At 65.5% G+C, this 57083-nt stretch carries 53 protein-coding genes, 1 tRNA gene and 3 riboswitches (1 of these 57 running past the window's edge); of the genes, 22 read left to right on the top strand and 32 right to left on the bottom strand.

The window, feature by feature from the left end; genetic code table 11:
* From J2808_RS20170 to J2808_RS20125, 10 genes are all read right to left on the bottom strand, one after another.
* Positions 1-19, bottom strand: partial view of an alpha-mannosidase gene (locus J2808_RS20170; RefSeq protein WP_309820213.1) — the 5' portion only. It extends 3008 nt beyond the left edge of the window; the window shows 19 of its 3027 coding nt (coding positions 1-19); its start codon is at positions 17-19; the stop codon falls past the left edge of the window.
* Positions 20-152: 133 nt separating this feature from the next.
* Positions 153-1052 (bottom strand): formate dehydrogenase accessory sulfurtransferase FdhD, encoded by a 900-nt coding sequence (gene fdhD, locus J2808_RS20165; protein ID WP_309820211.1) that lies wholly within the window; start codon positions 1050-1052, stop codon positions 153-155.
* Positions 1053-1177: 125 nt separating this feature from the next.
* Positions 1178-2587, bottom strand: a complete 1410-nt coding sequence (locus J2808_RS20160) for a molybdopterin molybdotransferase MoeA (RefSeq protein ID WP_309820209.1) — start codon at positions 2585-2587, stop codon at positions 1178-1180.
* Positions 2588-2597: 10 nt separating this feature from the next.
* Positions 2598-2891 (bottom strand): DUF6457 domain-containing protein, encoded by a 294-nt coding sequence (locus J2808_RS20155; RefSeq protein WP_309820207.1) that lies wholly within the window; start codon positions 2889-2891, stop codon positions 2598-2600.
* The gene (locus J2808_RS20150) at positions 2888-3565 is read right to left on the bottom strand and encodes an NTP transferase domain-containing protein (protein ID WP_309820205.1); all 678 of its coding nucleotides are present in this window, start codon (positions 3563-3565) and stop codon (positions 2888-2890) included. Before J2808_RS20150 ends, J2808_RS20155 begins: the two co-directional genes overlap by 4 nt.
* Before the next feature lie 27 nt (positions 3566-3592).
* Complete coding sequence (locus J2808_RS20145; protein ID WP_309820202.1) at positions 3593-4093, bottom strand: HNH endonuclease; 501 nt, start codon at positions 4091-4093, stop codon at positions 3593-3595.
* Between the two features lie 236 nt (positions 4094-4329).
* The gene (locus tag J2808_RS20140; protein ID WP_309820201.1) at positions 4330-5082 is read right to left on the bottom strand and encodes an NlpC/P60 family protein; all 753 of its coding nucleotides are present in this window, start codon (positions 5080-5082) and stop codon (positions 4330-4332) included.
* Positions 5083-5237: 155 nt separating this feature from the next.
* Complete coding sequence (locus J2808_RS20135) at positions 5238-5915, bottom strand: C40 family peptidase (protein WP_309820311.1); 678 nt, start codon at positions 5913-5915, stop codon at positions 5238-5240.
* 70 nt (positions 5916-5985) lie between these two features.
* Positions 5986-6146, bottom strand: a riboswitch (cyclic di-AMP (ydaO/yuaA leader).
* 150 nt (positions 6147-6296) lie between these two features.
* The gene (locus J2808_RS20130) at positions 6297-7124 is read right to left on the bottom strand and encodes a M23 family metallopeptidase (protein WP_309820198.1); all 828 of its coding nucleotides are present in this window, start codon (positions 7122-7124) and stop codon (positions 6297-6299) included.
* Positions 7125-7127: 3 nt separating this feature from the next.
* A riboswitch (cyclic di-AMP (ydaO/yuaA leader) is annotated at positions 7128-7346 on the bottom strand.
* Positions 7347-7544: 198 nt separating this feature from the next.
* Complete coding sequence (locus tag J2808_RS20125) at positions 7545-8237, bottom strand: metal-dependent transcriptional regulator (protein ID WP_309820195.1); 693 nt, start codon at positions 8235-8237, stop codon at positions 7545-7547.
* Positions 8238-8511: 274 nt separating this feature from the next.
* On the opposite strand from J2808_RS20125, the gene serC reads away from it, so the two are divergent.
* The gene (gene serC, locus J2808_RS20120; protein ID WP_309820193.1) at positions 8512-9642 is read left to right on the top strand and encodes a phosphoserine transaminase; all 1131 of its coding nucleotides are present in this window, start codon (positions 8512-8514) and stop codon (positions 9640-9642) included.
* 34 nt (positions 9643-9676) lie between these two features.
* On the opposite strand, the gene J2808_RS20115 is transcribed toward serC, so the two are convergent.
* From J2808_RS20115 to J2808_RS20105, 3 genes are read right to left on the bottom strand one after another with little or no spacing between them, the layout of a single operon-like run.
* Entirely contained in the window at positions 9677-10996 is a 1320-nt protein-coding gene (locus J2808_RS20115; protein WP_309820309.1) for an MFS transporter, read from the bottom strand.
* A gap of 45 nt (positions 10997-11041) precedes the next feature.
* Positions 11042-11602, bottom strand: a complete 561-nt coding sequence (locus tag J2808_RS20110) for a DUF3027 domain-containing protein (protein ID WP_309820190.1) — start codon at positions 11600-11602, stop codon at positions 11042-11044.
* 9 nt (positions 11603-11611) lie between these two features.
* Complete coding sequence (locus tag J2808_RS20105; protein WP_066286899.1) at positions 11612-11995, bottom strand: cold-shock protein; 384 nt, start codon at positions 11993-11995, stop codon at positions 11612-11614.
* A gap of 260 nt (positions 11996-12255) precedes the next feature.
* Here J2808_RS20105 and J2808_RS20100 point away from each other — a divergent pair, with 260 nt between their 5' ends.
* The 8 genes from J2808_RS20100 (at position 12256) to J2808_RS20065 (ending at position 22264) form a co-directional block, all read left to right on the top strand.
* Complete coding sequence (locus tag J2808_RS20100) at positions 12256-12489, top strand: hypothetical protein (protein WP_309820188.1); 234 nt, start codon at positions 12256-12258, stop codon at positions 12487-12489.
* Positions 12490-12499: 10 nt separating this feature from the next.
* Positions 12500-14989 carry a helicase-associated domain-containing protein gene (locus J2808_RS20095; protein WP_309820186.1) on the top strand — a complete coding sequence of 830 codons (2490 nt, stop codon included), beginning with the start codon at positions 12500-12502 and terminating at the stop codon, positions 14987-14989.
* A gap of 13 nt (positions 14990-15002) precedes the next feature.
* Positions 15003-16646 carry a DNA repair helicase XPB gene (locus J2808_RS20090; protein WP_309820184.1) on the top strand — a complete coding sequence of 548 codons (1644 nt, stop codon included), beginning with the start codon at positions 15003-15005 and terminating at the stop codon, positions 16644-16646.
* 190 nt (positions 16647-16836) lie between these two features.
* Complete coding sequence (locus tag J2808_RS20085) at positions 16837-17310, top strand: hypothetical protein (RefSeq protein ID WP_309820183.1); 474 nt, start codon at positions 16837-16839, stop codon at positions 17308-17310.
* An 85-nt stretch (positions 17311-17395) separates the two neighbouring features.
* Positions 17396-19435: a multicopper oxidase family protein gene (locus J2808_RS20080; protein WP_309820181.1), complete on the top strand. Its 2040-nt coding sequence runs from the start codon at positions 17396-17398 to the stop codon at positions 19433-19435.
* Between the two features lie 90 nt (positions 19436-19525).
* Positions 19526-20236: a response regulator transcription factor gene (locus J2808_RS20075; protein ID WP_309820178.1), complete on the top strand. Its 711-nt coding sequence runs from the start codon at positions 19526-19528 to the stop codon at positions 20234-20236.
* 3 nt (positions 20237-20239) lie between these two features.
* A complete protein-coding gene (locus J2808_RS20070) occupies positions 20240-21766 on the top strand; it encodes a sensor histidine kinase (RefSeq protein WP_309820176.1) in 1527 nt (508 codons plus the stop codon).
* Between the two features lie 210 nt (positions 21767-21976).
* Positions 21977-22264: a WXG100 family type VII secretion target gene (locus tag J2808_RS20065; protein WP_309820174.1), complete on the top strand. Its 288-nt coding sequence runs from the start codon at positions 21977-21979 to the stop codon at positions 22262-22264.
* A gap of 60 nt (positions 22265-22324) precedes the next feature.
* Here the strand turns inward: J2808_RS20065 and J2808_RS20060 are convergent, their stop codons facing one another.
* The 6 genes from J2808_RS20060 to J2808_RS20035 form a co-directional block, all read right to left on the bottom strand.
* Positions 22325-23362, bottom strand: a complete 1038-nt coding sequence (locus tag J2808_RS20060; RefSeq protein WP_309820172.1) for a ribonuclease HI family protein — start codon at positions 23360-23362, stop codon at positions 22325-22327.
* Positions 23363-23496: 134 nt separating this feature from the next.
* On the bottom strand, positions 23497-25125 hold the full coding sequence (gene groL / locus J2808_RS20055; protein WP_309820170.1) for a chaperonin GroEL: 1629 nt from the start codon (positions 25123-25125) through the stop codon (positions 23497-23499).
* Positions 25126-25417: 292 nt separating this feature from the next.
* Positions 25418-26704, bottom strand: coding sequence for an ABC transporter substrate-binding protein (locus J2808_RS20050; protein ID WP_309820168.1), 1287 nt, complete (start codon positions 26702-26704; stop codon positions 25418-25420).
* Positions 26701-26907, bottom strand: a complete 207-nt coding sequence (locus tag J2808_RS20045) for a cold-shock protein (protein ID WP_255770373.1) — start codon at positions 26905-26907, stop codon at positions 26701-26703. The genes J2808_RS20050 and J2808_RS20045 overlap by 4 nt, the downstream gene beginning before the upstream one ends.
* A 170-nt stretch (positions 26908-27077) precedes the next feature.
* Positions 27078-27713: a LytR C-terminal domain-containing protein gene (locus J2808_RS20040; protein ID WP_309820165.1), complete on the bottom strand. Its 636-nt coding sequence runs from the start codon at positions 27711-27713 to the stop codon at positions 27078-27080.
* A 51-nt stretch (positions 27714-27764) separates the two neighbouring features.
* On the bottom strand, positions 27765-28094 hold the full coding sequence (locus J2808_RS20035) for a DUF3263 domain-containing protein (protein WP_309820163.1): 330 nt from the start codon (positions 28092-28094) through the stop codon (positions 27765-27767).
* Between the two features lie 181 nt (positions 28095-28275).
* Here J2808_RS20035 and J2808_RS20030 point away from each other — a divergent pair, with 181 nt between their 5' ends.
* Positions 28276-29046: a uracil-DNA glycosylase gene (locus tag J2808_RS20030; RefSeq protein ID WP_309820161.1), complete on the top strand. Its 771-nt coding sequence runs from the start codon at positions 28276-28278 to the stop codon at positions 29044-29046.
* Between the two features lie 14 nt (positions 29047-29060).
* Positions 29061-29900: a siderophore-interacting protein gene (locus tag J2808_RS20025; RefSeq protein ID WP_309820159.1), complete on the top strand. Its 840-nt coding sequence runs from the start codon at positions 29061-29063 to the stop codon at positions 29898-29900.
* A 36-nt stretch (positions 29901-29936) separates the two neighbouring features.
* On the opposite strand, the gene J2808_RS20020 is transcribed toward J2808_RS20025, so the two are convergent.
* The 3 genes from J2808_RS20020 to J2808_RS20010 form a co-directional block, all read right to left on the bottom strand.
* Positions 29937-31316 carry a threonine/serine exporter ThrE family protein gene (locus J2808_RS20020; protein WP_397428096.1) on the bottom strand — a complete coding sequence of 460 codons (1380 nt, stop codon included), beginning with the start codon at positions 31314-31316 and terminating at the stop codon, positions 29937-29939.
* A 145-nt stretch (positions 31317-31461) separates the two neighbouring features.
* Positions 31462-32778, bottom strand: a complete 1317-nt coding sequence (locus J2808_RS20015; protein ID WP_309820155.1) for a peptidoglycan bridge formation glycyltransferase FemA/FemB family protein — start codon at positions 32776-32778, stop codon at positions 31462-31464.
* A gap of 85 nt (positions 32779-32863) precedes the next feature.
* Positions 32864-33952, bottom strand: coding sequence for a lipid II:glycine glycyltransferase FemX (locus tag J2808_RS20010; protein WP_397428095.1), 1089 nt, complete (start codon positions 33950-33952; stop codon positions 32864-32866).
* Positions 33953-34093: 141 nt separating this feature from the next.
* Here J2808_RS20010 and J2808_RS20005 point away from each other — a divergent pair, with 141 nt between their 5' ends.
* Positions 34094-34639, top strand: a complete 546-nt coding sequence (locus J2808_RS20005) for a TspO/MBR family protein (protein WP_309820151.1) — start codon at positions 34094-34096, stop codon at positions 34637-34639.
* A gap of 183 nt (positions 34640-34822) precedes the next feature.
* Here J2808_RS20005 and gcvP read toward each other — a convergent pair whose 3' ends face one another.
* Entirely contained in the window at positions 34823-37687 is a 2865-nt protein-coding gene (gene gcvP / locus J2808_RS20000; RefSeq protein ID WP_309820149.1) for an aminomethyl-transferring glycine dehydrogenase, read from the bottom strand.
* A gap of 199 nt (positions 37688-37886) precedes the next feature.
* Positions 37887-37984: riboswitch (glycine riboswitch) on the bottom strand.
* Between the two features lie 183 nt (positions 37985-38167).
* The gene (locus J2808_RS19995) at positions 38168-38707 is read right to left on the bottom strand and encodes a TetR/AcrR family transcriptional regulator (protein WP_309820147.1); all 540 of its coding nucleotides are present in this window, start codon (positions 38705-38707) and stop codon (positions 38168-38170) included.
* A gap of 66 nt (positions 38708-38773) precedes the next feature.
* Here J2808_RS19995 and J2808_RS19990 point away from each other — a divergent pair, with 66 nt between their 5' ends.
* A complete protein-coding gene (locus J2808_RS19990) occupies positions 38774-40351 on the top strand; it encodes an MFS transporter (protein WP_309820143.1) in 1578 nt (525 codons plus the stop codon).
* 97 nt (positions 40352-40448) lie between these two features.
* Here J2808_RS19990 and J2808_RS19985 read toward each other — a convergent pair whose 3' ends face one another.
* Entirely contained in the window at positions 40449-40928 is a 480-nt protein-coding gene (locus tag J2808_RS19985) for a Dps family protein (protein WP_307485276.1), read from the bottom strand.
* A gap of 182 nt (positions 40929-41110) precedes the next feature.
* Here J2808_RS19985 and J2808_RS19980 point away from each other — a divergent pair, with 182 nt between their 5' ends.
* Positions 41111-41605 (top strand): DoxX family protein, encoded by a 495-nt coding sequence (locus J2808_RS19980; RefSeq protein ID WP_309820138.1) that lies wholly within the window; start codon positions 41111-41113, stop codon positions 41603-41605.
* 157 nt (positions 41606-41762) lie between these two features.
* On the opposite strand, the gene J2808_RS19975 is transcribed toward J2808_RS19980, so the two are convergent.
* Positions 41763-42314 carry an AMIN-like domain-containing (lipo)protein gene (locus J2808_RS19975; protein WP_309820136.1) on the bottom strand — a complete coding sequence of 184 codons (552 nt, stop codon included), beginning with the start codon at positions 42312-42314 and terminating at the stop codon, positions 41763-41765.
* A 311-nt stretch (positions 42315-42625) separates the two neighbouring features.
* Positions 42626-42928 carry a DUF4193 domain-containing protein gene (locus tag J2808_RS19970; protein ID WP_309820134.1) on the bottom strand — a complete coding sequence of 101 codons (303 nt, stop codon included), beginning with the start codon at positions 42926-42928 and terminating at the stop codon, positions 42626-42628.
* A gap of 173 nt (positions 42929-43101) precedes the next feature.
* Between J2808_RS19970 and J2808_RS19965 the strand changes: the two genes are divergently transcribed.
* Complete coding sequence (locus J2808_RS19965; RefSeq protein WP_309820132.1) at positions 43102-43449, top strand: hypothetical protein; 348 nt, start codon at positions 43102-43104, stop codon at positions 43447-43449.
* A gap of 194 nt (positions 43450-43643) precedes the next feature.
* Here J2808_RS19965 and J2808_RS19960 read toward each other — a convergent pair whose 3' ends face one another.
* On the bottom strand, positions 43644-45125 hold the full coding sequence (locus tag J2808_RS19960; protein ID WP_309820131.1) for a M1 family metallopeptidase: 1482 nt from the start codon (positions 45123-45125) through the stop codon (positions 43644-43646).
* 13 nt (positions 45126-45138) lie between these two features.
* Here J2808_RS19960 and J2808_RS19955 point away from each other — a divergent pair, with 13 nt between their 5' ends.
* Positions 45139-45444, top strand: coding sequence for a hypothetical protein (locus tag J2808_RS19955; protein ID WP_309820129.1), 306 nt, complete (start codon positions 45139-45141; stop codon positions 45442-45444).
* Positions 45445-45481: 37 nt separating this feature from the next.
* Here J2808_RS19955 and J2808_RS19950 read toward each other — a convergent pair.
* Together J2808_RS19950 and J2808_RS19945 are read right to left on the bottom strand one after the other, a co-directional pair.
* Positions 45482-45555: transfer RNA gene (locus J2808_RS19950), tRNA-Thr, on the bottom strand.
* Between the two features lie 169 nt (positions 45556-45724).
* Complete coding sequence (locus tag J2808_RS19945) at positions 45725-46615, bottom strand: DsbA family protein (protein ID WP_309820127.1); 891 nt, start codon at positions 46613-46615, stop codon at positions 45725-45727.
* A 179-nt stretch (positions 46616-46794) separates the two neighbouring features.
* On the opposite strand from J2808_RS19945, the gene J2808_RS19940 reads away from it, so the two are divergent.
* The 4 genes from J2808_RS19940 to J2808_RS19925 all read left to right on the top strand — a co-directional run bounded on the left by J2808_RS19940 (position 46795) and on the right by J2808_RS19925 (position 51999).
* Positions 46795-48297, top strand: coding sequence for an alpha,alpha-trehalose-phosphate synthase (UDP-forming) (locus tag J2808_RS19940; protein ID WP_309820126.1), 1503 nt, complete (start codon positions 46795-46797; stop codon positions 48295-48297).
* Positions 48287-49117 (top strand): trehalose-phosphatase, encoded by an 831-nt coding sequence (gene otsB, locus J2808_RS19935; RefSeq protein ID WP_309820125.1) that lies wholly within the window; start codon positions 48287-48289, stop codon positions 49115-49117. Before J2808_RS19940 ends, otsB begins: the two co-directional genes overlap by 11 nt.
* Before the next feature lie 233 nt (positions 49118-49350).
* A complete protein-coding gene (locus J2808_RS19930) occupies positions 49351-50433 on the top strand; it encodes an ABC transporter ATP-binding protein (RefSeq protein WP_190989866.1) in 1083 nt (360 codons plus the stop codon).
* Positions 50434-50580: 147 nt separating this feature from the next.
* Positions 50581-51999 (top strand): DUF4032 domain-containing protein, encoded by a 1419-nt coding sequence (locus J2808_RS19925; RefSeq protein WP_309820120.1) that lies wholly within the window; start codon positions 50581-50583, stop codon positions 51997-51999.
* A 51-nt stretch (positions 52000-52050) separates the two neighbouring features.
* On the opposite strand, the gene J2808_RS19920 is transcribed toward J2808_RS19925, so the two are convergent.
* On the bottom strand, positions 52051-53421 hold the full coding sequence (locus J2808_RS19920; protein ID WP_309820118.1) for an FAD-binding oxidoreductase: 1371 nt from the start codon (positions 53419-53421) through the stop codon (positions 52051-52053).
* 205 nt (positions 53422-53626) lie between these two features.
* On the opposite strand from J2808_RS19920, the gene J2808_RS19915 reads away from it, so the two are divergent.
* Positions 53627-55354 carry a glycoside hydrolase family 13 protein gene (locus tag J2808_RS19915; protein ID WP_309820116.1) on the top strand — a complete coding sequence of 576 codons (1728 nt, stop codon included), beginning with the start codon at positions 53627-53629 and terminating at the stop codon, positions 55352-55354.
* Positions 55354-56400 carry a LacI family DNA-binding transcriptional regulator gene (locus tag J2808_RS19910; RefSeq protein WP_309820115.1) on the top strand — a complete coding sequence of 349 codons (1047 nt, stop codon included), beginning with the start codon at positions 55354-55356 and terminating at the stop codon, positions 56398-56400. The genes J2808_RS19915 and J2808_RS19910 overlap by 1 nt, the downstream gene beginning before the upstream one ends.
* A gap of 9 nt (positions 56401-56409) precedes the next feature.
* On the opposite strand, the gene J2808_RS19905 is transcribed toward J2808_RS19910, so the two are convergent.
* Positions 56410-56913, bottom strand: a complete 504-nt coding sequence (locus J2808_RS19905; protein ID WP_309820113.1) for an SRPBCC family protein — start codon at positions 56911-56913, stop codon at positions 56410-56412.
* Positions 56914-57083: the final 170 nt, after the last annotated feature.

Below are 57083 nucleotides of genomic sequence, written 5' to 3'. Positions count from 1 at the left end.
TCCGGCGGTCGTCATGCACTGTAAACCCTCTTAAATACGTGAATTTGAGTATTCGAATCCGGACAACGCCGTCCAATCGATGGATAAAATCTACCGGCTAGTAGCCCAATAGCCAAGTACCAGTTTGCCCCCGCGCGAGCGCCGGCGCAGTTTTATCCCGGGGCCTCGGCGGCGGCTTCTGCAGGAACCTCGACAGCAGGCAGGGTGATCCTGCCCTGGCCGGCATAGACGTTCAGGCTGGTACCGCGGCTGAATCCGGCCAGCGTCATGCCACTGGCTTCGGCCAGCTCAGCGGCCAGGCTTGAGGGTGCGCTCACGGCCGTCAGGACAGGGATTCCGGCGAGCGCCGCTTTCTGGACGAGCTCGAACGACGCCCGCCCGGAAACCTGCAGGACCAGCCCGGTCAGCGGCAGCAGCCGCTCCCGCAGGGCCCAGCCCACCACCTTGTCCACGGCATTGTGGCGGCCCACATCCTCGCGGAGGCACAACAGTTCCACGCCGCCGTCGTCCGCTATCCGGAACAGGCCCGCGGCATGCACCCCGCCGGTTGTATCAAAAACCGCCTGGGCTTCGCGGAGCCGGTCAGGCAGCGAGGCCAGGACGTCCACCGGCACGGTCATGGGATCCGCCGCAGGGCTGTAGTGGGAGGATTTCCGCACGGCCTCGATGGAATCCGTGCCGCAAATGCCGCAGGAACTCGAGGTGAAGACGTTCCGTCCGGTGGCGGGCAGTTCGACGTCGGGCCGCAACTGGGCTTCCACCACATTAAAGGTCTGAACGCCGTCTTCGTCCTCACCGGCGCAGAACCGGAGCGAGACCAGCTGGTCGGGAGTCCAGATGATCCCCTCGGAAACCAGGAAGCCGGCCACCAGGTCAAAGTCATCCCCGGGCGTCCGCATCGTCACGGAAAACGAAAGCTGGCCAATCCTGATCTCCAGCGGCTCTTCGACGGCGAGGATGTCCTCACGGTGGCGGACCGGGAACTCCAGGGCGTGGGGCGAGCCGTCCAAAACGTACTTGTGCACCTTGCGGCGCTGGGTCACCCGTCCCATCAGCGGCCTGCCCTGCTGCTTCGAAGGTCCTTGCTGATGTTCCGGACTTGGCGGCTGGGAGTGTTCATAGCTCCATCATCGCACCACGGCTGTGCGGTTCAGCACCGACGGGCCAGCACGGCCGTTCAGTCCAGCAGGGCGCTCCAGTCCACAGGACCGGCAGGCTTCGCCGCGTCCTTGGCCGCTGCCCGGTTGGGGGTTTTGGCCGCCGGCCGGGTTTTAGGCTTGGTGCCGGCCGGTTCGGGCACGGGCAACGGAGGACCCCACGGCAAAGCGAAGGCAGGCACGGGCTCGCCGAGCTGCACTCCATGCGGCGGAACAACCATCACACCGTGGGCTGCCGCCAGCCCGCGCATCATCCCCGGACCTGTGTGCTTGGCCGGGGAAGCCATTCCGTAGAGCAGCCGGAAAGGCATCAGCCGGGTCCGGCCGGGCTCCGGCTCGAGAGTGGTACCGCAGGGGACCTCCTGCACGGGCGGCAAGGGGCCGTGGCCCAAGGCGGCCAGAAGCGGTTCGCCCACCGTGGACAGTGCCATCATGGCGGCCAGCGGATTACCCGGCAGCCCCAGGACAAAGCGTCCGTCCGGGAGTTCGGCCAGGACGGCCGGATGCCCGGGGCGCATCGCGATGCCGTCGATGATCAGCCGCCCGCCCAGTTGCGCCACAGCGCGGCGCAGGTGATCAGTATCGGAGCGTCCCGTCCCGCCGGTGGTAATGACGACGTCGGCAGGCAGCGCCGCGGGGTCCGGAACCTCAGGGGCGAGGTCCTCCAGTCCTGCCAGCCACTCCGGATAGGAGTCGCCGATCCGTTCCTGGCCGCCATAAATGCCGCCGAGCATGGCCACCACCGACGCGAGCTGCGGGCCGAAGGTATCCCGGACCTGCCCTGGCACGGGCAGGCCTTCCGCCACAACTTCAGCTCCGGTGAGCAGGAGCTTCACCACCGGTTTTCCGCGAACCAGCAGGTCATCATGCCCCGCCAGGGCAGCGACAGCCAGGTGGGCTGGGTTCAGGGTGACGCCGGCCTTGACCAGGATTTCGCCCGCAGCCGCTTCCTCGCCGGCTTTCCGGATGTGCTGGCCGTTCCTGGGCTCGCCGGGGCGGGCCGTGCCGCCAGTCAGCAACAGCGGCAGGCCGTCGTCGTCCGCGCCCAGCACAGCGCTCTCAGTGCGCAGCACCGCCTTGGCGCCGGGCGGAATCAGTCCACCGGTGACAATCGGGCTGGCCTGATGCGGGGCCAGCCGCTGGCCGGCTTCCGCCACGATCCAGGGACCGCTGCCGTTGACCGCCCAGCCGTCCATCGCGGAGGACGCATAGTGCGGCATATCGTGCAGCGCGGTGATGTCTTCAACCAGGACCCGGCCCAGTGCCTGGTCAAGCGGCACCCGTCCGGGCGGAATCGGCGCGGCACTGTCAAAGGCGGCCTGGCGTGCCTCGTCCCAGGTATGGGCAAGGTGTGTTGCGTGGGCCTCAGCTGCCGGCGGGGAAGGTTGTGGGTCGGGGCTCCCGGCTTCGTCGCCGGGGGCGGTGGTCATTCGACGGTGATCATTCGACGGGTGCCCCGGTGGCTTCAGAGTCGTAGTCTGCAACGAGGGAACGGGCGCGGTCCATGGCAGCAGTTATGGCGGCAGCGTCGGAAGCCTGCCCCGATCCCGCAGCCATCCCCGCCGCAAGCCCGGCAATAAAAGTTGTCAGCGGAGCCGCCGGACGCACTACCGAGTGGGCGGCCACTCCTGCCAGCGACAGGATGGCGTTCACATCGATCTGGACGTCCTCCAGGTCATAGGCCTGCAGCAGCGCCCGGCACCACTCTTCCAACGTCTCGTCCTGGCTCTTCACGCTCTGCCTCCCAAATCATCTGCGGCCGCGCTGCTCCGGAATCCACTGAGGGGCTCCGGGCCGGCCACTCCAAGTGCGGCGGCATCGTCCCAGGTGTCCACGTCTGCTGTGGAGCCGGCCGGAACGGCGACAGGCTGTACGTCAAGACTAGCAAGGAGTGACCTGACCGAACCGTTGATTAAGCTTCCTTTAGCAGCAAGTTCAGCCACCGATCGTTGTAGCGCGTCCGTGCTATAAAAGGCCACCAACTGCTGCCTGCGGCCATCCTCGGAGACAGCCACCACCCCGTCCGGTGTTGCTGCTGTCCCGCCAGCTTCCAGTGCCTTCCGGAGTGCGGCCACCGCTGGCCGGACATTGGGCATGTCGCAGGCCAGCACCAAGGTCATCCGGGCGCTGCTGCCGCCGGTGGTCTGCAGTGTCGCGAGTCCGGCAGCGATGGCCGCCGCAGGGCCACTGAACGGAGGTTCCTCGCGGCAACTGAGGATCCCCGCGGGCAGGTTACCCAGGCCGGCACCCACCACAACTACTGCCCGGGCACCTCCTGCAGCGGCGACCGCACGGTGCAGCAGGGTGTCGCCGTCGTACGTCATGCTCTGCTTGGGCACGCCGCCAAGGCGCACGGAACGGCCACCGGCGAGAATGACGGCATCAAAGTCGAGGGGTTTAGCGTCCACCCTCAAAGCCTAACGGCGCTGGTGTTGTCAGGCCGCCCGCTCGGGCAGCAGGAAGGGGTCCCAGGCCGGCGTCGGCTTCTCAAGTTCCTTGATCTGCCAAATGGTGCCGTGCGGCGGTTCGGGCACAATCCTCAGCTTCCAGCCCATTTCGGCCGGGGTATGGTCGCCTTTAGTGTTGTTGCACCGCAGGCACGCGGCCACGAGGTTCTCCCACGAGTCGGCGCCGCCACGTGATTTGGGCTGCACATGGTCGATGGTGTGGGCTCCCTTGCCGCAGTATGCACACCGGTGGCCATCACGCCGCAGGACTCCGCGACGGCTGACCGCGGTGCTCTGGTTGTAGCGGGGGCGGATGTAGCGGTTCAGCAGAATCACGGACGGGCGGCCCAGGATTTCCTGCGGCCCCACTACGGGATCATCGCCCTCGGCAATGACACTGGCCTTGCCCGTGAGCACAAGCACCAGCGCCCGGCGGAAGGTCACTACCGCCAGCGGTTCATATCCAGCATTCAGAACGAGAGTGCGCATGCACTTACCTCTTCGTGGCCGCACCCGTCAGGGGCACGAGGGCCGGCTGCCCCCGGCATATCCGGGCTATGGATCGACACCACAAGAGTAAACAAAAAATACCGGGATCAACTAATCGCCCAAAAAGCGGCGGCGACGTGTCGGCCGCGCCCGGCGAATCCGTCCGTCCGGAACGTCCGCAGACAGCAAAGGACCCCCGCCATACGGCGGGGGTCCTTTGAAAGCTCAATCAGCTGTTAGGACACGCGAATGAAGACCGGTCCCGAACCAACGTTGGCGCTGAAGACAACGGTCTGGTTGCCGTTGTAGCCGCCGTGCACAGCCTTGCCGTTGCCTGCGTAAACCGCGACGTGGGCCATGCCGGCTCCGCCGTCTGCGTAGTAGATCAGGTCGCCGGGCTGGGCTTCGGCTGCACTCACGGTGCGGCCGAGGCCGAGGTAGCCTGCGGGCCAGTCGTGGAAGTTGATTCCCACGGCGGCGAGCGAGTTGGTCACCAGCATGGTGCAGTCCTGGCTTACGCCAAGCTGCGCGTAAGCTGCGGACAGAATGGCCTGGCCCTTGCCGCTGGCAGACACGGGAGCGGCGGGTGCAGCCGGGGTGGATGAAGCCACCGTGATGGCGGCCGCGGGCTTGGCAGCCGGAGCGGCCGGCTCCTCAACAACGGGCTCGGGTTCCGCAACTGGAGCCGGCGTTGTTTTCACAGCGGGCTTCTCGTAGGAGATGGCAATGGTGGAAGCAGCCGAAATGATGGCCGGCGCCGAAACCTCAACCTCAAGGTTGGAGGCCGAAGCAGCTTCGCGCTGAACGTTGGTGTCTGCTGCGTTAGCAGCGATACCACTGGTCAGGACCAGGCCGGAGGCAGCAGCGATAACCGCAGCCTGGCGGCCCATGCCGCCGGCGTTGTCGCCGACAGCCTTGGCAATGACAGCCAGCGAGTTGGTCTTGGTGACCTCGGCGCGGTGCCGTGCAACAGTTGCACGTGTCGTCATTAAAATTTTCTCTCTTTCGTGTTCCTCAGGACCGCGTGGGCAGCCCAAGGGCTTTGGACGCGCCGGCATCTTGGGGGTACGCCGGCACGCCCCGAACGGGGATTAAGCGAAGAGTTTCCAGCGAAGGAAGGGTGGCAGCCCAGGGCTGCCGGAAATTACGGCGCCAGAGTGTAGAACGAGGACGTGCCCGTTGCTGCAGCGGCGTGCAGCAGGGTGCCCTGTGACGGGTTCAGCGCGCTGATCATCATGCCGTTGCCGACGTAGATGCCAACGTGGGCTCCACCGTTCTGCATAACCAGGTCACCGGGGGCCGGCGTCGCGGTAGGCCGCATAGCCGTCCAGGCGTTGGTGCGGGGGATGCTGATGCCGGCCTGGGCGTAGACCCACTGGGTGAAGCCGGAGCAGTCCCAGCCATTGGGAGTGGTGCCGCCCCAGAGGTAGGGGTGGCCAATGCCGGTGTACGCAATTGCTGCCAGGCCCGAAGCCGCTGCGGAAGAAGCGGTGTCCGCGAGCTTGCTCTCGGCTGCACCGGCAACTTCCTCATCAGCTTCTTCTGCCGTTTCCGAATCATTGGACTGCGCAAGGACCGGCTCGAGCTTCGGAGCGGCGATGGTCTTGACCACCGGGCGCTCGAAGGAAACGGTGGCCGTGGGTGCGGCAGTAACGGCAAGCGCAGTCTGCGCGGAACCGGATTCGCTGGAGGCGGACACACCAGCGGTGGTGTCCGCGGCGTTGGCCGGAAGCCCCATGGTCAGGATGAGACCTGACGCAGCTGCGATGACGGCAGCCTGGCGACCTACGGTCCCGGCATTGGCACTAACGGCCTTGGACACGGAGCCCAAGGGGTTGGTGCGTACCGTTTGCGCACGGTGGCGCGCAGAATTATGGCGTGAAGACACGAAGGTAGCCTCTCCCAATGCCTGCGAGGTGAGCTGTCGGATTCGGATGGGAGTCACCCGGCCACGCTGCTTCCTGGGAAGCTTTGCGACTTAACCCCAAGGCCTTCAGAATCGAAGACCAAAATTGGTTCCCCCGCCCCTGCCAGACGATGTCATGCGAACGGACCTTGAGCGGTGGCAGAGCTAGGCAATCCACTCAAGAACGTCAACTTCGGAAAAGTTGACGCGCTTTAGACGGTACAGGAGTTCGGAGCCAATGTCACATTCAGGTCACGGCATGTCACTGCGATATGAGAGTTGGCCATCATTTGGTGGTCAGAGCCAGCCGGTGGGGTCAACGACTTCACCGTTGACCTGAACCTCGAAGTGGAGGTGGCAGCCGGTAGAAGCGCCTGTGGTGCCACTGAGGGCCACAACGTCGCCGCGTGTGACGGTCTGGCCTTCCTTGACCGTGGCGGACGACAGGTGGTTATAGGTGGTCTCCAGGCCGTTGCCATGGTCCACCACAACGCGGTTGCCGCCGCCATACTCGTGCCAGCCGACGAAGGTCACGGTGCCGCTGGCAGCGGCCAGCACGGACGTGCCGCACTGGGCCACGAAGTCCTGGCCGCGGTGGAAGTCACCGGTACCGCCGGTGATGGGGCTGACGCGAAATCCGAACGGGGAGGCGGTGGCCAGCTTGGCCAGCGGTGGACCCAGGCTGCCCGCCGACGCGGCGGGAGTGATGGATCCGGCAGACTGCGCGCTCAGCAGCTGCTTCAGTTTGCCGTCAGGGTCACCCTGGGTAACAACGGACGAGCGGCTGAAATCGATCTGGGCAGCCGCGGCCGCGGAAACCTCGGGCTGCGGGGCTGCGGACACCGCGGAGGCGGACTGGCCGGGCTGCTGGTCTGCCATGACCGGGCCAGTTACCGGAACCGTCACGGTGAGGGCCAGGCCAGTGGCGGCAAGGGCAATACCGGCCTTCTGGCCGATGCCGCTGGCGGCGGCGAAATCTGTAATTTGACGGAATGCACCCCGCCGCTGACGGCGCGCTTCGCGCTGCGAATCGCGGGGCCGCTCCGCGGAAAAATCCTCGGCCGCCCGCGGCGCCGAAGCTGGGCCCGCCGCGCGACGGCGGCCCCTGGAGTATTGCGTGGTCAAGAATGGTCCTCTCTGGATAGCCTGCGAAGTTAGCTGTCGGATTCGGGTCAGAGAGTTCAAAGACCCGGTCCGCCGTAACAAGCACTTGGCGCAGAGATATCCTGTGAGGATCCTTCGCTGGAAGAGGCTTGCTGCTGACGGACTTCACCCCAAGGCAGCCTTGCGACTGCCGGTTGTGGTTCCCCCGCCTCTGCCAGTTGGTGATCCGTGCACGTGATCCGCTGGCAGAGCTCGGCTCCGGATCAGGTAACGCTTTTATATCGACGCTTGGGTTCAACTATAGGCGATCGAGATGGGCAGTAACAATTCCGTTATCTTTTGCGGATCTGCCATCTTTGGGCTACGCGGCCGCCGGCACGATACCTGCGCGGCCCTCCCTGCGGGCCTCCGGCGGCGGCCCAACTTTGACTCAGCGGAGCTTCAGCGAACCGAAACGAAGACGTGGGACGCCACTTCGGGAGGCAGCTCGAGCGCACCCTCAATCCCGGGAACCCGCACGGAGATGTACTCCCCCACACGCTCCAGCGAGACCGAAGCGCCGGGCCGGATCCCGCCTTCATCCAGCTGTACCAGCAACTCCGGCTCCACCTGGATGGGCTCCGCCAGGCGGCTGACCGTCACGCTCGACGTCGGGCCGTATCCAAGCATGGCCTCTACGAGATTAATCACACCGGCGTCAGGGAGGGAGGACGTTCCGCCCAACGCGGCCAGCCCGGGGATGGGGTTGCCGTAGGGCGATTCAGTGGGGTGGTCAAGCAGTTCGTAGATGCGCCGCTCAACCCGCTCACTCATGACGTGCTCCCAGCGGCAGGCTTCGTCATGGACGTAGGCCCAGTCCAGGCCGATGACATCGGCCAGGAGGCGTTCCGCGAGCCGGTGCTTGCGCATGACCTCCGTGGCGCGCTTGCGCCCGATCTCGGTAAGTTCCAAGTGACGGTCCCCGGACACTACTACCAGTCCGTCGCGTTCCATCCGGCCGATGGTTTGCGAGACTGTGGGTCCGGAATGGCGCAGCCGTTCGGCAATGCGGGCGCGAAGAGCAACGATGTTCTCTTCTTCAAGCTCCAAAATGGTTCGAAGATACATCTCCGTGGTATCGATCAGATCCGTCATCCAGCTCAGCTCCTCGAGCGCAGTACCTAGCGTTGTCCCACCGTATCGCGTCCCAGCCGCGGCGAGGTCCGGTGAAAAGCTTAGCCTATTTTGAGTTTGTCCGGATAATTGCGGGGCGGTGCAGACCGTCTCAATAGCTAGACTATGACGGCGCCGGTTCCCGCCCGATCCAAGGTTTCGGGCAGAATAAAGGCGGCCCTAGCAGTCACTGCTGAGTGCCGGCCACCCCGCCGCCCCGGACGCCAACCACGTCCCTGCCGAATTTGGAGCCCCTGTGAGCGAAACCAGCATCACTATTCCCGCCGACCTCCTGCCCAAGGACGGACGCTTCGGCGCGGGACCATCCAAGGTAAGGCCGGAGCAGATCGAGGCACTCTCCGCAGCGTCCAAGACCATTCTGGGTACTTCGCACCGCCAGGCACCCGTCAAGAACCTGGTGGGATCGGTCCGGGAGGGCCTCAGCCAGTTCTTCCGCGCTCCCGAGGGCTACGAGGTTGTCCTCGGCGTCGGCGGCTCCACTGCTTTCTGGGACGTGGCAGCCTTTGGCCTGGTGGAGAAGAAGGCCCAGCACCTGTCATTCGGCGAGTTCGGCTCCAAGTTTGCCTCGGCTACCAACAAGGCACCATTCCTGGATGCCTCCACCATCATCAAGTCCGAGCCCGGCACCCGCCCGGTGGCACAGGCCGAGGCCGGCGTTGACGTTTACGCCTGGCCGCAGAACGAGACCTCCACGGGCGTGGCAGCTCCCGTCAAGCGCGTCGAAGGCGCCGACGCCGGTTCCCTGGTCCTGGTGGATGCCACCTCCGCGGCCGGCGGCCTGGACGTGGACGTTGCCGAGTCGGATGTCTACTACTTCGCCCCGCAAAAGAACTTCGCATCCGACGGCGGCCTGTGGCTGGGCCTGTTCTCCCCCGCCGCGCTGGAGCGTGCCGCACGGATCAAGGCCAGCGGCCGCTGGATCCCGGATTTCCTGGACCTGCAGACGGCCATCGACAACTCCAAGCTGAACCAGACGTACAACACGCCGTCGTTGTCCACGCTGGTGACCCTGGACTCCCAGGTGCAGTGGCTGAACGCCAACGGCGGGCTTGACTTCGCCAGCAAGCGGACCGCTGACTCCGCCGGCCGGATCTACTCCTGGGCCGAGGATTCCGAATACGCCACGCCGTTCGTGGCCAAGGCCGAGGAGCGGTCCAATGTCATCGCCACCATCGACTTCGATGACTCGATTGATGCGGCCGCTATCGCCAAGGTGCTGCGCGCCAACGGAGTAGTGGACACCGAGCCTTACCGCAAGCTGGGCCGCAACCAGCTCCGGATCGCCACCTTCGTCGCCATCGAGCCGGATGACATCACGGCCCTGCTGGCCAGCATCGACTACGTAGTGGGCGAGCTGCGCAAGTAACTTCCACGCGCAGCACGCTGCAACGCGCAAGGCGTCAGCGTTCGACGGCGTCGTCCGGGTCTTGGTCCTGGGCGGCGCCGTTTGTCTTGTCCCCCAACTGGGAAACGACTCGGAAGTAGCGCAGGCCGCGGGCCCGCCGGTTGAAGGTCAGCCGGAGTTGCTGGGCGCGAATGATCCACACCATGCCGATCAGGGCGGCGATGATCCCGGAGGCGGCCGCTACGACCAGCGACCACCGGGCCCCTGCCACGTTGGCCACCCATCCCACCAGCGGCGCCCCGATGGGTGTTCCGCCCATGAAGATGGCCATGTACAGGGCCATAACGCGGCCCCTCATGACGGGATCGGTGGTGGTCTGGACGTAGCCGTTGGCGCTGGTCATCATGGTGATGGCGAACAGCCCTACCGGCACCAGCGCCACGCCGAACCAGAAGTAGTCGGGGGCCAGCGCCGCGAGTCCGGACGTCACCCCAAAAGCCGCGGCGGCCCCGAAGATCATCCGCAGCCTGGGCTTGCCCCGGCCGGCGGACAACAGCGCGCCCGCCACAGAACCGATGGCCATGATCGAGTTCATCAGCCCGAAGGCACTGGCATCCAGCCCGAATTCCGTGCCCACCATGGCGGCGATGAACAGCACGAAGTTCAGCCCCAGGGTTCCCACAATAAAAACGGCCACCAGGACCACCACGATGTCCGGCCGGAACTTCACGTAGCGCAGTCCCTCGCGGATCCGGCCCTTTCCGGGAGCTGCCCGGGGAAGCTGCCGCAAGGACGCCGTCGGGATCTTCCACAGGCTCAGGAGCATGGCCAGGAACGTGGCGGTGTTGATCAGGAACACCCAGCCGGGGCCCACGGCCACCGTCAGGATCCCTGCCACGGCGGGCCCAATCATGCGGGCAACGTTGAAGGACGCACTGTTCAGCGCCACGGCGTTGGGAAGGTAGTCATCCCGGACAAGCTCCGAGACGAAGGTCTGGCGGACCGGGGCATCCAGCGCAGACACCATTCCGAGCAAAAGGGCGAAGCCGTAGACGTGCCACAGCTGCCCGGCGCCGAGGACCACCAGGACACCAAGCCCCGTGCTCAGCAGTGCCATCACCGACTGCGTCATGATCAGCAACTGCCGGCGGCTGTACCGGTCCGCCACGAGGCCGGCCACGGGGGCCAGGAAGAGCTGGGGACCCAGCTGGAGGGCCATGGTGATGCCCATGGCGCCGGCATCGTGATCGGTGAGGTGATCGAACACCAGCCAGTCCTGGGCTGTCCGCTGCATCCAGGTCCCGATATTGGAGACCAGGGCGCCGACGAACCAGATCCGGTAATTGAGGATGTGCAGGGATTTGAAGGTGGAAATCACTGCCGGCCTACGTGGTGGTCACCCTGCGGATGTGCCAACTTCCTAGTCAGCCTCGCGTGCTGGTTCGTCTTCCTGGGGATCGGATTCCTCGGAAGCTTCGTCCTCATCCGCGGCCGGCGACGTGTCAGGCTCGGCAGAAGGAGACAGCTCTTCCTCCGCTTCCTGCGCGTCCTCGGGACGCACCCGCTCTGCCCACGGCACCCAGTCCGGCGACAGGATGGAGTTTTCCGATGGCAGGAGGCCAAGCTCGCTGACGGTCACCACTTTCGAGCGGGAGTTCCGTGTCACCACGGCGTACCACTGCCAGCCCTGGTAACCAGGGAGCCTGGATTCGAAAAGGTGGGTGACCAGGCGGTCGCCTTCGCTCTTGGCCGCGATATGCGCACCAATGTCCGCCGGCGCCGTGATGCCTTCGACAGCGGCGCGCGCCACGTCAACGGCAGCGGCGAGGAACGCATCCGGTTTCCCGGTCCGCCACACGGGCACTCCGGCGCGGCGCTTGGCCTCGGGCTTGGTGCCTGCCTGCTCCGCTGCAGGTACCTGCCCGCTTGAGGGCGGCTGCTCCCCTGCCGTGGTGTCCTGCTGTTCAGCTTCCGGGTTCATTGACAAGCCCTAAACGTCCAGCTCGTCGGCAACCTTACGCAGGGCCGCCGCGATGGCCTTGCCCTTGTTGCCTTCCGGGTACTTGCCCGCAGACAGGGTGCCTGAGAGGTTATCCAGCACGCTTACCAGGTCCTGGACCAGCGGCGCCAGGTCCCGGGCGCTGGGCCGTTTTGCTTTGGCGATGGACGGGGTCTTGTCCAGGACACGAAGGCCCAGCGCCTGGGCGCCCTTGCGGCCGTCGGCGACGCCGAACTCAACGCGGGTGCCGGCCTTCAGCTCGGTGACGCCTTCGGGCAGCGATGATTTGGGCAGGAAAACTTCCTGGCCGTCTTCGCCCGCGAGGAATCCGAAACCCTTTTCTTTGTCATACCACTTGACCTTGCCGGTAGGCACGTAATCAACCTTCTTCGTTCTGACGTCTTGAGACACGGCCGGCAGTCACCGCATCCGCACTGATATGCGGGTTCAGGGTATGACAGCCACGGACCGTGTTGGTCTGTTCCTTCAAGGTTATCCTGCCGGGGCCGGATTCCTGCTTTCATGGGCCCTTCGCCGTGGCCTGCTGCCGCGGGCTCCGGCCCACCCGTCAAACGCGCCCCGGCACGGCCAACATGGGCACCACCTGCGGCACCCTGCCTGTTAGCGTTACGTGCATGACACCCTCGCGTTTCCGGCGCCCACTGATGATCTGTGCAGCGGTTGTTACCATCCTTTCCCTCGGGGCTGTGGGGACCGTGATGGCGCTGGCCTTCGCCGGCACCGCTGCCCCGGTCTGGGTCACGTCCACCGCCCTGTACGGACTGCCTGTTGCCTTCCTGCTGATGCTCTTCCTGGTCCTGGACAGCGTGGCCGGGCGGCGCAGGGCGGGAAAGTCCGGCGGGCTGTAACGTTGGACTGATGTCCCTTATCCGCGCGCTCAGCAAAGAACTGGAAGCTCGCAGCGATGACTCGTTGCGGGCCCTCTTTGCCGCGCGGCCGGATCTGATGTCCCCCTCGGTGCCGGACTTTCCGGCGCTTGCTGCGAGGGCCAGCGCCCGCGTCAGCGTCCAGCGCGCCCTGGAACGCCTCAACAGGCCCCAGATGCAAGTGCTGGAGACGCTTTATCTGTGCACCAACCCGGACACTGAACACAGCGCCTCGGCCGCCGGAGTCCGGAAGCTCATAGCCGGGTCCACGGTGGCGGCTGTGGAACGCATCCTGGCCTCACTCCAGGAACTGGCCCTCGTCCACCGCGCAGAGCCGCCGCACGGCACCGTGGCGCCGGGGCACCGGCAGCGCTACTACCTGCCGGTGGGATGCCTCAAGGACGTCGTAGGCATCTATCCTGCGGGGCTGGGGCGCAGCTACACCGAACTGGTGCGGCTTCAGCCAGCCTTCGCGCAGCGGGCGGTCCAGCTTGTTGCCGAGCTTCACCGCAGCGGCATCGCCATCCAGGAAGCCACCACCCCCATGGAGGCGGCGCTTGCGCTGCAGCACTGGACGTCCTCGCCGGAAGCCCTCAACCAGGCCTTGGCCGGAGCCCCGGAACGGACCACGGCGCTGCTCGCCAAATTCCGGAACTGGGCCATGGGTGCCGTCCCCCAGGCGCAACGGAAAGCCTCCGTTGCGCACCAGGGCGCCGACGTCGGGCCCGTTGACTGGCTGCTGGCCCGCGGGCTCCTCGTCCCGCTGGACGCCGCGCACGTGGAACTGCCGCACAGTGTGGGGCTGTCCCTGCGGGGCGGAGCCATCATCAACGATTTCACTCTCTCACCGCCGGTTCCTGAGCTGGGCAGCACCACCGCTGCGCTGCGCCGGAACGCAGCGCTGGGCGCCATCGCCGAAACCCTGCGGCTGGTAGGCGAACTCCTGCACGTGGTCCGGGAACAGCCGCTGGCCACCCTGCGCAGCGGCGGCGTAGGGGTCCGTGAGATGAAGCGGCTCGCCGAAACGCTGCGCATTGACCAGCACCGGGCCGGCCTGCTGCTGGAGCTCAGCGCACTCTCCGGCCTGCTGCGCCTGGACGTGGACTCGTCCTCCTGGGTGCAGCCGCCGCAGCTGGAGTGGCTGGTCCTCACCCGCCAGGAACAGTGGCTGTGGCTGGTCAACGCCTGGCTCGCGAGCGAGCGGGTGCCCTCACTGGTGGGCCAGCCCGTGACCGGTCCTGCCGGCGCTTCCGCCGCACACCGTGCCCTGGCCGGGACCACCGTCAACGCCCTCTCCGCGGAGGCGCAGCGGCCCGACGCCCCGGTGGTCCGGAAGCGGATCCTGGAAATACTGAACGAACTTACCCGCGAGGCGGGAGCCGCGGACGGCACCGCCCCGGTTCTGGACGCGGCAGCCGTGCTGCAGCGGGCGGAATGGGCGCAACCCCGGATGGCGCGCCGCTTCAGCTCCCTGATTAAGGGCGTTCTGGCCGAAGCGGAACTGCTGGGCCTGATCGGGTCCGGCGCGCTGAGCCAGCTGGGCAGCGCCATCGCTGACGACAACCCCGAAGAAGCCCTCAGCATCCTGGGCGAACACTTGCCTGCCGCGCTCAACCACGTTCTCCTCCAGGCGGACCTCACGGCAGTTGCCCCCGGATATTTGGCTCCGGAGCTTAGCGAAAAGCTCCAGCTGATGGCCGATGCCGAGGGCCAGGGCCCTGCCACTATCTACCGGTTCTCGACGAATTCCATCCGGCGGGCGCTGGATGCCGGCCATGACGCGTCCAGCCTGCTGGGCTTCCTGCGCGAACATTCAGCCACCGCCGTACCCCAGCCCCTGGAATACCTGGTGGAGGACACTGCCACCAGGCACGGCCGCCTCCGGGTGGGAACAGCCGCCAGCTTCATCCAGAGCGACGACGAGGCCGCGGTGCTGGAACTCGCCGCCGAAACCCGGGCGGCGGGCCTGGGGCTGGCCCGCATCGCTCCCACCGTGCTGATCTCCACCGCCCCGCCGCGCGAAACTGCCCAGGTCCTGCGTGGCCTTGGACTCTCCCCCTCGGTGGAGGAATCCCAGCCCACAGTGGTCCGGCTCCGACGCACCACCAGCGCCCCCGGCAGCGCCCGGCCCGTCTACACGGCGCCGCGGACCGCGCCCGCCGAGGACGACGTCGAGGCCCAGCTGACCGTCTTGCGGAACGGCCGGGGTGCGACCAACGGCAGCCATCCAGGGCCCGTTTCCGGCTCCGGCGAAACGGCCACGCAGCTCGGCCTGGAGACCCTGCAGCGGGCTATCCGGCTCAAGCAGCTTGTGAGCATGAGCGTCGTGGACAACCAAGGGAATTCCAGCCTGGAAACAGTTGTTCCCCTCTCCGTAGGCGGCGGCCGGGTCCGGGTCTTTGATCCTGCCAAGGAAACCGAGCGCGTGCTCTCCATCCACCGCATTATCGATATCGAAGCCGCAGAGGATCTGCGCCAGTGAAGGACTTCCCCGCGTGAACGACGGCCCGCTGATTGTCCAGAGCGACAAGACCATCCTGCTCGAAGTGGACCATGAACTGGCTACGGAGGCCCGCCACGCGATCGCCCCGTTCGCCGAACTGGAACGCGCCCCGGAACACATGCACAGCTACCGGCTGACACCGCTGGGACTGTGGAACGCGCGCGCCGCCGGACTGGACGCCGAAAAAGTGCTGGACACCCTGCTCAAATACTCGCGGTTCCCGGTGCCGCATTCGCTGCTGATCGACGTCGAAGAGACCATGTCCCGGTACGGCCGGCTCCGCCTTGAGAAGGATCCGCAGCACGGCCTGGTGATGCGCACGGACGACTACCCGGTGCTGGAGGAAGTGGTCCGCGCCAAGAAAATCCAGCCCTTGCTGGGGCCGCGGATCGACGGCGAAACCATCGTGGTCCACTCCTCCCAGCGCGGCCAGCTCAAGCAGCTGCTCCTGAAAATCGGCTGGCCGGCCGAGGATCTGGCCGGCTACGTGGACGGCACACCGCACTTGATCGCCCTGAACGAGGACGGCTGGAAGCTTCGCCCCTACCAGCAGCTCGCCACAGAGAATTTCTGGGCAGGCGGCAGCGGCGTGGTGGTATTGCCGTGCGGCGCGGGAAAAACCCTGGTGGGTGCCGCGGCCATGGCCACGAGTTCCACCACCACACTGATCCTGGTGACCAACACGGTGGCAGCCCGGCAGTGGAAGGACGAGCTGCTCAAGCGGACGTCGCTGACGGAGGATGAAATCGGCGAGTACTCGGGCTCTGTCAAGGAAGTCCGGCCTGTCACCATCGCCACCTACCAGGTCCTCACCACTAAACGCGGCGGACTGTACGCCCACCTGGAGCTACTGGATGGCCACGATTGGGGCCTGATCATCTATGACGAGGTCCATCTCCTGCCCGCTCCGATCTTCCGCATGACCGCGGACCTGCAGGCACGCCGCCGGCTGGGCCTCACCGCCACCCTGGTCCGCGAGGACGGCCGTGAAGGAGAGGTCTTCAGCCTGATCGGTCCTAAACGGTATGACGCGCCCTGGAAGGACATCGAATCCCAGGGCTACATCGCGCCCGCGGACTGCGTGGAGGTCCGCGTTGACCTGCCCCGGGACGAGCGCGTGGCATACGCGATGGCTGAGGACGCGGACAAGTACCGGCTCTGTTCGACGTCGGAGTCCAAGACCCTGATCGTGGAACAGCTGGTGGCCAGGCACCAGGGCGAGCAGCTGCTGGTGATCGGGCAGTACATTGACCAGCTGGACGAGATCGGCGAGCGCCTCGAGGCCCCCGTCATCAAGGGTGACACCTCAGTCAAGGAACGGCAGAAGCTCTTCGACGCTTTCCGCGCCGGTGACGTACACACTTTGGTGGTATCCAAGGTGGCCAACTTCTCCATTGACCTGCCCGAGGCGTCGGTGGCCATCCAGGTCTCGGGTTCGTTCGGGTCCCGGCAGGAGGAGGCGCAGCGGCTGGGCCGGCTGCTCCGCCCCAAAAAAGACGGCCGGGCCGCCCGCTTTTACTCGCTGGTTGCCAGGGATACGTTGGACCAGGATTTCGCGGCCAAGAGGCAGCGTTTCCTGGCCGAACAGGGATACGCCTACCGGATCATGGATGCGAAAGACGTGGGCGCCGCCTAGGGCATCATAGCGCTCTTGATATTTTTGTCCAGCGAATTTACTATTTGGGGTAAAGCGTCCCGCCATTGACGGTTGCCCCTGGTCCCGGCAACCTGGCGGCCAGTCGCCGGCCATGGGGGTTCCCGCAGCCAGGGAGCCGGCGGACTTGCGGCCCTGATGAATCCCATAGCTTCTTGCCTGAGGACTTCCCATGCGCAAAGTACTCCTGGCCCTGGCGGCCATCATCCTCTTGTCTTCTCTGGCCCAGCTCTATTTTGCGGGCTACTTCCATTTCCAGAATTCGATTGAAGAACAGCGTGACGCAGGCGTTTACCACATCGTGAACGGCCAATACGTCCTGCGCTATGCGGCGCTGCTGGCCGCTATCGTGGCTGCCATAGCGCGCGCCGGCTCCCGGACCATCTGGCTGGCGGCCGGGATCTTCCTGCTCACATGGGTCCAGCTGTTCATCTTCATCATCGGCGGCATGCTCACCGGATCCTCCGAAGAGTTCGTCACCCCGGCAGGCTCTTGGGTAGTGTCCATCCACCCGCTCACGGGCGCGCTCATGATCTTTATGTCCTACTGGCTCTTCCGGCGGGCCCGGGCGGCAGCCCTGAACCCCCAGCCGTTACCGCCCAGGGCGGACACGTCAGACGCCCCGTCCAGCCAGGCAACGGCCTGACCGGCAGGGTGCTGTGCAATCAGGTTTTCCCCGCCAGGCAGCAACAGTTATGCCCATGACCGGCAGGCACTAAGAGGCAGGCATCGTGACCGCTTCGCAGCTTCTGGCCCTGGACCTGGCGCTGGCCGTCCTCGCTGCCGGTGCCTGGACCGCGGCCGCTTGTTTTGCCCTGCGCGCAACAACAGGGTCCGCGTCCACAACACGGTCAGCGAGGACCTGGGCCGGGATCGCGCTGCACTGCCTGGCGGCGGCCCTCGCGCTGCTGCTCGGCCGGCTGGCGGTCCTGCCGGCGCTGGCCACCGGCAGCTGGTGGTTTGCCACCGAAAGGGCAACCATAGGCCTGCCCGTTGCCGCCATCCCGGCGGTCATCGCCGCCGTAACGGGCATACCGTACTTGATGAAGCTCCGAAGCACGGCCGGAACCGGCAGCCAGCACACCGGCCCAACGCCGCGGCCGGCACTGATGGGCATCATCCTTGCCGCCATCGGAGCCACAGCATCGGTCCTGGTGAACCTTGTCCTGGGGCCGTTCCCTGCGCCCTGGGCCATAGCCGTCCTGCTGTTTTTCGTGGCGGCAGGCGCGCTCCTCGCGCACGTCCTGCTCTTCCCCTCCGTCGCCGGCCGCCGGCGGCCAGCCACGGCGGGAGTAGCGGTGGCCTCCCTGATGGCAGCGGCCGCTCTAGGTACGGGCAGCGTGGCGTGGCTGGACAGCCGGGCAGCCGACGGTAAGGCGATCGGCGCCGTCGTCCACCACGGCAAGCCACCCACCACGGCGCCGGTGGAAACCACCCCTGTCACGCGGCTGACCGGCACCTTGCCGGCGGATGCTGCCATCCGCCGCTACGACCTGACCGCACGCGTTGAACGCATCACGCTGCCTTCGGGTGAATCCACCGAGGCCTGGACGTTCGGCAGCGTTCCCGGACCCGCACTGGAGGCGCAGCTCGGCGAGGTCCTGGAAGTGGTGCTGCACAACCGCGACGTCGGCGCAGGCGTGACGTTGCACTGGCACGGCTATGACGTGCCCAACGCCATGGACGGCGTGGCCGGGGCCACCCAGGATGCAGTACCGCCGGGGCAGTCCATGACCTACCGCTTCGTCGCCGCGCAGAGCGGCACGTACTGGTACCACACGCACCAGGACTCCTTCGAAGGCGTCCGGAAGGGCCTCTACGGCTCCCTCGTGGTGAGGGATCCGGCCAGCCAACGTGAGCCCACGGACCTGGTAGTGGCCGGTCACACCCTCGACGGGCTGTCCCTGCTGGGCGCCTCGGACCGGATCAGCACTCACTCCGTCCCCACCGGAACCCAGGTCCGGCTGCGGCTCGTCAACACCGATTCGCTGCCGCAGCGGTACGTGCTGATGGGCGCGGACTTCACCGTGGCCGCCGTCGACGGTACAGCGGTCCACCAGCCGCAGCCAGTCTCCGGAAGGGTCCTGCGGATAGGCGCCGGCGGACGGCTGGATGTGGTCTTCCGGATGCCCGACGCGCCGGTGACCCTGCGGATGGAAGCCGCGGCCAGCGCCGCCGTCGTACTTCATCCAGCCGGACCTGAACCCCAAGGGGCCGTCCCGGGGGATGCGGGCGAGGCCGCGCCCAGCCTGCCTGCAGGAACCTTCGCCAAGGCCGCAGAACTGGACCTGCTCAGCTACGGCCAGCCCGACCCGAATGCTCCCGCCGTCGAGGAGGCGACGCGCCAGGAAGTGCTGGTCCTGGACCAGCAGTTCCGGTTCGTGGATGGTGTGCCGCGGTACGCGTACACCATAAACGGCGCGGCCTACCCCAGCATCCCGGCGCTGATAGTGGCCAAAGGTGACGTTGTGAAGCTGACGCTGGTCAACCGCAGCGCCGAGCCGCACCCCATGCATCCGCACGGGCACCACGTCCGGGTGCTCAGCAGGAACGGCGTCGCCCCGGCCGGTTCACCGTTGGTCCTGGACACCGTGGATGTGCTGCCGGGCGATGTGTGGGAGGTGCTGCTGACGGCAGACAATCCGGGCATCTGGATGGACCACTGCCACAATCTGGAGCACGCTGCCCAGGGAATGATGGCGCTCCTGCAATATGAGGGCATCGATTCACCGTTCATGCACGGCGGGCACGCGCACAACAAGCCTGAGTAACCGGCGGCAATCGGCGGGGCGGACCCGGGCCACATGGAACACACACCTTCCATCCAGAAAACTCACAGATTCTGGGAGCATGATGTGAGTATGAAGAAGACCGGTCCAGAAGCCAAGCTGCTCGTTGTTGATGATGAACCCAACATCCGCGAGCTGCTGTCCACCTCCCTTCGCTTCGCCGGTTTCGAGGTGGTTTCGGCTGCCAACGGTCGGGACGCGCTGGCTGCCGCCGAACTGCACGCACCGGACCTGGCCGTGCTCGACGTCATGCTGCCGGACATGGACGGTTTTACTGTCACGCGCAAGCTCCGGGCTTCCGGCAAGCACTTCCCCGTCCTGTTCCTGACAGCGAAGGACGACACCGAGGACAAGGTCACCGGCCTCACCGTGGGCGGCGACGACTACGTCACCAAACCCTTCAGCCTCGATGAGGTGGTGGCCCGCATCCGGGCCGTCCTCCGCCGCACCCAGCCGCTGCTCGACGATGACGCCGTTATCCGGGTTGATGACCTGGAGCTCGACGACGACGCCCACGAAGTGCGGCGTGGCGGCACCGTCATCGAGCTGTCCCCCACCGAGTTCAAACTCCTGCGGTACCTCATGCTGAACCCCAACCGGGTGCTGTCGAAATCCCAGATCCTGGACCACGTCTGGGAATACAACTTCAACGGCGACGCCTCGATTGTGGAGTCCTACATCTCCTACCTTCGCCGTAAAGTGGACATCGATGCGGACGCACCGGCCCTGATCCAGACGAAGCGCGGCGTGGGCTACGTGCTCCGGACAGCAGAGAAGCGCTGACCCTTGCTGCAGCGGTGGAAGTCGGCCTCCCTGAGGTCCCAGCTCGTCGCCATCATCATGGCGCTGCTGATTGTTGCCCTGACCGCGACCGGCGCGGGCACCCTGACGCTGCTGCACAGCTACCTCGTGGGCCAGGTGGATGACAAGCTCTACGCCGCCGTCAATCTTGCCAGCAAGCAGCGCTCGTTTACGCCGCTTCAGGCACCAAACCCGATGGTCCCCACCGAGTACTCGCTCACTCTTTTCACGCCCGGCGAGGAGCCCTATTCGTTCGGCGGGGATGCCGAGGTCCGTCCGGACATCAGCAGCATCTCCGTCGACGAGGCCCAGCGGCGGGACAGCAAGCCTTATCAGGTCCGGGGCACGGACGGCCAGAACTGGCGCGTCGTTGCAGTGACCGTCCTCGACGGCGGTCGCCTGGCAGTCGTGGTGATCGGCCTGCCGCTGCAGAGTGTGGACGATGTCCTCAAGCACGCCACCCTGGTGATCTGCGGCACGGGCCTGCTCACGCTGCTGCTCGCGTCCCTGATCGCAAGCTGGACGGTTTCCCGGTCGTTCCGGCCCTTGGCCCGGGTCGAGAAAACGGCCGCTGCCATCGCTGCCGGTGACCTTTCCCGGCGGGTCGAGATCGAAAATTCCTACACCGAGGTGGGCCGGCTCGGAAATTCCCTGAACGCCATGCTGGCGCACATCGAGTCTGCTTTCGCCGCAAGGATGGTTTCGGAAGCCAGAATGCGCCGGTTCGCCGCCGACGCGTCCCATGAGCTGCGCACCCCGCTCGTGACCATCAGGGGCTTTTCCGAGCTCTACCGGCACGGTGCCCTGTCCACCGACGAGGACGTGGCCACCGCCATGGGGCGGATCGAGAGCGAGGCAAAGCGCATGGGATCCATGGTGGAGGACCTCCTGCTGCTGGCACGCCTGGACGAGCAGCGGCCCCTTCAGCAAAAACCTGTGGACCTGCAGCTGATCGCCCATGACGCTGTGGTGGACACCCGGGCTATCGACCGCGCGCGTCCCATCTCCCTGACGGGGCTCGATGGCGGCCCTGCCCTGCCCGCACCTGTACTTGGGGACGAAGCAAAGCTCCGCCAAGTGGTGGGAAACCTGGTGGGGAATGCGCTGCGCTACACCCCTGAAGGCAGCCCGATCGAGCTCGCCGTGGGCGTGCGGCCGTCCGACGACGGGCAACCCCTCGCCGTGATTGAGGTCCGGGACCACGGCCCGGGCATCTCCGAGGATGACGCTGCGAAGGTCTTTGAGCGCTTCTACCGCGCGGACACGTCGCGGACCCGTGAAACCGGCGGCAGCGGCCTGGGGCTCGCGATTGTCGCCGCCATCGTGGGCTCGCACCGCGGATCCGTCAGGGTGGAAACGACTGACGGCGGCGGCGCCACCCTGGTGGTCAGCCTGCCTGTCCGGGAGGAAGGCGCAGAGGGCGCCGAGCACGCCGGCGACGGCGCAGCCCGCGAACAGTTGGGCGAGTCCGCCGGCGAAGGCCAGGACCACAACAGCGTTTTCCGCGCCTAACCGTTCCGCGCGGAACAAGTACCGGCGGTCTCCCTCTCAGTGGAGCAGGCGCGCCAAGACGAACCGTGTCATGTCCAGCTGGTCCTGTTATCCACATACAGCCCATCGGGCGTGGCGGGCTGGCAGGGCCCCTCCGTAGGCTCGTTGCAGAGGCCCGGAGCAGCCGGGCGGGCAGCGGAAGCAGCCCCACTACATCGAGAGGCACCAGCCATGAGCATCATCTCCGTCGATACCGAACTGCTCCAGCTCAAGTCAGCCAACGTCAAGGCTACAGTTGACCGGATCAGCGCCGACGTGCAGACCATGAAGCGCGGCCTGGATGAATTGCAGGCCACATGGCGTGGCTCCGCTGCCAACAATTTCCAGGCCCTTGTTTCGGAGTGGACCATGACCCAGGGCAAGGTCGAGGCGTCGCTGGCGTCCATCAACATGGCCCTGGCATCTGCGGCGAATACCTACGCCCAGGCCGAGCAGGGCAACACGCAGCGCTTCAGCTAAGGCCGTTGCTTCAGCTTCCCGTCAGGTTTCGGCTCGCCTGTCGGGCTCTGTTGGGGCCCGTCAGGCTTCGGGTGTTCCCTGATGGAACCGCAGCCGCCACCTGCCGCCGTCCAGGACCCACAGCGAGCTTCGAAGGACCGTGCCCGAGCGCGAGTAGCTTCGGTACGTCAGCAGGACCGCACTGGTGCCGATACGGTCCGCGCCCAGGATTTCGAGCTCCGTGTGGTGCCCGGGATCCTCTTCCATCGCCATCATCATGGCGTCCCTAGTCCAGACCCGGCCCGAACTGCCGATTTCCATAAAGTCCGGGTGGAGGAGGACGCCGGTACGTCCGATGTCACTTCTGGCGTCCGGGCCGGCCAGTTCCCGTTCGAGCGCCTCGACGATCGCCTCGGGGTTGGGCTCCGCGCCAGTGTCCTCCGCCACGGCGAACACGTCGGTCTCGAGTTCGCTGAAGAGGTCCGGTTCTTCATAGGGCGCCTGTCCGAACGGGCTCTCGGGGGCAGCGGAGACGGGAGCGGCCGCCGTGCGGACAGCCGTGCTGGCGGCCCCCGGAGCAGAGGCTCCGGCAGCAGAGGCGGCAGAGCTGGCTGATGCTGTGCTGGCTGCTGCCGGGCTGACCGCTGCTGGGGCACCGGCGAAGCCGGGGCCGGAACGAGCTGCCACACCCTGCTGGTATGCAGTGGCCGCGGCACGGGCCCGCACGTCAGCTGCCTCGTTGAGGTCGTGGCCGGCGTGGCCCTTGACCCATTCGAAACGGTATTTGCGGCCGGCGAGTTCCCGGTCCAGCTCCTTGAGCAGCTCAACGTTCAGGACGGGCTTGCCGTCGGCTTTGCGCCAGCCCTTCCGTTTCCAGCCCGGCATCCACTTGGTGATGGAGTTGATAACGTACTGGCTGTCGCAGAGGACCCTCAGGTCTTCGTCCGGGACATGGGCGGTGGCGCGGAACAGGTCCAGAACGGCCATCAGCTCGCCCTGGTTGTTGGTGCCATGCGGCCATCCGCCGGCCCGCCAGCAGTCGTCGTTGACATACCAGGCCCAGCCGGCCGGGCCTGGGTTTCCTAAAGCCGAACCGTCGGCTGCTGCTGTAATCGTCACCATTCCATCCTGCCAGAATTCCGGTGCGCCCTTGACGCCCAGGGGTTACTTGACGCATAGGGGTTAACGGCCGACGGCGGCCCCCACCGTTGGTGAGGACCGCCGTCGTGCGTCGTGCGTGGAAAAGCTGGGGACTAGAAGCCGCCCATGCCGCCCATGTCGTCGCCGCCACCCATGGCCGGAGCGTTCTTCTCCGGCTTGTCGGCCACAACGGCCTCGGTGGTGAGGAACAGACCGGCAATGGAAGCCGCGTTCTGCAGTGCAGAGCGGGTCACCTTGACGGGGTCGTTGATCCCGGCAGCCAGCAGGTCGACGTATTCGCCGGTTGCTGCGTTCAGGCCGTGGCCTGCGGGCAGGCCGCGGACCTTGTCCACCACAACGCCGGGCTCGAGGCCGGCGTTGAAGGCGATCTGCTTCAGCGGAGCGTCGATGGCAACGCGGACGATGTTGGCGCCCGTTGCTTCGTCGCCCGTGAGGTTCAGGTTGGCGAACGCCTTGGCGCCGGCCTGGATCAGTGCAACGCCGCCACCGGCGACGATGCCTTCTTCAACAGCAGCCTTGGCGTTGCGGACAGCGTCCTCAATGCGGTGCTTGCGTTCCTTGAGCTCAACTTCGGTTGCGGCACCGGCCTTGATGACTGCAACGCCGCCGGCCAGCTTGGCCAGGCGTTCCTGCAGCTTCTCGCGGTCGTAGTCCGAATCGGAGTTTTCGATCTCGGCACGGATCTGGGAAACACGGCCAGCGATCTGGTCGGCGTCGCCGGCACCTTCAACGATGGTGGTCTCGTCCTTGGTGACAACAACCTTGCGGGCGCGTCCCAGGAGTTCCAGTCCGGCGGTCTCCAGCTTGAGGCCGACTTCCTCGGCGATGACCTGGCCACCGGTGAGAACAGCGATGTCGGCCAACTGGGCCTTGCGGCGGTCGCCGAAGCCCGGAGCCTTGACGGCAACAGACTTGAACGTGCCGCGGATCTTGTTGACGATCAGGGTGGCCAGGGCCTCGCCCTCGATGTCTTCGGCAATGATCAGCAGCGGCTTGCTGGACTGCATGACCTTTTCCAGGACAGCAACCAGTTCCTTGACGTTGGAGATCTTGGAGTTGACGATCAGGATGTACGGATCCTCAAGGACCGTTTCCTGGCGATCGGTGTCGGTTACGAAGTAGGCGGAGATGTAACCCTTGTCGAAGCGCATGCCTTCGGTGAGCTCCAGCTCCAGGCCGAAGGTGTTGGACTCCTCGACCGTGATGACGCCTTCCTTGCCCACCTTGTCCAGGGCTTCGGCGATGAGGGCACCGATTTCGTCGTCACCGGCGGAGATGGAGGCGGTAGCCGCAATCTCTTCCTTGGTTTCGATTTCCTTGGCGGAGGCCAGCAGCTCAACGGTGACGGCCTCTACGGCCTTCTCGATGCCGCGCTTGAGGGACAGCGGGTCAGCGCCGGCTGCAACGTTGCGCAGGCCTTCCTTGACCAGGGCCTGGGCCAGCACGGTAGCCGTGGTGGTGCCGTCGCCAGCGACGTCGTCCGTCTTCTTGGCAACTTCCTTGACCAGCTCGGCGCCGATCTTCTCGTAAGGATCGTCCAGCTCGATCTCCTTGGCGATGGAAACGCCATCGTTGGTGATCGTGGGGGCGCCCCACTTCTTTTCGAGGACGACGTTGCGTCCACGCGGGCCGAGGGTGACCTTGACGGCGTCGGCGAGGATGTTCAGGCCCCGCTCAAGACCGCGGCGTGCCTCTTCATCAAATGCAATGATCTTGGCCATAACGGCAGTAGTCCTTTCGGGACAGTCGTTAAGAATGATCCTCACTGCAGTGCCCGCGACGGACGATCCTTTACCCGCGGCCTCTGTACGCCGCGGCTGGGGATCTCACTCCAGCCAGGTATTTCTCTCGCTCCACGACCTGGGCCAAGCTCCGAAACCGGCAGAAACCGGACGTTGCTTTAGCAGTCGGTACGTAGGAGTGCTAAGTCAATAATTAGCACTCCCTAGGTGAGAGTGCAAGCGAATGGACCGCAAATCCGCTTATCCAGCGGCGGCCGTTCGCCGCTGGCGATCAGCCTGCTGCCCGTCCTGAAGCCTCACGTCCGCTGAGAACGGCCCGGTTGTCGGCGCCGTAGGTGAACACCATGAAGTTCGCCGTGGTGATATCTCCCTGGGAGTCAAAGGCAATCGGCCCGGATTCGCCGTCATAATTGACCTTCGCCCCGGACTTCAGGACCGCGAGGCAGTCGGCGTACCGAAGGCACGGTTTGCCGGGCTGTCCGGCATCCTGCCCGCCGGCGGTGCCGCCGGATACAGTGATCAGGTTCGCCGCGATGGAGCGCCCGGCATCGTCATCAGCCGTCGCCGCCGCCAGGGCCGCCACATTCACGGCGTCGTAGGCCTCTGCCGCGAAGGAGAGGTCCTTCAACGCCGGACTCACTGCCAGCAGCCGGGCCTGGAAGGCTGCCGCGGCAAACACGCCCGGCACCACGGCACGGGCACCATCCAGGGCTTTCGAGCCCAGCCCGGACCCATACTGCGCGAACGCCCCGTCACTGAGGATGACTTTGCTGCCGGACAGTCCCGCATTGTTGAGTTCGGCGAGGGCGCCCTGGGCGTCCTCCCGCGCGATCAGCACAACGGCGTCGGGCTTTGCCGCGTGGGCAGTCACAGCCGCCTGCTGCGCGGAGCCCGGCTTGAAAGCCGATGTGCTGACGGTTGCCAGGCCGGCATCCGTCGCGGCACTGGCTACCGCGGCGGAGACGTCCTCACCGTAAACGCTGTCCTGGTGGACAAGAGAAATGCTTTTGGCTCCGCCGTCCTTGGCAAGCTTTACCAGCACGGAGGCCTGGGCAATATCAGCAGCGGCGGTCCGGAAGTAGTAGCCGCCGCTCTTGTAGGTGCTCAGGGCGGCCGCCGTGTTGGCCGGCGAAATCAGTGGAATCCTGTCGGCGGAGAGGACGTCGATGGCAGCTGTGGCATTACTGGAATCCGTGGGTCCAATCACCACGTCGGCCTTGGCTGCAGTGAGGTTCATCGCCTGCGATCCGGCATCATCACCGGCCCCGATGATCAACTCCACGGGCCTGCCTTTGTGTCCGCCGGCGGCGTTGATGTCCTTTACGGCCAGCTCGGCCGCGGCCCGCTGTGAATCGTTGAGGAAGCCTTGCTCCCCCGTGCTGTCCTGGATCAGGCCAATGCGCAGGACGCCGTCGCCGGAGGCTTCAACCGAGTCCAGCCGGGAGTTACCACCGGTGGCTCCGGCACAGCCGGCCAGTGCCAGCAGGAGAGCCGCCGCAATGGTTGTCCGGAAGGCTGTAGAACGCAGGGCTGTAGAACGCTGGTTGCCGGAGTTCACTCTGCGGGCCGGACACTTTCGGCCTGCGGGCCCTTCTCGCCCTCGCCGATTTCGAGCTCCACGCGCTGTCCTTCGTCGAGGGCACGGTAGCCTTCACCATCAATAGCCGACCAGTGCACAAAAACATCGTCCCCGGAGCCATCCACGGTAATGAAGCCATAGCCTTTTTCGGCGTTGAACCACTTAACGGTTCCCAGTGCCATGATGTCCACTCTTTCGGTAGTGCCGACGGTCCACTCCGCTGGGTGCCGCGTTGTACGGACCGAAGCCTGAATTCACTCTAGCTACTGGCCGTCCTGCTGGCCGAGCCGCACGGCCGCTCCGCTGCCCAAAAGTTATGCACGTGTGACCGGGAGAAGCGACTCCGGAGACGCTACCGGTAGTCCGGCCCCAGAACCACCACTACGGGAACCTGGAACTCCTGGCTGTCGACCAGCGTGGGAATGCCCAAGAGGGTGGCAAGCGCCTCGGCGTTGGCCTGCTGGGCTGCCCCGGCATAGAAGATCACGGAGGTCTGCTGCGGCGCGCCGGCCCAGTTGCCAACTGGCCCCAGCGTCCAACCGTCGTTCTGGACCATTGAGCTGACACGTCCGGCGAGCCCTGCGGTGCCGGCGGCGTTGTACACGGCAACGCCCACGGCCTTGTTCAGGACAGGAGCCGGCGCTTCGGTGGCAGACGGCGTGGCAGATGCTTCCGGCTTGGCTTCCGGGCTCTTCGAGGGCTCCGAGGGCACGGCGCTGGGGGACGGATCCTTGCTGGCCGAAGGTGCTGCGCTTGCCTCCGGCGAAGCCGACGATTCCAGGCTTGTGGACAGCTCACTGCCTGCCTGCGTGAAGCCAAGTTTGGGAAGGATCAAAAAGGAAACCAAGCCGATGGCCAGCGCCGCGATCCCCACAGCAAGGATGGGCCAGAGTTTGCGCCCGGCCGGTGCCGAGGCCGTGCGATGAACGCCTTGCCTCGAGGCGGTCTCCGGAACTTTGTCGAATTCATCCCGAGCGTATTTGGTCATGGTGCAGAGACATCCTTGTTGATTGCTGCTGATGGCTCAGCACGAAGTAAGTCAGGCGTCGGAACCCAGGCGGCGTGCAGTGCGTGCCCGGTGACGCGACGTACGTAGTCTACGCAATCTCTTCACCAGCATGGGGTCGTGGGCCAGCGCAGCCTCGGAATCTATGAGGGCATTAAGCAGCTGGTAATAGTGAGTGGCGGACAGGTCGAAAAGCTCCCTGATGGCCTGTTCCTTGGCCCCGGCGTACTTCCACCACTGCCGTTCCAAGGCAAGCATCTGTTGGTCGCGCTCGCTCAACGGGGAGTCACGAAGGGCGAAATCAGCCAGCAGCGGGTTCCGCTCTGCAGTCTCCGGTACGTGTTCCCGAGCAGGCTCCGCCACGGCACATCCTTCGCTGGTCGAGTTGGAAAATCTCATCCCATGCTACGGCGTAAATAACACGGATGTCATTTCCCTCCCCCTCGGAGTTTTTGTCCACCTGTTCGCGTTTTTGCATCCCGAAATCGGTGTTATGTGGACAAAGACTCGGAGGGGCGGCGGGGATCCCTGCGAGAATGGGACCGTGTTTGAATCTGACGCCCTGTTCGAACTGGAGGAGGAGCCCGCGGACGCCGTGGGCTTCGCCGAACTGGCCGCGCTGCCGCTCACCGAGCTGATGGCTGCTGACTGGGCGGACGCGCTGGAAACAGTTGATGCTGAGCTCAGGAGCGTCCTTTCTTTCCTGGCCGCGGAAGTGGCCGCGGGGCACCAAGTCCTGCCCTCGCCGTCGAACGTGCTCCGCGCCTTCAAGCAGCCGCTGGCCGAGGTCAAAGTACTCATCGTGGGCCAGGACCCCTACCCAACGCCCGGCCACGCCATCGGCCTGTCCTTCGCCGTCGACGCCCGGACGCGGCCCATCCCGCGGAGCCTGGCAAACATCTACCGCGAACTCGAGTCAGATCTCGGCATTCCCGCCCGCGTCCACGGGGACCTGTCCGCATGGGCCAGCCAGGGCGTCCTCCTGTTGAACCGGGTCATGAGCGTCCGGGCCGGCGCTGCCGGCTCCCACAGGGGCAAGGGCTGGGAGGCCATTACGACGGCGGCCGTCACCGCGGTTGCCAACCGGCGCACCGCCGACGGCGGGAGGCCGCCGCTGGTGGCCGTGCTCTGGGGCAAGGATGCCGACGGCGTCCGGCCGCTCCTGTCCGGCGCGGCGGTGGTGTCCAGTGCGCACCCGAGCCCTTTGTCGGCGTCGCGCGGTTTCTTCGGCTCCAAGCCTTTCAGCATGATCAATCAGCTGCTGCGGGAGCAGGGCTCCGCCGGCGTAACCTGGGAACTCCCTCCAGTCGTTTAGCTTAGGGTTGCCTTATGAGCACAGTCCCGGCCGCCACGAGCGCAACAAAGAAGACACGTCCGCAGATCGATCTCACCGTGATCCGGCGGGAAGAACTCTCGCCCCACATGGTCAGGATTGTGGCAGGCGGCCCGGGCTTCTCCACCTACGACAACAACAACTTCGTGGACCGCTACGTCAAGATTGTGTTCCCGCAGCCAGGCGTTGACTATGCCCAGCCGCTCGATCTGTGGACCATCCGCGAAACCATGCCGCGCCAGCAGTGGCCTTTCACCCGCACGTACACGGTCCGCTGGGTGGACACAGCAGCCCAGGAACTCGCCATCGACTTTGTGATCCACGGGGACGAGGGGCTGGCCGGACCTTGGGCCGCTGCCGCGAAGCCCGGCGACACCTTCACCTTCACGGGCCCCGGTGGCGCCTACAACCCGTCGCCCGACGCCGACTGGTACCTCTTCGCCGGCGACGAAGCCGCCCTGCCGGCAATCGCCGCAGCCATCGAATCGCTGCCCGCGGAGGCGCGCGGCCTGGCGTTCCTCGAGGTGGACAGTGACGCCGACATCCAGCCCATCGCAGCCCCGGGAGGCCTGCAGGTCACCTGGCTCCGCCGCAACGGCGTGCCCGCCGGCTCCGGCGGCCTCCTCGTGTCGGCAGTGGCCGACGCCGAGTGGCCTGCCGGGCGCGTTGACGTTTTTGCCCATGGCGAGCGCGGCTACATGAAGGCGCTGCGCGACGTGCTCTTCGTTCAGCGGGGCCTTGAGCGGAGCCAGGTGTCACTGTCCGGCTACTGGGCCCAGGGCCGGGTGGAGGACGATTTCCAGGCTGAGAAGAAACTCCCCGTTGGGAAGGTCTAAGTAGGGAGATCCAGCGGAACCCTGCTGCCCGCGGCGTTATCGCCGCCGGGCGCGGCGCCGCTCGTTGCTTGCCAGGCTGCGCGTCAGGGGCCTTGCGAGGGTGTCGCCGAGGACAATGCCGGCCGCAGTGGCCAGGACAATCGCACCGGCGTTGAGCATGCCGCCGGCGCCCAGCAGGATCTCGGATTCCTCGATGGTCAGGACATACATCGAGCGGAAAATGGTCAGGCCCGGCAGCAGGATCAGTGCCGCCGGCACGGCCACCACCAGCTGCGGGGCGCCCATCTTCAGCGCCACTACCCTCGCCAGCAGGCCGATCACGACGGCGGCGAGCGCCGGGGAGAACCGGTCGCCGAGGCCGAGGGCACCGGCGCCGAGCAGGACGAAGTAGCCGGCTACGCCGACAGCCGCAGTGGGCAGCAGCAACTCCCAGGACGTCTGCTCCGTGATGCCGATCGCTATCACCGCGATGGCTGTGAAGATCACCAGGACCCACAGGTCGTAAGCCGGCGGGAAGGTCTGCGTCACGTCGATCGCCTGCATCCCGGTCATCGACCCCACCACGAAGGCCACCGCGATCCCGGCAACAATCGCGCCGAAAGTCAGCAATGTGGAAAGGAACCGGCCCGCAGCCGTCACGGGGAATCCGTTGATGGCGTCCTGGACGGAGGAGACCAGGCGCCCGGTGGGCAGGAGCAGCAGGATGCCGCCCACCACCACGATCGCCGGCGCATTGGTGAGGCCGAAGCGCCACAACAGCAGCGCGGTGAGTGTGACGGCGAAGGCGCACGCCGCCGTCGTAAAGAAGTCCGGAACGCGCCACCGGCCCAGCTGCCGGGCCAGCAGGCTGACGCCGAGGTTGGCCACAAAAGCAATGGCCGAGGAAACCGGTCCCCCGCCAAGGACGCCCACAAAGACGGCAGCGAACACGCCGAAGGCCATGGTGACCATCCAGCGCGGGAATGGTTTGGGACTGGTAATGGCCTCGTCCAGCCGGCGGATCGCCTCATCGCGGCCCACTCCCCCGGCAACGATGTCCGTCACCAGCCGGTGCACCTTGGCCAGTCCGGCGTAGTTGTTGGTCCAGGACCTCACTACCCGAAGCAGCGCAATGGGCGGCTGGTCCTTGGGGGCGTAGTTGATGGCCACCGACTGGTTGGTGATATCCACTTCGATGTTTTTCAACCCCAGCGCCGCGGTGACGGCGATAATGCTCGTCTCCACCTCCAAGGCGCCCGCCCCGTACCGGAACATGGTCTCGGCGAGGTGCAGGGCAAAGTCAAGGGTTTTCCGGGCGGAGGTGTCCACCCCGCCCACCTGGATCATGGGGTTGGCATAAGGGCTCCCGGCGAGCCTGTCCACGATGCTCATTGGCGCCGTCGGCGGGTTCTCCCCCTGGACCAGGCGCCGCAGCATCCGCTTGGCCGCAGCATCGTGGCCGAGCTGGGAGGGCGAGAGCGGCTCTGTCTTGGGCAGGCCGTCTATATGAGGCTTGCCGCGGTAATTCTCGGGACGTTTGTTCACGTTGGTCCGCCTCCCTCTTCGCTTTGGTGGATTGGTGTTACGCCTGCCGCTTCAGCGGCAGTTTGCCGAGTACTGTACGGGCCGCTGCCACGGCGGCCCGGGCCAGGCGGTTGGCCCGGAACGCGAGCGGCCGGACCGGCATCACAAAATCGCCAAGCAGCTGGACCACGTCGCCGCCGAAGCCCTTCTTGAACTGGTAGCCGCCGTGGCCTTCCTCGTCCTGCCCCTCGATGCCGAAGGTGCCGTAGAAGTTGTACCGGGCATAACCCTTCTCGAGTCCATGGAGCATCATGCCCCAATACAGCGAGGTGGCGCCGTTGAAGTAGATGTAGTCCTGCTTGGTGCCGCCGATCACGCACACCACTTCGTCGCCGAAGCAGACAAAGTGGATGGCTGCCACGGTGGCGACGCCGACCGAATCCGGGAACCGCTCAATATCCTTGAGGCTCCGCTCATAGCTGTCCGCCAGATCCTGGACCACCTTGAGCCGGTTGGCCTTCTTCTTGCTGCCGGTTTCCTCAATCTCGCGGCGCAGTTCGGCCGCGGACGCGGACTCGGCTTCCAGGCGTTCGGTGATGGACTTCCGGTATGCCGGGATGTCGATCTTGGCCATCATGAGTTTGGTGAACTCGGGCGAGGTGGTCCGCAGGAGGTGTTCGTAGTATTCGCGTTCCCGGTAGACGAAGCCCTTCTCGTCCCCGGCGGTGCTTAACGCGTTGTAGAACTCATCCAGGGTCGCCAGGGTGGCCTGTTCCAGGAAAACACCGTTCTTCTCAGCCTTGCGGATGGCCTTGCGGGTCCGGTAGCTGGTGCTCATGATGAGCTCTTCGGAGTCCGCAATGCCTTCGAGCCTCTTGATGAACATCCAGTTCACGTTGACGAAGTTCATGTCCGAGCCCTGATGCTCAAAGCCCAATCCGGCCAACTCGGCCACCAGCGGCCTGTTGTCCGCCACTTCCGGGTGCTCGGCGCCGTCGGCATCGCGGGCGATGTACGTCAGGTTCGGTGAAATCCGGAGTTCCGCCGCCTTGCGGTCCGCGGCGCGTTCTTTGAGAAGTCCGACGACGTCACGCACCAGAGCGGTATCCGTGTAGTCCATGAGGGGGCCCTTGGCGCACTCGCACACCTTGTAGCCCCACCGGTTGGTGGTGTAGTTCAGCTTGCCTGCGGCGACGAGCTCACCGTCACGGCGGACACCGAACAGTTCAACGACCTGGCCGCGGGCACGCTGGAACCGGACGAAGTCGACCGACTGGATGAAGTTGTTTTGTGGGTGGTTGAGCGAGAAGGCCTCGAACTCGGCATCGCTGAGGACGCCGAGCTCAAGCCCGGCTCCTGCCTTGGTTGGATTCACGGAAGTAACCTCATCTGTGGCTGCGCCGCCCGGCTGGGGCATGCGCTGGCCTTCGTGGTGGTGGGTGTGCGTTGCGGTTGGGCTGTCAGTAGAACTGCTGGCCGGTGCGGGCGGTTTCGAGCCGGCGGAAGATCCGTTCCGCGCCCTTGATCCAGAGGGTGTGCCGGACCGGGGACAGGACATAGTCATGGCAGCCGACGAAGTCCGTGACCGTCTTGGTGAAGCTCGTCTTAAACATGCCCATGCCGTACAGGTTGTGGGCCTTGTCCTTGATCTGGGCCGCTGGCGGGGTCCCGCAGAAGTCGTATTCGGTGCAGCCGAGTTCCTGCATGCGGCGGATCGCGGCCCACTGGACCAGGTGGGAATCGCCGTACTGCTTGCGGTTCTGGGTGGACCCGCCATCCTTATAGGTTGCCTTCGCACCATAGTTGATCACGAAGGCACCGACGCTGGGTTTGCCGTCCTCATGCACAAAGAAGAACCGGCCTTGGCCGCGGCTGCAGAACTCGTCCCAGAACTGGGCGTAGTACCCGTAGCTGCGCAGCGGCATGGAGCCCTTGGCGCTCACGGTGTCCGCCATGAGGCCATAGAGAGCCCGGTACGTTTCCGGGCTTTGTTCGCGTTCCACCACTTCGCAGCCTTCGCGTTCGGCACGGCGGATCGCGTTGCGGGCCCGGGAGGAAATGGCCCGGAGAACCTCGTTCTCCGGCGCAGCGATGTCCAGCAGCGCAGTGGAGTCGTTGGACTGGATATTGGCTGCCTTCACCAGGCCGGCGGCCGCGAGCTGGGCCTGGACTTCCGGCGAGGAGATGATGTCCGGTTCAATCTTGATAGTGAAGACGTTGAGCTTCCGGCTGCGGGCGAATGCCGCACAGGCTGCCAGGGCGGGCTTGAGGTCCGCGGCTGACTCCAGGTCCGGGCCCTTGATCAGGTACCAGAGGCGGCCCAGAATGGGGAACTTCTTCTCCAGGACCAGGTTGTAGCTGGACGTCCCGCCCGACTCCAGGACCAGGAAGCGCACGCTCCAGCCGCTGCCGTTCTTCACGGACGCGTAGGCCGCAGATTGCAGCATGTTGCCGCCGCTGGGGTTGGCCGTGACGTGCTTGTCCCAGTTCTCAATTTCCTCCGCTGTGGCAAAGCGGGCGGTGAATTCTCGCAAGGGGGCAGTGTCCAATCTCAGGGTTTCGTTCGTGGTTCTGTGCTCGTAGCTGCGTGCGGACATGTAGCCACAAGTCTAAAGCCTGAACCGGTCCGGCCGGTCCAGCAGGGCGCGGAGCGCCTTGACTCGCAGCCCGGGCTTCGCGAGTGTTGACGCATGGAGCTACTCCCGGAAAAGTCCGCCCACCAGCCCGAAGGCGCCGGCCTGAAACGCGGGCTCGGTGCCCAGGTGGTGGCCCTCGTTCTCTTCCTCGCGGCCTCCGCCTTGGTCGCCTGGCTGGGTGCGTTCGCCACGGTGGCTAACGTGAACGGCTGGTACGTCGACGCCGACAAAGCGCCCTGGTCGCCACCCAATTGGTTGTTCGGGCCAGTGTGGACAGCCCTCTACACGGCCATGGCGGTGGCCGCGTGGCTGGTCTGGCGCCGCGGCAGTCCCGAGTCTCGGCCGGCCCTGGTTGCCTACGGAATCCAGCTGGTGCTCAACCTGCTGTGGACGCCGACTTTCTTCGGGCTGTATCCACTGATCGGGACGGCTGCGCTCTGGCTGGCCTTTGTGGTCATCCTTGCACTGATCGCGGCCGTGACGGTCACGGTGGTCCGCTTCGGCCCGATCAGCAGGCTGGCGGGGCTCCTGTTATTGCCCTACATCACCTGGATTGTGTTCGCATCGTCCCTCAACCTCTGGGCAGCGCTAAATAACTAGCCGCAGAGGTGCGGGAAGCCGGCGGGCCGAGGTTTTCACGCGTGCTGCGCCCCACCGGTTCCCTAGCCTCGCAAGCTCGGCCAGGGAACCCTGCCGGCGTGGGCCCACTACCTCGCTCTGACGCACGCTTTCGAAAACTCCGCCCGCCGTTTCCCAGCTCACATCAGTCCGCCGACGGGGTTCTTATTTTTCGAATTCGGTGAGCGGCGGGCAGGAGCAGATGAGGTTGCGGTCTCCGCCGGCGCCGTCGATCCGGCCGACCGGGGGGAAGTACTTGTCCTGCTTGAGATGGTGGACCGGGAAGACGGCCTGCTCACGCGGGTACTCTCGTTTCCAGTCGGAAGATACGACGGCGGCCGCGGTGTGCGGTGCGTTGCGCAGCGGGGAGTTCTCCACGCTGAAGTCGCCGTTGGCGACCTGGTCGATTTCCTGGCGGATGGTGATCATCGCGTCGATGAACCGGTCGATCTCGGCCAGGTCCTCGGACTCGGTGGGCTCCACCATCAGGGTGCCCGCTACCGGGAACGCCAGGGTGGGGGCGTGGAAGCCGTAATCGATCAGCCGCTTGGCCACATCCTCGGCCGTCACCCCGGTCTTGGCGGTCAGCGCGCGCAGGTCCAGGATGCACTCGTGCGCCACCAAACCGCCCTCACCGGTGTAGAGGACCGGGAAGTACTCATTCAGGCGGGCCGCGACATAGTTCGCCGCGAGCAGGGCCGACTTCGTGGCCTCGGTCAGGCCCTCGGCGCCCATCAGCTTCACATACGCCCAGGAGATCGGGAGGACCCCGGCGGAACCGAAGTTCGACGCCGAGATCGCCACGCCGTGCCCGTCTTCGTGGGCTGCCTTGTTCGCGTCCCCGGGCATAAACGGTGCCAGGTGCGCCTTCGCCGCGACCGGGCCCACCCCGGGGCCGCCGCCGCCGTGCGGGATGCAGAAGGTCTTGTGCAGGTTCAGGTGCGAGACGTCCCCGCCGAACTTGCCCGGCTGCGCCAAACCAACCAGGGCGTTCAGGTTCGCCCCGTCCACATACACCTGCCCGCCCGCAGCGTGAACAGCGTCGCAGATCTCGGTCACGTCCGCGTCATACACCCCGTGGGTGGAGGGGTAGGTGATCATGATCGCGGACAGGGAGTCCCTGTTCGCCTCGATCTTCGCGTACAAATCAGTGTGGTCAATCGTGCCGTCGGCGGCGGTGGCCACGACAACGACCTTCATGCCGGCCAGGACCGCGGACGCGGCGTTGGTGCCGTGCGCCGAGGCCGGGATCAGGCAGACGTTGCGCTGTGCATCGCCGTTGGCCAGGTGGTAGCCGCGGATCGCGAGCAGGCCCGCGAGCTCACCCTGGGACCCGGCGTTCGGCTGCAGCGAGACCTGGTCATAGCCGGTGATCTCGGCCAGGTCTTTCTCGAGGCCGCTGATCAGTTCACGCCAGCCCACCGTCTGGGACTCCGGGGCGAACGGGTGGATCGAGGCGAACTCCGGCCACGAAATCGCCTCCATCTCCGCGGTCGCGTTCAGCTTCATCGTGCACGAACCCAGCGGGATCATGGTCCGGTCCAGCGCCAGGTCCCGGTCGGACAGCTTGCGGATGTACCGCAGCAGCTGGGTCTCCGAACGGTGCGTGTTGAACACCGGGTGCTGCATAAACTCCGAGGTGCGCTCCACGGAGGACTCAAAGGAGAAGCCCGTCTGGGCGGAATCCTCGGCGCCGACAATTTGGGCACCAAAGACACCGGCGACGACGGCGACGGTTTCCGGCGTTGTGGTTTCATCCGCGGAGATGCCCACCTCGTCGGCGTCGATGACGCGAAGGTTGATGCCCTTGGCTTCGGCCGCAGCCACGATCTCAGCAGCCTTGCCGGGTACGCGGACGGTGATGGTGTCGAAGAAGCTGCCGTGCAGGACCTCCAAGTCAGCAGCACCAAGGGACGCCGCCAGGGTGCGGGCGTGGTGGTGGACGCGCTCGGCGATGGCCTTCAGCCCGTCCGGGCCGTGGTAGACGGCGTAGAACGAGGACACGATCGCGAGCAGGGCCTGCGCGGTGCAGATGTTCGAGGTCGCCTTCTCACGGCGGATGTGCTGCTCACGGGTCTGCAGGGCCAGACGGTACGCGGGGACACCGGCGTCGTCCTTGGACACACCCACCAGGCGGCCGGGCATCGACCGCTCCAGGCCCTTGGCCACCGCCATGTACGCCGCGTGCGGGCCGCCGAAGAACAACGGCACCCCGAAACGCTGGGTGGAACCGACCGCGATATCCGCGCCCTGCTCACCCGGAGGGGTGATCAGCGTCAGCGCCAGCAGGTCCGCCGCGACGGTCACGAGCGCACCGCGCTCCTTCGCGGCGGCGATCACGCCGGCGTGGTTGAACACCCGGCCGGACACGCCCGGCTGCTGCAGGACGATGCCGTTAATGACACCATCCGGCAGACCCTTGGACAGGTCCGCGACCTCCACCTCAAAGCCCAGGGCCTCGGCCCGGCCCTTCACCACCGCGATGGTCTGCGGCATCACGTCAGCGTCCAGGACCGTCTTGCCGTCGCGGGCCTCTTTGTTCTTGTTCGCCCGGCGCATCATCAGGACAGCCTCGGCCACGGCCGTGGCTTCATCCAGCAGCGAGGCATTGGCAATCGGCAGGCCCACCAGGTCCTGGACCATGGTCTGGAAGTTCAGCAGCGCCTCAAGCCGGCCCTGGGAAATCTCGGGCTGGTACGGGGTGTACGCGGTGTACCAGGCCGGCGCCTCAAGGATATTCCGGCGGATCACAGCGGGCGTCACGGTGTCGTAATAACCCTGACCGATCATCTGCACAGCCGTCTTGTTCTTCCCCGCAAGCTTCCGCAGCTCAGCCAGGACCTCAACCTCACTCAGGGCGTCCTGTAAGGTCAGGCCGGCTTCCTGACGGATGGAAGCAGGGACAGCGGTATCCACCAGGGCGTCCACGGTGTCGTAACCGACAGTTTTGAGCATGGTGTCGATGTGCGCCTGGCGGCGCGCACCGATGTGGCGGTCAACAAAGGTGGCGGAGGCGGACTTAACACTCACAGGGAACTCCATAACTAAGGCTGGGCAGGGCACGCCACATCGATTCGGTTCCTCCCCGCTCTGTCTGGGACCCTGAGAGTTTCCGCGCCGCCTGCTCTCGCGGGGTGGCGCTTGCACCGTCGGTGAGCACAGCGGTCCTGGCAGCCCGGAGATATCCGGGACTGTCTCAGGTGGACGGCGTGCCGCTTTCCAGAGTTGCCTGGCCGCGGCGGTACATGGGCCTGAGAGATTCCTGGGGAGGATTTGCTCCTACGGCGCCTGTTGTACCTACTAACAGAACTCTCCCGCCGCAGATCAAAGGCATATTCAGTTGGTTGTTGTGGCGGCCACAGCTGGCCGCCACGAGGTCCAATTCTCCTACGCGCCGGGGCTCCGGGCAAATGTGGCCGTCGGATTCTGCGCCATCATTCCGGCGTGGGGCTCAGGCTCACCACCGGACATACGGGCCGCGCCCCGGCAGGGCCCAATGATGGCGCAGAATCAGCCGCGCAGCCGTTCCACCGCAGCCAGGAGCACCTCCACGTCACCCTGCCGGCCATCGGCGCTTGAGGCCGGACCGCCTTCCCACATGGCGTTCAAATACAGTCCGTCCCCCATGTACAGCACGGCCTTGGCCATACCGCTGCCAACATCGGCGGCGATCAGGTCCAGCCACTGCTGCTGGATGGCGGCGAACCGGCGGCGGGCCTCCACATGGGCCACTTCTGCCAACCGGCTCGCGGCCAGGAAGGAACGGTCCATGGGCGAACCGGACCAGAGCGATGTCCGGATGAAATAGGTGGCCGCGCCTTCCGGTGCTGCCGCCATGAGGGCAATGTCCTCCCCTGCCAGCGAATCCAGACGCTCCAGCATGGCTGCGATCAGCGCCTCTTTGTTGGGGAAGTGGTACAGCAGGCCACCCTTGGACACCCCGGCCCGCTTCGCCACGGCATCCAGGGTGGCTGCCCGTTCCCCCACGCCGATCAGGAGTTCTTCGAAGGCGTCGAGTACGGCATCGCGGGCTACGGGTTTTCTGGGCATGGTTTCCATCATGCATGGTCGACACCCGGTTTCTTAACTGTACCGTCTAGACGGTACAGTTATTAGATGACGTTGTCTTCGACCTCCACCCAGAACACGCGCAGCACACCCACAGCCACCCTGCCCTCGGGATCCACCAGGGCACCGTGGCGTGACTGGCTTGCGCTGGTCCTGCTGATGTTCCCCGTGCTCCTGGTGGCCGTGGACAACACAGCCTTGACCTTCGCGCTCCCGGCGATCGCGAGCAGCCTGGAGACAACCGGCGTCCAGTTGCTGTGGATCGTGGACGCCTATCCCCTGGTGCTTGCCGGCCTGCTGGTTGCCATGGGCAGCCTGGGTGACCGGATCGGGCGCCGCCGCCTGCTGCTGATCGGCAGCGTTGGCTTCGCCGCTGTGTCAGCAGCCACGGCCTTTGCCCCCAGCGCTGAGTGGCTCATCGCAGGGCGGGCCGCGCTGGGATTTTTCGGCGCCATGCTGATGCCTTCCACTCTGTCCCTGATCCGCAACATCTTTCCCGATCCAAACCGGCGCCGGCTGGCCGTGGCCATCTGGGCGGCCGGTTTCTCCGGCGGCGCCGCACTGGGACCCATCTTTGGCGGCTGGCTCGTGGAGCATTTCTGGTGGGGTGCCATCCTGCTGGTCGCTGTGCCCATCATGCTCCCGCTCCTGGCCTTCGGTCCCGTCTTCATCCCTGAGTCGAAGGACCCTCGCCCGGGACGGCTGGACGTGCCGAGTATCGCCCTGTCCCTGATGGTGATGGTGCCCGTTGTGTATGGCATCAAGGAGCTGGCCACCGAAGGCTTGGGGGCCGTCCCGGCCGCCCTGATTGCCTTTGGCCTCGCCATGGGATTCGTCTTCGTCCGCCGTCAGCAGCGGCTGGCCAGCCCGCTGCTGGACATGTCGCTGTTCGGCAACCGGGTCTTCAGTACCGCCATCACGGCAAACGTGCTGGCACTGTTCTCCTTCAACGGCTTCATACTCTTCCTCGCCCAGCACCTGCAGCTCCTTGACGGGATGACACCGTCGGCCGCCGGCGTGGCCATGATCCCGGCCCTGGTGGCCACAGTGGTGGCCGGCCTGGCGGTGGTGCCGCTGGTCCGGAAGGTGCGGCCGGGCTTTGTGGTGGCCGGAGGCCTTGCTCTCAGCGCCACCGGCTACGGGATCGTCGTCTTCGGTGACCACGCCTCCGGGCCGGTTCTCCTGCTGGCTGCACTGCTGATTCTTGCCCTGGGCGTGGGCGCGGCGGAAACGATCTCCAACGATCTCATCCTTAGCGCAGTCCCAGCGGAAAAGTCAGGTGCGGCCGCTGCCATCTCGGAAACAGGCTACGAGGTGGGTTCCCTGCTGGGGACCGCTGTCCTGGGCTCCATTCTTACGGCGTCCTACCAGCACAATCTCCGCTTTCCGGCCGAGCTGGAGGAATCCTCGCCCGAAGGGGCTGTACACCAGGCCGGCGAAACCCTCGCGGGGGCAATGGAGCTCGCAGCCAGCCTGCCTGCCCCGCTCGGCGACGCCCTGCGCGGAGCGGCGCGCGTCGCGTTTGATTCGGGCGTCCACATTACTGCCGCAATTGCGCTGGTACTGATGGCTGGCGCGGCGGCCCTCACCGCCGTCGTACTCCGCAAAATTCCGACGGCGGACTAGACGCAGCGGCCCTGCTGACAGGAACGCGCACGAAGAAGGCCCCGGTACCGGAAATTCCGGCACCGGGGCCTTTCGCGCGCCAAGGCGCGCCAGACTGCTACTTGGCGTCGGGCGCTGTGACGCTGGCGGACGCCTTCATGGTCTCGGCGTTCACCATCCAGGCGTACTGCTCCAGCTTGGCGATGAATTCGTGCAGCAGGTCCGCGGTGGTGGGATCCTCTTCATCCACCTCGTCATGGACCTTGCGCATGGTCCCCACCGCAGCCTCAAGGGCTGCGACGATCCGTTCGATGGCGTCCTTGGTGTTGATTAGGCCCTCCGGGAACTGCGCCAGCGACGTGGACTTGGCCACGGTGGCGCTGCGGCCGTCCGGCAGGGCATGAAGGGCCCGCATCCGCTCGGCCGTGTCATCGGCGAATTGCCGCGCGGCGTCGACGATTTCATCCAGCTGCAGGTGCAAGTCCCGGAAGTTGGTTCCCACAATGTTCCAGTGGGCCTGCTTGCCCTGGATGTGCAGCTCTATCAGGTCCGCAAGAACGGCCTGCAGGTTGTTGGTCAGGGTCGGTGAAGCTTTCATGAATCCTCCTCGATTGGTCCAGTAATCCCGACGCTATCAGTCCGGCCGGGGCCGTGCCGCGCGGACGGACGAGATTTCTCAGTAAGCTTACTAAACCGCCCGACAATGCCGAGGGAAGGTACGCAGCAAAGCCGTGCCGTCGATCATGGGCAGGAAGTTACCGGCGGGTAGACCAAGCGGGAATGCATGCTACGTTTCCTCCAAGACTGGTTCCCGAACAGCACTGGCCCGGATCCTCACCTCCCGCAGGGAAAGTCTCGGTGCCGCGGCTGATCGGAGCCGTTGCCCTGGGCTGTTCGCTCCTCTTCGCAGGGATCAGCCATCTCACCGTTGCGCGGCAGGAATTTCAGGCGCAGGTCCCGCCATGGTTTCCGCTGGATAAGGACACCGTTGTGCTGGCCTCCGGCGTGGTTGAAATCAGCCTCGGCGCTGCACTGATCGTTCTGCGTGAGCGCCGCGTCCCGGTGGGACTGTTTGCTGCGGGGTTTTTCGTCCTGATTTTCCCCGGCAACATCTCGCAGTACGTGACCCGGACGGACGGGTTCGGCTTAAACACAGACCGCGCGCGCCTCGTGCGGTTGTACTTCCAGCCAGTGCTGGTCGTGTGGGCGCTATGGTCCACCGGAGCGTGGAAGGAACTGCGGGCGGCGCTGCGCCGGGGCAACCGCCGGGCATAGCGCCGCCGTCGTGATGATGACCCCAGCCGCTGCGGCCCGCCAACACCGCCCGGCTGCGAGCGCACAGAGCGGTGCCCTGCCCGGAGTCTTCCCGAGCAGGACACCGTCCCTTGGGTTATTGACTTATCTCAACGTCGGATCAACAGCCGACCGGCGGTCACCAGAAGTGCGCTACGTCCACTATCAGCCGCGATCCTGAGCCCGGGCCATCCAGGGTAAGTACCCGGAACGGGAGCCGTGCACGGACACCGAGTCCGATAGTTGTGTAGCCTTCAAAGCTGCCTGCGGACGCTACCTGCCGGAAAGTCTGGTAAGCAGCAACGTTGGACAGTTCGGCCTTGTTCGCCGGGCTGTACGTGGCCTTGCCAGTCTCGCTGTTGTAGGAAGGCGCGGTCACAGTTACCTGAAGGAACGCCTTCCCCCGCAGAGGAACCTTGAATCCAGAACCGTCCTGGGTTACGTTGCCGACGTACCGGGCGGTGTAGCCCTTCACAGGGCCGTTGAGATCAACCACCATCCGGTCGAAGCAGTAGTGCCGCCCCGTCCGAACATTGGTGACGGATGCGGCGCTCATCGTCCGGTTTGTTTCAGCCAGCGACCCCCAGGCGAGTCCGCAATACGATGTGGTTGCCGAGGCGGGCCCCGGAGCCAGGAAACCCAATCCAACAGCCATCAGAATGACTGTCAGCCACGTGTAGATCTTTTTCATTGTGGGCCACCCTTCGAGTGATTAGGTAGCTCAAGCGTAGGAGCCCCACAGGCCCTTAAGTAGGGTTGTGGCCGCTTCGGCGCGGAACCGTTAAAAGCGGCTTTCCCCGGTCACGCGGAAGTCATTCGGCGGCGTATTTGCGGACAAAAGAAACGCTATTAACACCATTTCTGCACCCCACCGTTATGCGTGATAACGACGCCGGCGTGGCGTCGCCGGGCGCTCCGCGCGGGCATCGGCGAAAAACGCAAATGCCCCGTACGGCCCGGGGGCCTGACGGGGCAATTTCACGTTGCGGAGCGTGGAGACTTTCAGCCTTCGCACTCGATGCAGTACTTCAAGCCGTTCTTTTCGCGAGCAACCTGGGAGCGGTGGCGGACCAGGAAGCATGATGAGCACGTGAACTCATCGGACTGCTCAGGAACAACAACAACGGTCAGCTCTTCGCCGGAGAGATCGGCGCCGGGCAGGTCAATGCCCTCAGCCGTATCGTTCTCCTCGACGTCGATGACTGCAGTCTGGGCATTCGCGCCGCGGGATGCCTGCAAAGCCTCCAGCGACTCGGCGGAAGACTCGTCATCCGTCTTGCGTGGAGCGTCGTAATCGGTAGCCATAACGGGGTTCACTTTCGTTGCTGCGCGGCACCATTTCAGGCGCCTCAGTGAAGCAGTTTAGGTCATAGGGCGGGTAGTTAAGCAATAGCCTGTGAAACCGGCCAGATTCTTCGGACCTGCGCGGGGTTAGGCTGCAATAGCCAGCATTCCATGTTGTACACGTAGGAGGCATCATGGCCGCCAAGCTCAACCGCAAAGCATTGACCCACGCGCGCAAGCTCATCGAGCGCGGAAAAGTTGAACGCGATGTCCGCGATGACTGGAGCGAACACGCTCCCTCTGCCGACGACGAGAATGTGTATATCGATAAGCACGGCTTCGCTGCGTTCGCCGAATGGCATCTGGGCCGGGACGACGACCAGTCCGAAGGCACCAAGGGCAGCGTCAGCTTTCCGTTCGGCGACTTCAAGAAGGTCCACCGCTGCGCCGTGATCTCGCTGGAAAGCCGGGCGGCCCAGCACGGCCACGATGATATCCGTGACGCCGCCAAGAAGCTGCTGGAACTGATCGATTCGGAGTGACAGTCGGGCAGCATGGGACCTTATGCTTGACGATCCGCATCGCTGCGCGGGAGCCACCGCGTCATTCCGGCTGAACTGCTCGCCCGGACGTGGGAGTACCTGAGCGCGGAGTCTGCAGCCAGGGCCCATGCTCGCCGGCGACCCAGGGGGACACCGGATTTCAGCTCAGACGTTGGGCGAACTCGGGACCTGGATCAGGGCTGCGGGATCTCCACCGGCCGGACTGGCGCCCGCAGCCAGGTGTTGAAGAAATTGTCCAACTCTTCGCCCGAGGCTTCTTCCATCACGGCCTGGAAGTCCCCGGTGGTGGCCGACGAGTCGTCGTAGCGGGTCAGCCACAGCCCTGCGCCCTCGAAGAATGCCTCGTCGCCGACCTTGACACGCAGTGCGTGCAGGGCTGCCGCTCCACGCTGGTAGATCTGAGCCACGAATAAGTTGTCCCGGCCAGGGTCAGTAATGTCCAGCCCCCAGCGTTTGTTGGAGTCCAGGGATTCGACGGTGTTGGCGAATTGCCTCGCCACCGTTGATGTTCGTCGGTGTTCTGCCCACAGCCACTCCACGTAGGTGGCCCAGCCCTCGTTGAGCCAGATGTGCTGCCAGTCTGCCGGGCTGACGGCGTTGCCGAACCACTGGTGTGCCAGTTCGTGCACCACCGTGGCTCCGTCGGCGACTCCTGAGTAGACCGGCCGCGTCTGCGCTTCCAGGGCGTAATCGACCGAGTCGTCGTCGACAATCGCACCGAATGCCTCAAACGGGTACCTTCCAAACAGTTTCTCCAGGAACGAGATCATGTCCGGCTGCAGGGCGAGTGCAGCATTCGTGTCCACCAGCGCCTGGCCGGCCACGTCAGCGTCGATAGCGTTGATGATGGGCAGCCGCCGGGGCCCGGTGTCGTACGACAGGACGAAGTCGCCAACGCTCGCCGTTGACAGGTAGCTGGCCATGGGGTCCGCGGCCTCCCACGTCCACGTCGTCCACCCTGCCTTAGTGCGCGGCCGGCCGACAGGCAGTCCGTTGGCTACGGCCGTTTTGCCCTCGGGCACCGCGATGGCAAACGTATAGGTCGCCTTATCCTCGGGATCGTCATTCACGGGGTACCAGGTGGAAGCCCCGTCGGGCTCGTTGACGACCAGCGCACCGTCCGCCGTGGTGACCCACCCATAGAGCGCCCCGGTGGTATCCGTCGGACGACCAGTGACACCCCCATACTCGACGACGATCGTGGCAACCTGCCCGGCTTCCAGTTCCGGCCGCAGGCCGATGGTGAGCTCCCAGACGCGGTTCGCGTCCTCCTGCACCTGCCACCATTCGGAGGCGCCGCCGTCGTGAGATTTCGCTTCCTTGGCGCCGGTTCCATCGACGCTGACCGCCGTCACTTCCAGGCCGCGCAGGTCGAAGTTGAGCGTTCCCAGCTCCTCCGTGGCACGAAGGGTGACGGTGGCTACGCCGCTGAGGTTGCCTTGAAGAACAGCGGGGTCCGACGGCGGCGCGTAGCGGAGGTCGAGGTCGTAATGGAGTACGTCGTAGCCGCCATTGCCGGCGTAGGGAAAGTACTCGTCACCGCTGCCGGGTTCGCCTGCTGCGTAAGGCGGCCCGTTGTGGCCGGGTGCCGCCTGCGCAGCGGAGCCTAGGCCCGAGAGGCTGGCCGTCATAAGCACAACCACCAGTACTGTCATGCGCGAGCGCCCCATGGAACTGCTGAGCTTTATGGATCTGCTGAACCAAGCAAACGCGGGGGACAACGGCGCGCGGAAGAAACGCCTCAAAGTGATCATCGTGGTGCTCCTGAGGGCGGCCGAAGCCATCAAGGTTCTCGCCGAAAAATCTGCACGGGCAGTGAAGTTGGGTGCCTTTGCGGCGACGAGACCGATACCAGCGGCGCTAAGCGCCGCACCCCACAGTCAAAGAGTCAATCTAGGCCGCCCCGCCGGCCCTGTCAACGCTTCTCCCCAGCTCGAGTCAATACATCGTTGGGAAGGAGATGATGCGCAGTAGTTGCGGGCTGGATTCCAGGCGCCAGGCCCCGTATCGGAGCCTCCTGTCGGATTCGAACCGACGACCCCCGCTTTACAAGAGCGGTGCTCTGGCCAACTGAGCTAAGGAGGCGCGCCCAAACAAGGGCGTGCGCCTGAACGGCGCTAGATAAGGTTAGCCCAAGTCCGCCCGCTGGTAAAAATGGGGCAGACCCGAGCCCGCAGGAGAATACAAAAATGGCCCGGCCCCGGGGAAGCCGGAACCGGGCCATCTCTGCTATGTCAGCAGAGGCTCAACCAGATCAGCCCTTGGCGGTGATCGCAGCCTGCAGGAATTCAGGGAACGGCGTCTGCGCGCTGGCGCCCTTGCCCCACTGCTGGCCGTCAACGAACACGGTGGGCGTGCCGGTGACGCCGATGGCGGCGGCCTGCTTGGTAGTGAACTTCACGAACGGGCGGTAGGTCTTCTCGTCGACGCACTTGTCAATGGGCTTGGCGCCGATGTCCGTGGCCATCTTCTTCAAGTCGTTGTCGGAGATGCCCGCGCCGCCTTCGGCCGGCTGGTTCGCGAACAGCGAGTCAACGAATTCCGCGTACTTTTCCGGGGACTCGTTCACTACACAGGCTGCGGCGTTGGCTGCCCGCGAGGAGTAGTTGGTCGAGGACCGGTTGTCCAGGAAGCCGAGGGCCCGGTATTCCACGGAGATCTTGCCCTCGTTGCGCAAGGTGGTCAGCTGCTCGTTGTACTGTGCTTCGAAGTTTTTGCAGACCGGGCAGATGAAGTCAATGTAGAGGACCACCTTGACGGGCTTTCCGGCTTCAGCCTCAGCGCCGGGGGCAACGATTTCGGCCGGGGCTGTCTGCGGCGGCTCTCCCACGGAAGCGGCATCAACGGTAGCCGGGTCCAGCTTGGCCACCTCGGTGTTGGCAAGCAGCGTAATGCCGCCGTGGACGTTGCCGTTGGCCGGAGTGGGCCCGCTGTCAGCAACGGGAGCGTTCTGCTGCATGGTTGTGGTCACCACAAGGGCCACTACCGCAAGGATGGCCACAACAGCCACCACAATGCCCCAGCCGATCAGCAGCTTATTGCGCTTGTCCTTCTTCAGCTGGGCTTCGCGGATCAGGCGAGCCTTCTCGCGCGCCTCCGAGGTTCGCTCAGCTTTGGACTTACGTGCATCATTTGCGGGGCTCATGTGTTCCTTGGGTCGATCGACATAGGGGGACCACTCAGTGGCAACTCCACCATTTTAGGGGAGAAACCTGAGAGCTTGCTCTTTCAAGTATTCCGCCCTCATAACCAACGGACGAATGGCCCCCAAGATTCCATCCTATTAAGGTGGCTTAAAGGCACAAGCAACCCCAGGGGGCCGCAATGCAAACACCTGTCCAAGAAAAACCCACCGCCGTACACGAACCGGGCCCGTCCGGGGGCGGCCACGGTAAGGCCGCCAAGTACGACTTTATGGTGGTGTCCAACAGGCTGCCTGTTGACCGCTGCGCGCCAGGTGAAAGCGGCGATGACGGCTCCGGCTGGCGCCGCTCCCCCGGCGGCCTGGTGACCGCACTGGCACCCATGATGACCAAGACAGACGGCGCGTGGGTGGGCTGGCACGGCGCTCCCGATGAGACAGTGGAGCCCTTCAGCCACGGCGGCATGGACCTGGTCCCGGTGCAGCTGAGCAACGACGATGTTGAGCTCTACTACGAGGGCTTCTCCAACGCCACGCTGTGGCCGCTGTATCACGACGTCATCGCCCCGCCGGAGTTCCACCGGACCTGGTGGGATGCTTACCGGAAGGTCAACCAAAGGTTCGCCGACGCCGTCGTACGTTCTGCCGACAAGGGCGCCACAGTATGGGTCCAGGACTACCAGCTGCAGCTCGTACCGCGGCTGCTGCGGGAGGCCCGGCCGGACCTGAGAATCGGGTTCTTCAACCACATCCCCTTCCCCCCGCCGGAAATCTTCGCCCAGCTGCCGTGGCGGAAGGCCATCATCGACGGCCTGATGGGCGCCGACCTGGTGGGTTTCCAGCGCCCCAGCGATGCCGGCAACTTCATGCGCTCCGCCCGGCGGTTCCTCGGCGCCAGCGTCAAGCAGCAGCAGGTGCACGTAAAAGGCCACGACGGCGAAATCACGCACATCGCCAGGGCCCAGGCGTTCCCCATCTCCATCGACGTGGCACAGATCAGCGAACTGGCCCACAAACCGGAGATCATCGAGCGTGCGCGCCAGATCCGCCAGGACCTCGGCAACCCCAAGACCATCCTGCTGGGCGTTGACCGGCTGGATTACACCAAGGGCATCCGCCACCGGCTCAAGGCCTTCGAGGAGCTCCTGAACGAAGGCAAGCTCGCCGTCACGGATGCCACCCTCATCCAGGTGGCCAGCCCCAGCCGCGAACGGGTGGAACAGTACCGGCTCCTGCGCGAGGAGATTGAGGGTACTGTCGGCCACATCAACGGCACGTACGACACCATCCAGAACACTGCCGTCCGCTACCTCCACCACAGTTATCCGGTGGAGGAAATGGTGGCGCTGTACCTCGCCGCCGACGTCATGCTGGTCACGGCCTTGCGGGACGGCATGAACCTTGTGGCCAAGGAGTACGTCACGGCCCGCAAGGACAACGACGGCGCCCTGGTCCTCAGCGAGTTTGCCGGCGCCGCGGACCAGCTCAAGCAGGCGCTGCTGATGAACCCGCACGATATCGACGGCCTCAAAGACACCATCATGCACGCCGTCAACATGTCCCCCAAGGACGCCGCACGGCGGATGCGGTCGATGCGCAAACAGATCCTGGAGCACGACGTCGACCATTGGTCAGCTGACTTCCTGGCGGCCCTGAACGAGAAAGTTGTCCGCGATGACTCCTGACGCCCGCCCCGCCAAAGGCCCGCTCACCCTGTCTCCGGAACTCCGGGAGGCCACGCGCCGCATTGCCCAGACGGAACACCTGCTGGTGGCCCTGGACTTCGACGGCACCATCTCCCCGATTGTCGACCGGGCCGACGACGCGCGGCCCCTTCCGCGCTCGGCCGCCGCTCTTGCCGGGCTGGCCGCCCTTCCGAGGACGACGACGGCACTCCTCTCCGGCCGCGCCCTCGCCAGCCTGCGTGCTGTGGCGTCGCCGCCGGTGGACACGCTGCTGATTGGCAGCCACGGGGCCGAAGCCTGGCTTGGCCCCGGCTCTGCGGAACTGACCCTGGATGAGAACCAGCGCCTGCTGCTCGCCGAAGTCCGTGGCGTCCTCGAGGAAATTGTCGAGCAGGCGCCCGGCACGCTCCTCGAAGACAAGCCCGCCGGAGTGGTCCTGCACACCCGTTTGGCTGAGGATGATGTTGCCGAGGATGCAGTGGCCGCGGCCCGTTCAGTGCTTCAGGACCGCAAAGGTGTCTTCCTGAAGAACGGCAAGCGGGTCCTGGAGACTTCGGTGGTCAACGCCTCCAAGGGAGAGGGACTGACGTTCCTGCGCCAGATCACGGGGGCAACCGCCGTCCTTTTCGCAGGTGACGACGTCACGGACGAGGACGCCCTGGCGCGCCTGGAATCCGGCGACGTGGGCGTGAAGGTGGGCCTGGACTTCACCCAGGCCGAGTTCCGGGTTGAGGCGCCGGCCCACGTGGCGGAGTTGCTGGAGGCGCTGCTGCAGGAGCGGAGCCTCGTGGTGGCTGAGGAAGAGCCCGGCACCCCGTGATGCGGGCAAGCATGTCCAACCTCACATGTGACCTCCGTAACATTTGCAACAATAAGCAACTGGTCTGACATACTCTTGGTTGTGATGTGACGCACAGAACCGTGCGGCGTCACGCGATACTCCTCGGCCTCGGCCGGGGAGTACACGGCTGCAATGCCGTGGATAACTGAATTACATGAACCATTCACTACGGATCGTCCGGCACGTACCTGCCGGTGAAGGGATTGATAACTGTGGCTACAGTTACTTTTGATAACGCTACGCGTCTGTACCCGGGCACAGAGAAGCCCGCTGTTGACAAGCTCAACATTGAAATCGCCGATGGCGAATTCCTGGTCCTCGTTGGACCCTCCGGTTGCGGTAAGTCCACCTCCCTGCGCATGCTCGCAGGTCTTGAGGATGTAAACGCCGGCCGGATCCTGATTGGCGACCGCGATGTCACCGACGTTCCGCCGAAGGACCGCGACATCGCAATGGTTTTCCAGAACTACGCGCTCTACCCGCACATGACTGTTGCGGACAACATGGGCTTCGCGTTGAAGATCGCCGGCGTTTCCAAAGAGGAGCGTGCCGAGCGCGTCCGTGAAGCCGCCAAGCTTCTCGACCTCGAGCCGTACCTGGACCGCAAGCCGAAGGCACTCTCCGGCGGTCAGCGCCAGCGTGTTGCCATGGGCCGCGCCATCGTGCGTAACCCGCAGGTGTTCCTCATGGACGAGCCCCTCTCCAACCTTGACGCCAAGCTCCGTGTGCAGACGCGTACGCAGATCGCGTCCCTGACCCGCCGCCTGGGCGTCACCACCGTTTACGTCACCCACGACCAGGTCGAGGCCATGACCATGGGCGACCGCGTTGCGGTCCTCAAGGACGGCCTGCTGATGCAGGTTGACACCCCGCGCAACCTCTACGACAAGCCCAAGAACGTCTTCGTTGCCGGCTTCATCGGCTCCCCCGCCATGAACCTGCTGGAGCTTCCCGTCGTCGACGGCGGTGTCCAGTTCGGCGGAACGGTCTACCCCGTGCCGCGCAACGTCCTCGAAGAAGCACACGGCAGCACCGTCACCCTGGGCAGCCGTCCGGAAGACCTCGAGACCGCGCCGCAGGGCGAAGGACTCAAGGTTGAAGTTGACGTTGTTGAAGAGCTCGGTGCCGACGCCTACGTCTACGGCCACACCACGCTGGACGGCAAGGACCACGACATCGTGGCACGCGTCGACGGCCGCCGTCCCCCGCTGAAGGGCGAGTCCATCTACGTCCGTCCGCAGTCGGGCCACGTGCACCTGTTCGACACCAAGACCGGGCTGCGCCTGGGCGACTAGTCCCTCCGGTCCCGGTGGTTGAGCCTGGTGAAACCATGGGCACAACCAAACCAATAACGACGGCGGCCCTCCCCGAAGCGGGAGGGCCGCCGTCGTTCGTTGTGGGCACTTTGCCCCTGGCCCCCTGAAGTACGGAAGAATTGACCCATGAGCGATGAATACAATGCCCAGTGGCACGACGAGCCCACGGACTATGCGCAGGTAGGCAAACTGCCGCGGTTCGAGGCCGCGAGCGCGAAGGATGACAAGAACGTTGCCATCTCCAGCTCGCTTAACATCACCGCTGCGTCCGCGGATCCGGAGCTCCTGGACCTGCCGTGGCACATCGCACTGGAAGACTGGCCGGCAGAGAACCTGGCAGCGCTGCCCCGCGGTATCTCCCGGCATATCGTGCGTTTCGCGCACCTGGGCGGCTCCGTCATCGCCATCAAGGAAACGTCCGAACACGTAGCCCGCCACGAATACCACATGCTCCGCAAGCTGGCCCGCCTGGACGTCCCCTGTGTTGTCCCGGTGGCGGTCATCACCGGCCGCACCACCTTGGACGGGCGCCCGCTGAACCCCGTCCTGGTCACGCGTCACCTGAAGTTTTCGATGCCGTACCGCGCCCTGTTCTCGCAGATGCTGCGCAAGGACACCCTGACCCGCCTCATCGACGCCCAGGCGCTGCTGATGGTCCGGCTGCACCTCATCGGCTTCTACTGGGGTGACGTCTCGCTGTCCAACACGCTGTTCCGCCGCGACGCCGGCGCATTCGCCGCCTACCTGGTTGATGCCGAAACCGGCGAGCTCTACCCCGATCTTTCCACCGGCCAGCGCGAGTACGACCTTGAGATTGCCCGGGTCAACATCGCCGGCGAGCTGATGGACCTCCTGGACGGCGGCCTGATCGAAGAGAAGGTGGACCCCGTGGCCACCAGCGAACTCATCATGGAAAGCTACCGCCGGCTCTGGGCGGAGCTGACAGAGAAGGAATCCTTCGAACTCGGCGAACGGTGGCGCGTGGCCGCCCGCATCCGGCGGCTCAACGAACTCGGCTTCGACGTCGAGGAATACGCCATCAAGACCACCCAGAACGGTTCCACCATCCAGCTCCAGCCCAAGGTGGTGGACGCGGGCCACCACATGCGGCGGCTGCTGCGCCTGACCGGCCTCGACGCCCAGGAGAACCAGGCCAGGCGCCTGCTCAATGACATGGACACCTTCCGGGCGGACAACAACCCGGGGATGGACGAGGAATACAGCGCCCACTTGTGGGTCAGCCAGGTCTTCGAACCGATTGTGCGCTCCATCCCCCGCGACCTGTCCCGCAAGCTGGAACCGGCGGAGGCAGTCCACGAAGTCCTCGAGCACCGCTGGTACATGTCCGAGGATCAGGCCCGCCACATCCCGCTCGCCGAGGCTGTGCAGTCCTACATCGATTCCGTCCTGCGCCACCGCCGCGACGAGGCCGCCATCATGCTCAACCCGGACACCGGCATGCTCAAGATCCTCGAAGCCGAAACCGAGGAATCCCGCTACGGTGCCGACGAATCCATCGACGAGTACCCGGACGTCGACGACTAAGGGCTCGGCCTCGGTCACAGCACAGTTGTGTTAACACACGTGTGCCCGGCCTCAGATGGCCTTGCCCGGGTTCAGAATGCCGGCGGGGTCGAAGAGGTCCTTGATCCTGCGCTGGAGCTGCCGGACCGGCTCCGGCTGCTCCAGGCCCAGCCAGCGCAGTTTGTACTGCCCGATGCCATGCTCCCCGGTGATGGTGCCGCCCATCGCCAGTGCGGCCGTGACCGAGGCATCCAGGGCGAGGTTCAGCCGCTCCATGGCGTCGGTGTCAACGGCGCTGTCCTTTCGGTCTACCCAGAATGTCGGGTGCAGGTTGCCGTCGCCGGCGTGCGCCACCACTTTGAGGTTCACGTGATGTTCTGCCGCGAGATCCTCGAGCACCGCGACATAGTCCACCAGGCGTGAACGCGGCACCGCCACGTCCTCGCCCACGCGGTACTGGTCATCCACTTCCGCACCCCGGCTGTTCCGGCGGAGCTCCACAAGCTGCTCGGCTTCCGCAGTGGCTTCCGTACTCACCCGTGCGCCGCCGGCGGCCAGGACGGAACGGACGACGTCGGCCTCCGCCGCAGCGCCGAACCCATCAGTCTGGATCAGGAGCAGCGACCGTCCGCGTACGCTCAGGTCCGAGCCGTGGATTTCGTCCAATTGGGCGAGGGTGCCGCCGTCGAGCAGTTCCATAATGGCTGGCTGCACCCGGGCCCGGCCCACCGCCAGGACCCCCGCGGCGGCCTGCCTGAAGTCGGGGTAAAACGCGGCAATGGTGTGCACTTCGCGGGGCAGGTACTTGAGCCGCACGGTTGCCCCCACCACGATCCCCAGCGTCCCCTCCGAGCCGACAAACAGGCCCGTCAGGTCATAGCCGGCAACCCCCTTGAACGTCTGGTGGCCGGTGTGGATCAGGGACCCGTCGGCCATCACCACGTCCAGCGCCAGGACCGAGTCCCTGGTCACGCCATACTTTGCGCAGCGCAGTCCCCCAGCGTTGGTGGCAACGTTTCCACCAATGGTCGACGTGCGGAAGCTCGCCGGATCCGGCGCGTACATGAGGCCATGGGGAGCGGCGGCTTCGTTGAGGGCGGCGTTGATGACGCCGGGTTCGACGACGGCGGTCTCGTCCTCGGGGTTCAGGTCCAGGATGCGGTTCATCCGTTCCAGTGACAGGACAACGCTGTTCCGGCTCGCGTGCGCGCCCCCGGAAACACCAGTGCCGGCCCCTCGGGCCACCACGGAAACCTTGTGCGCGCCGCACAGCCTGACCACGGCCTGGACATCCGCCACCGAGCCGGCGAAAACTACGGCTTCGGGCAGCTGGAAGTCCAGCACGGGGGCCTGGTCCACGGCATAGCTGGCCAGCACAGTTTCGTCTGCACTGACCTGGGCGGCTCCGAGGACGCCCACCAGTTCTTCAACCAAGCTGCCCACGCAGCCTCCAGTTCCGTCGTCGCGATTGTCGTTACCAGTGTAGAACCGGCAATCGTTACGCTACTGCCCAGTAGTGTGACTTGGCCGTCGCTGCAAACGTTTCCACAGGTCAGGCCGCTAGCCGTGCTGCAAGTCCGGGTGGTTGGTGACACGCTGCATGGAAGCGTTTTCATTTTCTGGCGTCCGCGCGCTTAGCATGTCTCCCATGTCTGTAGATACAGTGATCTCCGCCACAGCGTCCCTGACGAGCCCGCTGTCCCTGATCCACGAGGCCAGCAGCGCCCCCGGCTGGTGGCGCTCGGCCGTCATCTACCAGGTGTACCCGCGGTCCTTCCGCGACCTCAACGGCGACGGCATTGGCGATCTGGCCGGAATCACGGCCGAGCTGCCGCAGCTTGCCGAGTTGGACGTGGACGCCGTCTGGCTGTCCCCCTTCTACAAGTCACCGCAACGCGACGCCGGATACGACGTCAGCGATTACTGCGACGTCGACCCTATCTTTGGCACGCTGATGGACTTCGACATCATGATGGCCGAGGCCAACCGCCTGGACCTGCGCGTCATCGTGGACCTTGTGCCAAACCACTGTTCGGACCAGCATGTGGCCTTCCAGGCCGCCCTCGCGGCCCCTGCAGGCAGCCCGGAGCGCGACATGTTCATCTTCCGGGACGGCGCGGGGCACGACGGCAACGAACCGCCCAACAACTGGCAGTCCCACTTCGGCGGCCCGGCCTGGACCCGGATCATGGGGCCCGACGGCAGCCCGGAACAGTGGTACCTCCACCTGTTTGATTCCTCGCAGCCGGACTTCAACTGGGACAACCCCGCGGTCCACGCCGAGTTTGAGCGGGTGCTCCGGTTCTGGCTGGACCGCGGCGTCTCCGGGTTCCGGGTGGACGTTGCGCATGCATTGGTTAAGGCTCCCGGACTCCCTGCCTGGGGCGGACGCCCCGACGGCGGTAACTCGGACGGCTTCCCCGGCCACGAGGCGCCGATGTTCGGCCAGCCGGCCGTGCACGACATCTACCGGGCCTGGCGAAGGATCCTCGACGAGTACGGGCCTGACAGGATCCTGTGCGCAGAGGCAGGCGTGGACCTCCACCGTCTTGCACATTGGGTCCGGCCCGACGAAATGCACCAGGCCTTCAACTTTCCGTACCTGCACGCCGGACTGGATGTGTACCGGCTCCGGGGCGTCATCACTGACTCCCTGACAGTCCTGAACGGCGTCGGCGCACCCAGCACCTGGGTGCTGTCCAACCACGATGTGGTCCGGCACGCCAGCCGCTTTGGCTACAACGGGTCCGGCCCCCGCGACGGTGACGGCATCGGTCCGGCCGATCACCAGCCGGACACTGGCCTCGGCCGCCGGCGCGCAGCGGCCGCCTCGATGTTTATGCTCGGACTCCCCGGCGCGGCCTACCTGTACCAGGGTGAGGAGCTGGGCCTCCCCGACGGCATCGATATTCCGGAACACGCGCGGCAGGACCCCACGTTCGCGCGCACCGGCGGCGAACGGCTGGGCCGCGACGGTTGCCGCGTCCCACTGCCGTGGCGGTCCGCTGAACGGCACCTGGGCTTTGGCGACGGCGACGATCCCTGGCTCCCCCTCCCGGCGAGCTTCACTGAACTGGCACGGGACGCCCAGGCCGCATCGCCGTCGTCGCACCTTAGCCTCTACCGGAACATGCTTGCCCTGCGCCGCGAACTGGGACTCGGCCGCGGATCCCTGGCCTGGGCGGAGGACTGGTGCAGCGGGTCGTCCCTGGCCTACGTCAACGGCGCTACGCTGGTGATCATGAACCTCAACCACGAGCCCTTGGAACTGCCCGCCGGCCACGTCCTCCTGCGAAGCGCAGGGCCGGATGCGGGCCACTTCCTGGCCTCGGGAGCAACCGCATGGCTGCGGATTGACGGAGGCGGCACAGAATAGTGGGACTCGCAGGCATCAAGGACGTTGCCGACCGCGCCGGGTTATCCATTGCCACGGTATCGCGGGCGCTCAGCGGTAAGGCGAACGTGTCACCCAAGAGCCGGCAACTGGCCAAGGCTGCCGCCGCCGAGCTCGGCTTCGTCCCCTCGTATCATGCCTCAAGCCTCGCTTCGGGCCGCAACCACAATGTGGGGCTTGTGGTCCCCTCCGTCCACCGCTGGTACTTCTCATCAGTAGTGGAGGGAGTGTCCGGCGCGTTGCTCGACGCCGGCTATGACCTCACCCTCTATAACGTGGGCGACGAGCCGGAACGCCGCCAAATCGTCCTGAACGATTTCCTGCTCCGAAAGCGGCTGGACGCCGTGATCGCCGTGGCCCTGGTCCTCAGCGAGGCCGAAATCCAGCAACTCCTGGCCATCCACCGCCCCATCGTGGGGATCGGCGGTGCGCTGGCCGGTGCCTCGACAATCCGGATTGATGACGCGCGCCTCGCGCGGACAGCAACCGAGCACCTCATCGGGCTGGGCCATACGCGCATCGCCCACATCACGGGGGACGGTGAGCTGAACCGGGACTTCAAGCTACCGGGAATCCGCAGGGCCGGCTTCGAAGCGGCCATGGCGGCCGCTGGCCATCGTGTCCGCCCGGAGTGGACGGTCTCCGCGGACTTCACCATCCAGGGCGCTTACGCCAGTGCCCGCACGCTCTTGGCCACGGCAACTGAACGGCCTACCGCAGTTTTTGCTGCCTCGGACGAAATGGCCATCGGCACAATCCTGGCCGCACGCGACTTCGGACTGCGTGTGCCGCAGGATCTCTCCGTTATCGGCATGGACGGGCACGAGCTTGGCGAGGTGGTTGGCCTGACCACCATCAACCAGGATCCCCGTGGGCAAGGAGCATTGGCCGCTCGGCTGCTGCTGGAAACGCTCGACGCCGGCGCGAAGCGACGTACCAAGGGCGCGCCGCCGGCACCGGAGGCCACGGACAGGGAGTACCCCACCGAGTTCCTGGTCAGGTCCAGCACAGCGGTCCCGCCGGTCTAAGCTTGCGGGCTACCTCGGCTCCGAACCCGTCCCGCCCATAAAGCGCACGAAACGGTCCAGAACGGCTGGCCAACTCTCGGCGGAGGCTGCCCTGGTAGCCGCCGGATCCTCGGCGCCTTCCCAGCCGTCATGGACCAACCGAACCTCAGTCCCCTCCGGTACGGCCCTGAACGCTACCCGCAGCTCGGTGGACCACAGGGCGGTGGTTCCCGGGTACCAGGAAGCGTGGAAGGACAGGGGCGGCTGCCAGTCATCGAGGCTGCCCCACACGGCAGTCCTGCCATCATCAGCGGTTTCCAGAACGAGGATGTCCTCGAATTCGACGTAGGAGCCCGTACCAAAAACGCTGTTGGATTCCATCGGCCACCACAAATGGGTGTGATCCGTGAAGCCGGCAAAGGCCTGCGCTACCGGCCCCGGCACCGTCACCGTGTAGACGACGGGCTCAAGGCTCTCTGCGGGCACAGTGTGGCCCGACAAGGCATCTTCCGAGTGACTGAAAAGGTTCTCCATGGACGTCAACTCTACGCGGCCTGTTTCCAGGGCTCTCGCACTTGATGCAGGTCTTCAGTGAGGATCTCACAGCATGGGGTTGGGTGGTTAAAGTGGGAGACCCCCCAACACGTGTGTGTTGGGGGGTCTCGACCTTAATGATGTTCCGGCGGTGACCTACTCTCCCACAC

Source organism: Pseudarthrobacter sulfonivorans (assembly GCF_031454915.1).
GTDB classification, from domain to species: Bacteria; Actinomycetota; Actinomycetes; order Actinomycetales; family Micrococcaceae; genus Arthrobacter; species Arthrobacter sulfonivorans_C.
This window is presented reverse-complemented; position numbering and strand designations above follow the sequence as displayed.

Excerpts from the sequence above, each read along its gene's own strand:
- fdhD (WP_309820211.1), bottom strand. The coding sequence starts at position 1,052 with ATGGGACGGGTGACCCAGCGCCGCAAGGTGCACAAGTACGTTTTGGAC.
- J2808_RS20160 (WP_309820209.1), bottom strand. The coding sequence starts at position 2,587 with ATGACCACCGCCCCCGGCGACGAAGCCGGGAGCCCCGACCCACAACCT.
- J2808_RS20145 (WP_309820202.1), bottom strand. The coding sequence starts at position 4,093 with ATGCGCACTCTCGTTCTGAATGCTGGATATGAACCGCTGGCGGTAGTG.
- J2808_RS20140 (WP_309820201.1), bottom strand. The coding sequence starts at position 5,082 with ATGACGACACGTGCAACTGTTGCACGGCACCGCGCCGAGGTCACCAAG.
- J2808_RS20125 (WP_309820195.1), bottom strand. The coding sequence starts at position 8,237 with ATGACGGATCTGATCGATACCACGGAGATGTATCTTCGAACCATTTTG.
- J2808_RS20110 (WP_309820190.1), bottom strand. The coding sequence starts at position 11,602 with ATGAACCCGGAAGCTGAACAGCAGGACACCACGGCAGGGGAGCAGCCG.
- J2808_RS20100 (WP_309820188.1), top strand. The coding sequence starts at position 12,256 with ATGACACCCTCGCGTTTCCGGCGCCCACTGATGATCTGTGCAGCGGTT.
- J2808_RS20095 (WP_309820186.1), top strand. The coding sequence starts at position 12,500 with ATGTCCCTTATCCGCGCGCTCAGCAAAGAACTGGAAGCTCGCAGCGAT.
- J2808_RS20085 (WP_309820183.1), top strand. The coding sequence starts at position 16,837 with ATGCGCAAAGTACTCCTGGCCCTGGCGGCCATCATCCTCTTGTCTTCT.
- J2808_RS20075 (WP_309820178.1), top strand. The coding sequence starts at position 19,526 with ATGAAGAAGACCGGTCCAGAAGCCAAGCTGCTCGTTGTTGATGATGAA.
- J2808_RS20065 (WP_309820174.1), top strand. The coding sequence starts at position 21,977 with ATGAGCATCATCTCCGTCGATACCGAACTGCTCCAGCTCAAGTCAGCC.
- groL (WP_309820170.1), bottom strand. The coding sequence starts at position 25,125 with ATGGCCAAGATCATTGCATTTGATGAAGAGGCACGCCGCGGTCTTGAG.
- J2808_RS20045 (WP_255770373.1), bottom strand. The coding sequence starts at position 26,907 with ATGGCACTGGGAACCGTTAAGTGGTTCAACGCCGAAAAAGGCTATGGC.
- J2808_RS20040 (WP_309820165.1), bottom strand. The coding sequence starts at position 27,713 with ATGACCAAATACGCTCGGGATGAATTCGACAAAGTTCCGGAGACCGCC.
- J2808_RS20025 (WP_309820159.1), top strand. The coding sequence starts at position 29,061 with ATGAGCACAGTCCCGGCCGCCACGAGCGCAACAAAGAAGACACGTCCG.
- J2808_RS20020 (WP_397428096.1), bottom strand. The coding sequence starts at position 31,316 with ATGCTGCGGCGCCTGGTCCAGGGGGAGAACCCGCCGACGGCGCCAATG.
- J2808_RS20005 (WP_309820151.1), top strand. The coding sequence starts at position 34,094 with ATGGAGCTACTCCCGGAAAAGTCCGCCCACCAGCCCGAAGGCGCCGGC.
- J2808_RS19995 (WP_309820147.1), bottom strand. The coding sequence starts at position 38,707 with ATGCCCAGAAAACCCGTAGCCCGCGATGCCGTACTCGACGCCTTCGAA.
- J2808_RS19990 (WP_309820143.1), top strand. The coding sequence starts at position 38,774 with ATGACGTTGTCTTCGACCTCCACCCAGAACACGCGCAGCACACCCACA.
- J2808_RS19985 (WP_307485276.1), bottom strand. The coding sequence starts at position 40,928 with ATGAAAGCTTCACCGACCCTGACCAACAACCTGCAGGCCGTTCTTGCG.
- J2808_RS19980 (WP_309820138.1), top strand. The coding sequence starts at position 41,111 with ATGCATGCTACGTTTCCTCCAAGACTGGTTCCCGAACAGCACTGGCCC.
- J2808_RS19975 (WP_309820136.1), bottom strand. The coding sequence starts at position 42,314 with ATGAAAAAGATCTACACGTGGCTGACAGTCATTCTGATGGCTGTTGGA.
- J2808_RS19970 (WP_309820134.1), bottom strand. The coding sequence starts at position 42,928 with ATGGCTACCGATTACGACGCTCCACGCAAGACGGATGACGAGTCTTCC.
- J2808_RS19965 (WP_309820132.1), top strand. The coding sequence starts at position 43,102 with ATGGCCGCCAAGCTCAACCGCAAAGCATTGACCCACGCGCGCAAGCTC.
- J2808_RS19960 (WP_309820131.1), bottom strand. The coding sequence starts at position 45,125 with ATGACAGTACTGGTGGTTGTGCTTATGACGGCCAGCCTCTCGGGCCTA.
- J2808_RS19955 (WP_309820129.1), top strand. The coding sequence starts at position 45,139 with ATGGAACTGCTGAGCTTTATGGATCTGCTGAACCAAGCAAACGCGGGG.
- J2808_RS19945 (WP_309820127.1), bottom strand. The coding sequence starts at position 46,615 with ATGAGCCCCGCAAATGATGCACGTAAGTCCAAAGCTGAGCGAACCTCG.
- J2808_RS19940 (WP_309820126.1), top strand. The coding sequence starts at position 46,795 with ATGCAAACACCTGTCCAAGAAAAACCCACCGCCGTACACGAACCGGGC.
- otsB (WP_309820125.1), top strand. The coding sequence starts at position 48,287 with ATGACTCCTGACGCCCGCCCCGCCAAAGGCCCGCTCACCCTGTCTCCG.
- J2808_RS19925 (WP_309820120.1), top strand. The coding sequence starts at position 50,581 with ATGAGCGATGAATACAATGCCCAGTGGCACGACGAGCCCACGGACTAT.
- J2808_RS19915 (WP_309820116.1), top strand. The coding sequence starts at position 53,627 with ATGTCTGTAGATACAGTGATCTCCGCCACAGCGTCCCTGACGAGCCCG.
- J2808_RS19905 (WP_309820113.1), bottom strand. The coding sequence starts at position 56,913 with ATGGAGAACCTTTTCAGTCACTCGGAAGATGCCTTGTCGGGCCACACT.